At 39.8% G+C, this 57671-nt stretch carries 46 protein-coding genes and 2 tRNA genes (2 of these 48 cut by a window edge); 19 read left to right on the top strand and 29 right to left on the bottom strand.

Translation table 11 applies throughout. The features are described 5' to 3' along the window. Nucleotides 1–969 carry the 5' end (the start) of an ATP-binding protein gene (locus tag R2Q94_RS09610; protein ID WP_316821238.1) on the bottom strand. Its footprint begins 1164 nt before the window's first position, so only the first 969 of its 2133 coding nucleotides appear in the window; its start codon is at nucleotides 967–969; its stop codon lies beyond the left edge, outside the window. Between the two features lie 118 nt (nucleotides 970–1087). Next, nucleotides 1088–1834, bottom strand: a complete 747-nt coding sequence (locus tag R2Q94_RS09605; RefSeq protein ID WP_316821237.1) for a hypothetical protein — start codon at nucleotides 1832–1834, stop codon at nucleotides 1088–1090. Between the two features lie 99 nt (nucleotides 1835–1933). Between R2Q94_RS09605 and R2Q94_RS09600 the strand changes: the two genes are divergently transcribed. Both R2Q94_RS09600 and R2Q94_RS09595 read left to right on the top strand, forming a co-directional pair. Next, nucleotides 1934–2422 (top strand): GNAT family N-acetyltransferase, encoded by a 489-nt coding sequence (locus R2Q94_RS09600; RefSeq protein ID WP_316821236.1) that lies wholly within the window; start codon nucleotides 1934–1936, stop codon nucleotides 2420–2422. Between the two features lie 2 nt (nucleotides 2423–2424). Then, the gene (locus R2Q94_RS09595; RefSeq protein ID WP_316821235.1) at nucleotides 2425–2904 is read left to right on the top strand and encodes a MarR family winged helix-turn-helix transcriptional regulator; all 480 of its coding nucleotides are present in this window, start codon (nucleotides 2425–2427) and stop codon (nucleotides 2902–2904) included. Nucleotides 2905–2911: 7 nt separating this feature from the next. Here the strand turns inward: R2Q94_RS09595 and R2Q94_RS09590 are convergent, their stop codons facing one another. The 10 genes from R2Q94_RS09590 to R2Q94_RS09545 all read right to left on the bottom strand — a co-directional run bounded on the left by R2Q94_RS09590 (nucleotide 2912) and on the right by R2Q94_RS09545 (nucleotide 18272). Next, entirely contained in the window at nucleotides 2912–4093 is a 1182-nt protein-coding gene (locus tag R2Q94_RS09590; RefSeq protein ID WP_316821234.1) for an NRAMP family divalent metal transporter, read from the bottom strand. Further along, the gene (locus R2Q94_RS09585; protein ID WP_316821233.1) at nucleotides 4090–4884 is read right to left on the bottom strand and encodes a 5-oxoprolinase subunit PxpA; all 795 of its coding nucleotides are present in this window, start codon (nucleotides 4882–4884) and stop codon (nucleotides 4090–4092) included. The genes R2Q94_RS09590 and R2Q94_RS09585 overlap by 4 nt, the downstream gene beginning before the upstream one ends. Beyond that, complete coding sequence (locus tag R2Q94_RS09580; RefSeq protein ID WP_316821232.1) at nucleotides 4877–5842, bottom strand: biotin-dependent carboxyltransferase family protein; 966 nt, start codon at nucleotides 5840–5842, stop codon at nucleotides 4877–4879. Before R2Q94_RS09580 ends, R2Q94_RS09585 begins: the two co-directional genes overlap by 8 nt. Then, the gene (pxpB, locus tag R2Q94_RS09575) at nucleotides 5832–6539 is read right to left on the bottom strand and encodes a 5-oxoprolinase subunit PxpB (RefSeq protein WP_316821231.1); all 708 of its coding nucleotides are present in this window, start codon (nucleotides 6537–6539) and stop codon (nucleotides 5832–5834) included. The genes R2Q94_RS09580 and pxpB overlap by 11 nt, the downstream gene beginning before the upstream one ends. 57 nt (nucleotides 6540–6596) lie before the next feature. Next, nucleotides 6597–7298 (bottom strand): dipeptidase PepE, encoded by a 702-nt coding sequence (gene pepE, locus R2Q94_RS09570; protein WP_316821230.1) that lies wholly within the window; start codon nucleotides 7296–7298, stop codon nucleotides 6597–6599. Between the two features lie 92 nt (nucleotides 7299–7390). Continuing rightward, nucleotides 7391–11056 (bottom strand): phosphoribosylformylglycinamidine synthase, encoded by a 3666-nt coding sequence (gene purL / locus R2Q94_RS09565; protein ID WP_316821382.1) that lies wholly within the window; start codon nucleotides 11054–11056, stop codon nucleotides 7391–7393. Between the two features lie 214 nt (nucleotides 11057–11270). Beyond that, entirely contained in the window at nucleotides 11271–12764 is a 1494-nt protein-coding gene (locus R2Q94_RS09560) for a RagB/SusD family nutrient uptake outer membrane protein (protein ID WP_316821229.1), read from the bottom strand. A gap of 12 nt (nucleotides 12765–12776) precedes the next feature. After that, nucleotides 12777–16235: a TonB-dependent receptor gene (locus R2Q94_RS09555; RefSeq protein ID WP_316821228.1), complete on the bottom strand. Its 3459-nt coding sequence runs from the start codon at nucleotides 16233–16235 to the stop codon at nucleotides 12777–12779. A 216-nt stretch (nucleotides 16236–16451) separates the two neighbouring features. After that, entirely contained in the window at nucleotides 16452–17597 is a 1146-nt protein-coding gene (locus tag R2Q94_RS09550) for a FecR domain-containing protein (protein ID WP_316821227.1), read from the bottom strand. Between the two features lie 84 nt (nucleotides 17598–17681). Further along, complete coding sequence (locus R2Q94_RS09545; RefSeq protein WP_316821226.1) at nucleotides 17682–18272, bottom strand: RNA polymerase sigma factor; 591 nt, start codon at nucleotides 18270–18272, stop codon at nucleotides 17682–17684. A gap of 280 nt (nucleotides 18273–18552) precedes the next feature. Between R2Q94_RS09545 and R2Q94_RS09540 the strand changes: the two genes are divergently transcribed. The 6 genes from R2Q94_RS09540 to R2Q94_RS09515 all read left to right on the top strand — a co-directional run bounded on the left by R2Q94_RS09540 (nucleotide 18553) and on the right by R2Q94_RS09515 (nucleotide 22573). Further along, nucleotides 18553–19098: a hypothetical protein gene (locus R2Q94_RS09540; protein ID WP_316821225.1), complete on the top strand. Its 546-nt coding sequence runs from the start codon at nucleotides 18553–18555 to the stop codon at nucleotides 19096–19098. Between the two features lie 10 nt (nucleotides 19099–19108). Next, the gene (locus R2Q94_RS09535) at nucleotides 19109–19510 is read left to right on the top strand and encodes a hypothetical protein (protein ID WP_316821224.1); all 402 of its coding nucleotides are present in this window, start codon (nucleotides 19109–19111) and stop codon (nucleotides 19508–19510) included. Between the two features lie 386 nt (nucleotides 19511–19896). Beyond that, nucleotides 19897–20730: a DUF6266 family protein gene (locus R2Q94_RS09530; protein ID WP_316821223.1), complete on the top strand. Its 834-nt coding sequence runs from the start codon at nucleotides 19897–19899 to the stop codon at nucleotides 20728–20730. A 60-nt stretch (nucleotides 20731–20790) separates the two neighbouring features. Continuing rightward, nucleotides 20791–21009 (top strand): hypothetical protein, encoded by a 219-nt coding sequence (locus R2Q94_RS09525; RefSeq protein ID WP_316821222.1) that lies wholly within the window; start codon nucleotides 20791–20793, stop codon nucleotides 21007–21009. 81 nt (nucleotides 21010–21090) lie between these two features. Beyond that, nucleotides 21091–21678: a DUF5025 domain-containing protein gene (locus R2Q94_RS09520; protein WP_316821221.1), complete on the top strand. Its 588-nt coding sequence runs from the start codon at nucleotides 21091–21093 to the stop codon at nucleotides 21676–21678. A 337-nt stretch (nucleotides 21679–22015) separates the two neighbouring features. After that, nucleotides 22016–22573, top strand: coding sequence for a hypothetical protein (locus R2Q94_RS09515; protein ID WP_316821220.1), 558 nt, complete (start codon nucleotides 22016–22018; stop codon nucleotides 22571–22573). Between the two features lie 8 nt (nucleotides 22574–22581). Here R2Q94_RS09515 and R2Q94_RS09510 read toward each other — a convergent pair whose 3' ends face one another. Together R2Q94_RS09510 and R2Q94_RS09505 are read right to left on the bottom strand one after the other, a co-directional pair. Further along, a complete protein-coding gene (locus R2Q94_RS09510) occupies nucleotides 22582–22809 on the bottom strand; it encodes a hypothetical protein (protein ID WP_316821219.1) in 228 nt (75 codons plus the stop codon). A 45-nt stretch (nucleotides 22810–22854) separates the two neighbouring features. Then, a tRNA-His gene (locus tag R2Q94_RS09505) sits at nucleotides 22855–22930 on the bottom strand. 143 nt (nucleotides 22931–23073) lie between these two features. Here R2Q94_RS09505 and R2Q94_RS09500 point away from each other — a divergent pair. The 3 genes from R2Q94_RS09500 (at nucleotide 23074) to fbp (ending at nucleotide 25446) form a co-directional block, all read left to right on the top strand. Continuing rightward, a complete protein-coding gene (locus tag R2Q94_RS09500) occupies nucleotides 23074–23781 on the top strand; it encodes a tRNA1(Val) (adenine(37)-N6)-methyltransferase (protein ID WP_316821218.1) in 708 nt (235 codons plus the stop codon). Between the two features lie 95 nt (nucleotides 23782–23876). Beyond that, the gene (locus R2Q94_RS09495; protein WP_316821217.1) at nucleotides 23877–24368 is read left to right on the top strand and encodes a metallophosphoesterase family protein; all 492 of its coding nucleotides are present in this window, start codon (nucleotides 23877–23879) and stop codon (nucleotides 24366–24368) included. Between the two features lie 22 nt (nucleotides 24369–24390). Further along, the gene (fbp, locus tag R2Q94_RS09490) at nucleotides 24391–25446 is read left to right on the top strand and encodes a class 1 fructose-bisphosphatase (RefSeq protein WP_316821216.1); all 1056 of its coding nucleotides are present in this window, start codon (nucleotides 24391–24393) and stop codon (nucleotides 25444–25446) included. A 32-nt stretch (nucleotides 25447–25478) separates the two neighbouring features. Here the strand turns inward: fbp and rnhA are convergent, their stop codons facing one another. After that, nucleotides 25479–25952 (bottom strand): ribonuclease HI, encoded by a 474-nt coding sequence (gene rnhA, locus R2Q94_RS09485; protein WP_316821215.1) that lies wholly within the window; start codon nucleotides 25950–25952, stop codon nucleotides 25479–25481. A 176-nt stretch (nucleotides 25953–26128) separates the two neighbouring features. On the opposite strand from rnhA, the gene R2Q94_RS09480 reads away from it, so the two are divergent. Next, nucleotides 26129–26205 (top strand) — tRNA-His (locus R2Q94_RS09480). A gap of 169 nt (nucleotides 26206–26374) precedes the next feature. Here the strand turns inward: R2Q94_RS09480 and R2Q94_RS09475 are convergent. Continuing rightward, the gene (locus R2Q94_RS09475; protein WP_316821214.1) at nucleotides 26375–27043 is read right to left on the bottom strand and encodes a TonB family protein; all 669 of its coding nucleotides are present in this window, start codon (nucleotides 27041–27043) and stop codon (nucleotides 26375–26377) included. Between the two features lie 426 nt (nucleotides 27044–27469). Here R2Q94_RS09475 and R2Q94_RS09470 point away from each other — a divergent pair, with 426 nt between their 5' ends. Continuing rightward, the gene (locus tag R2Q94_RS09470) at nucleotides 27470–29656 is read left to right on the top strand and encodes a glutamine synthetase III (RefSeq protein ID WP_316821213.1); all 2187 of its coding nucleotides are present in this window, start codon (nucleotides 27470–27472) and stop codon (nucleotides 29654–29656) included. A 117-nt stretch (nucleotides 29657–29773) separates the two neighbouring features. Continuing rightward, the gene (locus tag R2Q94_RS09465) at nucleotides 29774–30955 is read left to right on the top strand and encodes an AIR synthase related protein (RefSeq protein WP_316821212.1); all 1182 of its coding nucleotides are present in this window, start codon (nucleotides 29774–29776) and stop codon (nucleotides 30953–30955) included. 570 nt (nucleotides 30956–31525) lie between these two features. Here R2Q94_RS09465 and R2Q94_RS09460 read toward each other — a convergent pair. Both R2Q94_RS09460 and R2Q94_RS09455 read right to left on the bottom strand, forming a co-directional pair. Further along, nucleotides 31526–33688, bottom strand: a complete 2163-nt coding sequence (locus tag R2Q94_RS09460; RefSeq protein ID WP_316821211.1) for a S46 family peptidase — start codon at nucleotides 33686–33688, stop codon at nucleotides 31526–31528. Between the two features lie 62 nt (nucleotides 33689–33750). Beyond that, nucleotides 33751–34971: an MFS transporter gene (locus tag R2Q94_RS09455; RefSeq protein ID WP_316821210.1), complete on the bottom strand. Its 1221-nt coding sequence runs from the start codon at nucleotides 34969–34971 to the stop codon at nucleotides 33751–33753. Nucleotides 34972–35091: 120 nt separating this feature from the next. Between R2Q94_RS09455 and R2Q94_RS09450 the strand changes: the two genes are divergently transcribed. Further along, entirely contained in the window at nucleotides 35092–35964 is an 873-nt protein-coding gene (locus tag R2Q94_RS09450) for a LysR substrate-binding domain-containing protein (RefSeq protein WP_316821209.1), read from the top strand. 295 nt (nucleotides 35965–36259) lie between these two features. Here R2Q94_RS09450 and R2Q94_RS09445 read toward each other — a convergent pair whose 3' ends face one another. The 10 genes from R2Q94_RS09445 to R2Q94_RS09400 all read right to left on the bottom strand — a co-directional run bounded on the left by R2Q94_RS09445 (nucleotide 36260) and on the right by R2Q94_RS09400 (nucleotide 48620). Then, nucleotides 36260–37381 carry a metallophosphoesterase gene (locus tag R2Q94_RS09445; protein ID WP_316821208.1) on the bottom strand — a complete coding sequence of 374 codons (1122 nt, stop codon included), beginning with the start codon at nucleotides 37379–37381 and terminating at the stop codon, nucleotides 36260–36262. Nucleotides 37382–37395: 14 nt separating this feature from the next. Then, the gene (locus R2Q94_RS09440) at nucleotides 37396–38853 is read right to left on the bottom strand and encodes a RagB/SusD family nutrient uptake outer membrane protein (protein WP_316821207.1); all 1458 of its coding nucleotides are present in this window, start codon (nucleotides 38851–38853) and stop codon (nucleotides 37396–37398) included. A 12-nt stretch (nucleotides 38854–38865) separates the two neighbouring features. Then, nucleotides 38866–42165, bottom strand: coding sequence for a SusC/RagA family TonB-linked outer membrane protein (locus R2Q94_RS09435; protein ID WP_316821206.1), 3300 nt, complete (start codon nucleotides 42163–42165; stop codon nucleotides 38866–38868). Nucleotides 42166–42423: 258 nt separating this feature from the next. Further along, entirely contained in the window at nucleotides 42424–43575 is a 1152-nt protein-coding gene (locus tag R2Q94_RS09430; RefSeq protein ID WP_316821205.1) for a FecR family protein, read from the bottom strand. A gap of 115 nt (nucleotides 43576–43690) precedes the next feature. Further along, the gene (locus R2Q94_RS09425) at nucleotides 43691–44269 is read right to left on the bottom strand and encodes an RNA polymerase sigma-70 factor (protein ID WP_316821204.1); all 579 of its coding nucleotides are present in this window, start codon (nucleotides 44267–44269) and stop codon (nucleotides 43691–43693) included. 247 nt (nucleotides 44270–44516) lie between these two features. Beyond that, on the bottom strand, nucleotides 44517–45872 hold the full coding sequence (locus R2Q94_RS09420) for a rhodanese-like domain-containing protein (protein WP_316821203.1): 1356 nt from the start codon (nucleotides 45870–45872) through the stop codon (nucleotides 44517–44519). A 128-nt stretch (nucleotides 45873–46000) separates the two neighbouring features. Beyond that, nucleotides 46001–46414 (bottom strand): DUF6691 family protein, encoded by a 414-nt coding sequence (locus R2Q94_RS09415; protein ID WP_316821202.1) that lies wholly within the window; start codon nucleotides 46412–46414, stop codon nucleotides 46001–46003. Between the two features lie 57 nt (nucleotides 46415–46471). Then, nucleotides 46472–47029: a YeeE/YedE family protein gene (locus R2Q94_RS09410; RefSeq protein ID WP_316821201.1), complete on the bottom strand. Its 558-nt coding sequence runs from the start codon at nucleotides 47027–47029 to the stop codon at nucleotides 46472–46474. An 85-nt stretch (nucleotides 47030–47114) separates the two neighbouring features. Further along, nucleotides 47115–47912, bottom strand: a complete 798-nt coding sequence (locus R2Q94_RS09405) for a sulfite exporter TauE/SafE family protein (RefSeq protein WP_316821200.1) — start codon at nucleotides 47910–47912, stop codon at nucleotides 47115–47117. 66 nt (nucleotides 47913–47978) lie between these two features. Continuing rightward, the gene (locus tag R2Q94_RS09400; protein ID WP_316821199.1) at nucleotides 47979–48620 is read right to left on the bottom strand and encodes a Crp/Fnr family transcriptional regulator; all 642 of its coding nucleotides are present in this window, start codon (nucleotides 48618–48620) and stop codon (nucleotides 47979–47981) included. Between the two features lie 183 nt (nucleotides 48621–48803). Here R2Q94_RS09400 and R2Q94_RS09395 point away from each other — a divergent pair, with 183 nt between their 5' ends. Further along, nucleotides 48804–49376 carry a DUF417 family protein gene (locus R2Q94_RS09395; protein WP_316821198.1) on the top strand — a complete coding sequence of 191 codons (573 nt, stop codon included), beginning with the start codon at nucleotides 48804–48806 and terminating at the stop codon, nucleotides 49374–49376. Between the two features lie 152 nt (nucleotides 49377–49528). After that, the gene (locus R2Q94_RS09390; protein WP_316821197.1) at nucleotides 49529–52516 is read left to right on the top strand and encodes a glycoside hydrolase domain-containing protein; all 2988 of its coding nucleotides are present in this window, start codon (nucleotides 49529–49531) and stop codon (nucleotides 52514–52516) included. 85 nt (nucleotides 52517–52601) lie between these two features. Here the strand turns inward: R2Q94_RS09390 and R2Q94_RS09385 are convergent, their stop codons facing one another. Beyond that, the gene (locus R2Q94_RS09385; protein ID WP_316821196.1) at nucleotides 52602–55775 is read right to left on the bottom strand and encodes a carboxypeptidase regulatory-like domain-containing protein; all 3174 of its coding nucleotides are present in this window, start codon (nucleotides 55773–55775) and stop codon (nucleotides 52602–52604) included. 332 nt (nucleotides 55776–56107) lie between these two features. On the opposite strand from R2Q94_RS09385, the gene lpdA reads away from it, so the two are divergent. Together lpdA and R2Q94_RS09375 are read left to right on the top strand one after the other, a co-directional pair. Further along, nucleotides 56108–57496 carry a dihydrolipoyl dehydrogenase gene (gene lpdA / locus R2Q94_RS09380; RefSeq protein ID WP_316821195.1) on the top strand — a complete coding sequence of 463 codons (1389 nt, stop codon included), beginning with the start codon at nucleotides 56108–56110 and terminating at the stop codon, nucleotides 57494–57496. A 101-nt stretch (nucleotides 57497–57597) separates the two neighbouring features. Next, nucleotides 57598–57671, top strand: the 5' end (the start) of a protein-coding gene (locus R2Q94_RS09375) for an MBL fold metallo-hydrolase (RefSeq protein WP_316821194.1). 766 nt of this gene lie beyond the right edge of the window; the window shows 74 of its 840 coding nt (coding positions 1–74); its start codon is at nucleotides 57598–57600; its stop codon lies beyond the right edge, outside the window.

Raw genomic sequence — 57671 nt, 5'->3', positions numbered from 1 at the left:
ATCATAGGCCCTATAGAGCTTCCAGATCAACAGAATGATGGCAAAGTAAGAAAATACACTGATCCAAAAGTTGATTTGTCTGGACCTCCCAATCGAGTCAAGGGAGCTCGCTGCTCTACTTTTTAAAATTGTTTTTTTGAGTTCTGCATTGATCTGCTCTTTATTTCTGAACTCCTGAAACAGACGTTTCACATTTTGAAAAATGCTCTCATTCAATTTCAGAATCTGTTCTTCCTTTTTGGTCAACACCTTTCGGTTATTTTTCAGATCATCAAAAACACCAGCGTAAAACCGCTCAATATTATCCAGTTGTGTCTTATTATAATCTTCTATATCTGAAGCGGTTTGCTCATAGGTAACTTCGGTACTTCTGGTCTTGACCGAGTCTTTTTTTACTTCTTTATTCGAAATGGCATTCCTCAACCTTTTAAATAGTTTTTGCCTGGGAGCCGGAGCCGCAGTTACCAATTCCTCTACCCTGGTGACTTTCTTCAGCATTGCTTTAGGATAAGTCTTCAGTTTTGGTTTATCCCCCCTGATCTTCAACAATTCCAGCTCTACATTGATGTTATTTAAAGAATCTGTGAGCTTTTTGAGCGCTCCGTAAATGGTCATCTGCCCACTTTTATTTTTAAAATCACCATCTATGTCTCTGGAAATATGATGACCATCTCCGGCAGACAAGTCCTTTAGCAAACTGGATATCAGACGAATATCTCGCGTATATTTTTGAAGATAGGTGGTATCCCAGAGTGTAGTATACATTCTGAAATTGTTCTCTGCAGTTTGTAAACTTAAGGTGATCGTATCTAATTTTGAGATTCTTAAACTATTATCTTCCAGTTCCTGAAGACTGGAAACCAGTGTTGATTGCTCGCCACGCTGCACCACCGAATTCCGAAACAGAAAACCTATAACTAAAATAATTACTGCAGAAATGAGAAGGAAAGAGCGTTGCTTGTTTTTCATTGATAAAAAAAAGATCAATATGAATTAGGACCGGAGAGCCGGTTCCTGTGATTGTTTTCAAAGTTAAACATAATTTATAACAACGCTAAAACAACAGTATAATTATAGATAATTGACATTAGATTGTAACAGTTTGTTTACTTCCACACAACATAAAGCCCAAAACAGGTTGGCATTTTTCTTCACAGGAACCATAAAAACCACCTTCTACGCGATGCCCTGAGGCAGTTTCCTTTCCCCAGAAAAACTCAGCAATGGCTAATGGTCTGAGCTGATGTGTTGCGGCATAGTCCAGCAATTTCGGTGCGCAGCAATCGCCCGTACCTACAGGAATTCCTTTTTTCAATTGAAAAGCCTCTTCCAGACTTCGTTTTTCCCCCTTAAAATTATGAAAGGTATAAAGCGCATTCAGTTTCGCCAGAATCCCATGAGAGACCAACCTTCTTTCGGCCAACTTTAAATACCATTCCTTTGATTCCTTAGGAAGTGTATCAATAAAATCAGTTAGAGGATGCAGGTCCAGATTTCCTGCTTCCACAGTAGCCACGAACGCATGTTCATCTACCAATGGAGGTACCCAACCTGCCACATTCCATACGCCATTGTGACGGGAAGAGAAGGCACGAAGAATCACTTCCTTTCCATGCTGATCTTCACAAACCAGAATCCCAAACATCCTACCCCTCATTTTTGAATACAAAATATCAGTCGATAAACGCGGATCCGCCATGGCCAATGGAATATCAAAATCTATTCTTTTATGCTTGGCCAGTTGATCCATTAGCGCCTCACAGTGAGGAACAGCAAGTGATGAAGGCAATTCATGAATTTCTCCACAATCTTTACAGTAACCGAAACAAGACATAGCATTTTGAAAAGAAGACAAAGATATTAAAAATAAAACAATTGATTTGGATATACGTAGTCAACTACGTAGTTTTACCATGTACAATAATTAAAAGCAATGGAAGTACAAATCGCACAAATAAAAAATGAAGCTGCAGCAGCGATCATTGACCTGGTATTACCCATCCAACAAATTGAATTTCAGGTGGCCATCACCTTAAGTGATCAGCCGGATTTACTAGACATCGACAATGTCTATTATAAAAGTGGCGGTGCTTTCTGGGGCGCTACTGTGAACAAAAAACTAGTGGGAACGATTGCGATGATCAAATTTGACGACAAATCCGTAGCGCTAAGGAAAATGTTTGTCAACAAAACATACAGAGGAAAAGAACTGAGCATTGCACAACGATTACTGGAAAACCTGATGACACATTGTAAAAACAATGGAATTGAGCATCTTTACCTCGGAACAGTTCCGGTGCTACAGGCTGCCCTCCGTTTTTATGAGAGAAATGGCTTTCAGAAAATGGAAAAATCAGACCTGCCATCACAATTCCCATTGATGGGGGGAGATTCCGTATTTTATCAATTAGCCCTAAAATAAACATGAACGTCATTGACGAACTTGGTATCCTGGCCCTTTCTACACGTTTACAGCGCTTGAGTGAACAACTCCGGAAAGACGGTGCCCTACTCTACAAAACCTATGAAATTGATTTCGAACCGAAATGGTTTCCGGTGATTTATACACTACATCATAAACAACCACTGGGCGTTGTAGAACTGGCCACGGAAATCGGTTACACCCATCCTTCAACAATAAGCTTGTTAAAAGAACTGGAAAAGCAAAAACTAATCCGCTCTAAAAAAGACAAAAGAGATGAGCGCAAGCGATTGGTTCAACTGACAGCTAAAGGGGAGGAATTGATTGCTAAAATGCAGCCAGTATGGCAGCTGATGACTAAAATACTAACAGAGGTAACCGATACGCAAAACAATCTGCTCAAAGCCATCAGCGAAGCAGAAGATAAATTGAAACAACAAGGCTTTCTTCAAAGGGCCTTACAGGCAGCGGCTTCTCATTAGGGAACCGCTAGCCATTGATCATATCCATCAACACTTTTACGCTCATTATCCCCACAATCAGGACCACCAATCCACCGAACATGGTAAGCCAGACCGGATGCTTGTAATCGCCAATAATCTCTTTCTTATACGCAGCAAAAAGAATCGTAGCCAAAGTCACAGGTAAGATAAATCCGTTCAGTACTCCTGCAAGAATCAATAGTTTAACTGGTTTCCCGACCCATAAAAAGATAAGTGTTGAAATTAAAATGAAAACAATGATTACCAGACGCTCCCGCTCTCTGATTTTAACGCTAAAGGATTTAATGAAGGAAACAGAAGTATAGGCAGAGCCAATCACGGAAGTTACCGCAGCTGAAAACATCACCAATCCAAATAAACGATAACCGATATTTCCTGCCGCCAATTGAAATACAGATGCGGTTGGATTTGTAGCATCTATGGCCAGCCCTTGACTAATCACCCCTAAGGAAGCCAGAAACAGGAATACCCTAACCAGTGAAGCCACAGAAATTCCCATTACCGCACTCGTGTTTACCGCAGGTAAAGACTCCTTTCCTTTTACACCTGCATCCAGCAAACGATGTCCACCTGCAAAAGTAATATAACCACCAACTGTACCCCCAACAAGTGTGACAATACTTACAAAATCTATTTTCAAGGGTACAATAGTCCGCAATGCAGCTTCTCCAATTGGGGGCGCCGAGGTTACCGCAATGTAAATGATCGCAATGATCATCACAAAGCCCATCAACTGTGCAAAACGATCCATCGCTTTTCCTGCTTCTCGGACCAGGAAAATAGCAATGGCCAGCGCAGCCGAAATCATGGCTCCATTCAGAACAGAAATACCCAATAAGGCTTGAAGTCCGAGCCCAGCTCCTGCGATGTTTCCAATATTAAAAGCCAATCCCCCCAGCACAATCAGAAAAGAAATAAAGCCACCCAAGCCTGGCAAAAGCATATTCGCAATATCCTGCGCTCTCTTTCCAGATACGGCAATTACACGCCATATATTGAGTTGCACTCCAATATCTATGATGATAGAAATGAGGATCACAAAACCAAAACTTGCCCCTAAAGACTGTGTAAAGAAGGTAGTCTGGGTTAGGAAACCAGGCCCAACCGCGGAGGTTGCCATTAAAAATGCAGCCCCAATCAGGACGCTTCTGTTTTTTATCACTTTCATCTGGCTAATTTATCAGGTCTGGATAAATCAGGTAAACCCAATTGCATGCCCGCATTGTTCAATGCCAGATGAAGCTGCTCAGCAAAGGCAACGGCAGTTTTCCCATCACCATGGATACAAATTGTATCTGCCTGGATTTTTAAGATCTCTCCAGAGGTAGCGTATACACTTCCCTCTTTAATCATCTGCATTACCTGAGCCACTGCCAGCAATGGATCTGTAATTAAAGCATCCTGTTGTTTCCTCGCTGTCAATGTACCATCCCGCTGATAAGTACGGTCTGCAAATACTTCATTTGCCACTGATAAACCAATATTTTCTCCGGCATGAATCAGTTCTGAGCCTGATAATCCATACAAGATCAAATCCGGATCTACCTTATACACCGCATTGGCAATTGCTTCAGAAAGCCTCCTGTTGGTTGCGGCCATATTATATAAAGCACCGTGTGGTTTTATGTGTTTCAGTATTCCTCCTTCAGATTTCACGAAAGCAGCCAGCGCACCGATCTGATACACCACCATGTCATAAGCCTCTTCCGCAGAAATGGCCATTGTTCTTCTTCCAAAGCCCTGCAAATCCGGTAATCCAGGATGTGCTCCGATTGCAACACCATGTCGCATGGCCAATCTTACGGTTTTTTTCATGACTGCCGGATCTCCGGCATGAAAACCACAGGCAATATTAACTGCAGAAACGAATGGCATAATTGCGGCATCGTTACCTATATCGTAGGCCCCAAAACCTTCCCCCATATCACAATTCAGGTCTACCCTAAAAGATTTAGTCATGCGGTATATATTTAAAAGTTAAACTCTGTTTAAGTTGATTCATTTCCTTCTCCCGCGAAATTAAAAGTCCTTGCGCTTGTTTTAAGTCCTGGAGTTCAAACTGGATGAGCGCTCCGGAACGGAGCTGTGCTAATTTTCCAAGATCAACATTTAATACCTGTAAGATCCTCGGATAGCCCCCGGTAGTCTGGTGATCAGCCATCAACACAATAGGGCTCCCTTCAGCAGTCACCTGCACCGTTCCAAAGGCAACTGCCGAAGACAACATTTCTTTAGCTACCTTTAATTCCAGTATTGGTCCTTCCAGACGATAACCCATCCTGTCGGCAGCCATACTGATCCTAAACTCACTGATAAATAAGTCGGCAATGCTTTTTTCCCGGAATAACTCGAACTCAGGCCCCTTCATAACGCGAATGATATTTCTATCAGTTGCGGTGTATAAATCCGGACTTAAGCCCCAGTTCATGTGAACGGGCAATCTCGGTATTTCCTGGTTAAAAGCAATCTGATCTCCTTTTTTTAAAGCACGTCCCAGGAATCCACCAAAACCTGCAGCGAGATAAGTAGAAGAACTGCCCAATACAGGATTTAAGTTAACCCCCCCCTGAACACATAGATAAGCACGACAACCAGCTATGGCTTGTCCAAAAGAAAGTACTGCCCCTTTTCTCGCCATAACCGGACGCCACATATGAACGGGAAATCCATCCATTTCAGCCGACAAATCGCCACCAGTAATGGCAATCAAGGCATCACCTTCAAAAAGAAGCTCAGGACCGGTTAAAGTACATTCCAATCCGGCCAGCCCAGCTTCATTTCCCAGCAACAGATTCCCTAATTTTAAAGCATCCTGATCCATTGCCCCGCTTACAACTACCCCATCTTTACGGTAACCGATCCGGCCAGAATCCTGAAAGCTGCTCAACATTCCGCCTTTAATCAACTTAATTCCCATTTTTACGTGTTATGTTCAGAAATTCTGCTTCAGAAATGGCGACAAACCGTACCCGATCCCCGGCTTTTAATAAAGCGGGTACCTCACGGTTAAAGTCGAACAATGACAATGGACTTTGGCCGATGATCTGCCATCCTCCTGGTGTTTCTATAGGATATACCCCAGTCTGCCTACCTGCAATCCCTACCGCTCCCGCAGCGATTTTTGTTCTGGGTTGCGCTTTTCTGGGTGTAGCAATTTTTTCATTCATACCGCCCAGGTAAGGAAAACCTGGAGCAAATCCAATCATATATACGAGATATTCTTCGGAGGTATGGATAGCAACGACCTCCTTAGTGCTCAACTGGTTATAAGCAGCTACAAACTCCAGATCCGGGCCATAATCTCCACCATAAACTACCGGTATTTCGATCCTTGTTTCCGGAAGTCTGGTCCCATCCTCTATCAGCTCCCTGAGCATCTCTTCCAGTAAAGCCTGAATCTCTGTGTACAGGAGTATCCAGGGTTGATAATAGATCGTTACCGAACTAAAAGCAGGAGTATATTCGACAAAGCCCTCGAATGAATTTTCATCAAGAAAAGCCGAAACTGCCCTTACCTGCTGATGAATATCTTCGCTGATCTGATCAGGAAACTGAATGACAATCGCTGAATCACCGAGCGGATAAAGAGTATAAAAGTTTGTTTTCTCGCTCATTAAAGATAGCCTCAAAACAAATATAACGATATAATCAGCCGATAACCAGTACTAAAATCAGAATTTCAAAGGTGATCCTGGTTTCAATTCATAGGGCTCTATTCCGGCCAGAAATATCCTGGAATCTTTGCTTCCTTCTGTACTGATCTGCTCCCCCTTTACACGTATCCAGCTACCTTCACGAAGTCCAACTACAGGAGTATCATTGAATACATGAAACTCTTTGATGCGTGTTGCCCTGGTTTCTCCATTATGTGTACTTGTCGGATCCGGATCCAGGTAGTGGGCATTGAGATTAAAAGGAACCAAAGCCATTGTTTTAAAATCTGAAGGGTATACTATAGGCATATCATTGGTATTCTTCATATTGACACCGCCGATATTACTACCTGCGCTGGTTCCCAGATATGGAATCCCACTTTCTACCCTTTTCTTTAATACCTCCATCAGGTTCAGGTCATGCAATTGCTGCACCAATAAAAAAGTATTGCCTCCACCAGTAAAGAAACCTTGTGCTGCTGCAATGGCAGTTTCAGGTTCGGAAAAAGTATGTAAGCCACGAACTCTGATGCCCAGACCGGCAAAAGTTTCCCTTACTTTTTCGGTATAGTCATCGTGACTGATTCCAGAGGGACGCGCAAATGGGATAAATATGATTTCAGAAACACCGGCAAAGAAAACAGACAATTCCGGCAACAGGTAAGCAAGGTATTCTTCTCCGAATAAGGTGGAAGTACTGGCAAGCATGACATTCTTCATAACAATGGTTTTAACATTGCGAAAGTAATCATCCAATTGGTATAAACGAAAAATCGCCTCCTGATTTGACTCGGGAGGCGATTAAATTTATATTATTTGGATTTCTTTTCCAGCCATACTCTGGCATTTACAAAGGCTTCCATCCATGGAGATACTTCATCTTTACGGCCTTGTGGATAATTAGCCCAATGCCATTGGAACAAGGAACGCTCAATGTGAGGCATCATCACCAGGTGTCTTCCTGATTGATCACACATCATTGCAGTATTATAATCAGAACCATTAGGATTTGCAGGATAGCTTTCGTAAGCATATTTCGCTACGATACCATACTGATCTTCCGCATATGGCAACTGAAATTTACCTTCACCATGTGAAACCCAAACCCCTAATGTACTTCCAGCAAGGCTGGATAACATCACAGAGTGGTTTTCCTGGATCGTTAATGAGGTAAAGATACTCTCATGTTTATGACTTTCGTTGTGCAACATTTTAGGTTTTTCTTCATGATCTTTATTGATCAATCCCAATTCCACAAACAGCTGACAACCGTTACAGATACCGACTGAAAGTGTATCCTCACGTTTGAAGAAGTTTTCTAAAGCTAATCTTGCCTTCTCATTGTATAGGAATGCGCCAGCCCAGCCTTTTGCAGAACCCAATACGTCGGAGTTAGAGAAACCTCCAACAGCTCCGATAAACTGGATATCTTCTAAAGTCTCGCGACCAGAGATTAAATCGGTCATGTGAACATCTTTCACGTCGAAACCTGCAAGGTACATGGCATTTGCCAATTCGCGCTCAGAGTTACTTCCTTTTTCTCTCAATACCGCGGCTTTCGGTCTTGGTTTATTTGCATCAATTACCGGCTTTTTACCATCAAACTGTAATGGGAAAGTATAGTTCAATACATGGTTTTTGTAATTGTCAAAACGCTCTTTTGCTTTAACAGGACCTGCTTGTTTTTGATCTAATAGGTAAGAAGTTTTGAACCATACATCACGTAAATGATCGATGTCAAAGCTATGTTTGCCTGTTGCATTCTTCACCGTTAATACTGGCTCAGATTTCACAATACCAATTTTATGGTAAGCTACACCAGCTTCTGCTAACAGTCCTTCTACAGATTGATCAGCCTGGAATACGATACCAATGTTTTCCGCGAACAATACTTTAATCAAATCTTCATTGCTCAGTTCAGAAAGATCGATGGCTGCACCAAGCTCTCTGTCTGCAAAGCAAAGTTCTAATAAGGTAGTGATTAAACCACCGCTACCGATATCATGACCTGCCTGGATTTTACCCGTTTTGATCAATTGTTGAACAGTGTTGAATGTATTTTTAAATTGAGCAGCATCAGTCACATCCGGAGTTTCATGACCAATTTTGTTCATGATCTGTGCGAAAGAAGATCCACCTAATTTGTAAGTATCATTTGAAAGGTTGATGTAGTAGATCGAACCACCATTTTTCTGAAGAACGGGCTCTACCACTGCAGTAATGTCATCGCAATGACCACCGGCAGAAATAATCACCGTACCCGGAGCAATAACTTCTCCGTCCGGATATTTCTGTTTCATCGATAAGGAATCCTTACCTGTTGGAATATTTACCCCCAACTCAATGGCAAATTCAGAACATGCTTTAACCGCTTCATATAAACGGGCATCTTCACCTTCATTTTTACAGGCCCACATCCAGTTTGCAGAAAGCGAGACGCTCTCCATTCCATCTTTTAATGGAGCCCAGATGATGTTGGATAGGGATTCAGCAATGGCATTACGGCTACCTGCAGCAGGATCAATCAAAGCAGATATTGGTGCGTGACCAACTGAAGTCGCGATACCATCTTTTCCCTGATAATCCAGCGCCATTACACCACAGTTATTTAATGGCAATTGTAATGGACCAGCACATTGTTGCTTGGCCACTCTACCACCCACGCAACGGTCAACTTTATTCGTCAACCAATCTTTTGATGCGACAGCTTCCAATTGTAATACCTGCTCAAGGTAGGCATCCAATTTATTAATATCATAAGTAACAGGTTCATATTTCCTGTCGATAGTTTTATCCTCCATGATCACCTTTGGCGAGCTGCCAAACATGTCTTTCAATTCCAGGTCCATTGGTTTTAAACCTGTAGTTTTAGAAGCGAAAGTAAAACGGTGATCTCCGGTTACATCACCCACAGTATACATTGGGCTACGCTCACGGTCTGCGATTTTATGTAAAGTATCGATGCTATCTGCACCAATCACTAATCCCATACGTTCCTGAGACTCGTTACCAATAATTTCTTTGGCAGAAAGTGTCGGATCTCCAACTGGAAGTTGATCCAGATCGATCAATCCACCAGTTTCTTCTACCAATTCAGAAAGACAGTTTAAGTGACCACCAGCACCATGATCATGGATAGAAACGATTGCATTCACATCGCTTTCTACCATACCACGAACGGTATTGGCTGCTCTTTTTTGCATTTCCGGGTTAGAACGCTGGATGGCATTTAGCTCAATACTCGAACCTAAAGCACCAGTATCTGCAGAAGATACTGCAGCACCACCCATACCGATACGGTAATTCTCACCACCTAAGATGACGATTTTATCACCAGTAGCTGGTTTATGTTTTAAGGCCTGATCTGCTTTACCGTAGCCTACGCCACCTGCAAGCATGATCACTTTATCGTAACCTAATTTTCTACCATCTTCTTCATGCTCAAAAGTAAGCACAGAACCAGTGATCAGCGGTTGTCCGAATTTATTACCAAAATCTGAAGCTCCGTTTGAAGCTTTGATCAGGATATCCATTGGTGTTTGATACAACCATTTTCTTTCCTCAACACCAGCTTCCCAGGGACGATTCTCTTCTAATCTCGACAAAGCAGTCATATAGATTGCAGTACCTGCAAGAGGCAATGAACCTTGTCCGCCTGCCAGTCTGTCTCTGATTTCACCACCTGCACCAGTTGCAGCACCATTAAATGGTTCTACAGTTGTTGGGAAGTTATGCGTTTCCGCTTTGATGGAGATGACAGATTCAAAATCTTTTACCTGGTAGTAATCAGGAACATCTGCTCTTTTCGGGGCAAATTGCTGTACTACCGGACCTTTTACGAAGGCAACGTTATCTTTATACGCAGAAACAATTCCATTTGGATTTGCTTCAGAAGTATGACGGATCATTTTAAATAGAGAATACGGTTTTTCTTCTCCGTCGATCACAAACTTTCCGTTGAAAATTTTATGGCGACAGTGTTCAGAGTTTACCTGAGAGAAACCGAATACTTCAGAATCGGTTAACTTACGACCTAAGTTTTCAGCCAGCTGGTTTAAATAGGCTACTTCTTCATCGCTCAGCGACAATCCTTCCTGCTTGTTATACGCAGCAATGTCAGAGATTTCCAGAATTGGTTCTGGTTGAACATTAGTAGTAAATACATCCTGACCTAGTCCTTCATATTTTTGAAACAACATGTGATCATAATCCGAAGCATCAGCAGTTACAGTCTCAAACTCTTCAATACGAACGATACCATGAAGGTCCATATTTTGGGTAATCTCTACTGCGTTTGTGCTCCATGGGGTTACCATTGCAGCCCTTGGACCAACAAAGAAACCACTTAAGGAAGTTTCGGTTCTAACTTTCGCGCCTCCAAACAGCCAACTTAATTTTGAAATATCAGCTGGTGTAAGGCTCCGGTTTACTTGCAAGACATAAATCTTGGCAGATGGGGTTTCGAAGAAAAAGATCATATTCATAAAGTGCTGCAAAGATACTTTAAAAAGTAATAATGATGCAATTGAAAAAGACTAAAATAACAACAATCATAGGGCAAGGACGGTAGAATTGCCTCAGTTATGACCCTGATCTGAGATTTTTCGTCGGATCTTCAGCTGGGGTATTCCTACAAAAAAGGCTGCCTTCTCTTTACAGAGGGGCAGCCTTTTATAAAAAGTATATGATTAACTATGGATTTTGTCCGCCAGGACCGATTGCCTTATTGGCATCGATTTCTGCCTGAGGAATAGACCATTGCCATTCATTTCCACCAGCAGGAACGGTTAACACCCCACTAATTGCAAGTGTTGCATTTCCACCGGTTCTGTCAACTGGTAAGTTCAGGCGTTTCAGGTCGAAGAAACCAAATCCTTCTCCCCAGAGCTCCACTCTTCTTTGAATGAGGATTTCATTCAATAACGCAGCACCTGTATTTGTAGACAATACATAAGAAGCATCGCGGTTTTTAGCCAAAGTAAACAAAGCATTTTGAGCATTGATATTTTCTGCGGCATTGCCTTCTACTGCTAAATGCGCCTTTGCTTCCGCTTCGATCAGGTACATTTCTGCTACCCTCATATTCACCACATCTCCGATACTTGTAGCTCCGGCATTTGTAAATTTACGTTGCATGTAAGTAGATCTGATTCCTTGAGCAGGGATCGGGAAGGCTAAATTTGTTCCTGTCGGATCCCAAAGGCCTTTACGTACATCTGTGGTGGCAATTTTAGTATATAATGCCGAATTGATACGTTTCGGATTACTTCTGTTTGCAGTGGAAGCATAAGTTCCCATGTAAGCAAAGAAGGAGAAGAAAAAGGTAGTCTGATCTTCTTGTTGTGCACTACCCCACATCCACTCCGAATTACTCAGACTATTAAAGCCTTTCAAATAATCAGCATTGCTCATTAAGGCATATCCTGGTCTGGCTTCTGCTGCATATTGAGCAGCAACCGCCCATAAACCCTGCGTTAAGGCTACTCTGGCTTTCAAGCCTTTTGCCACACTAAGATTCAGATGTGATTTCGTAGGTCTTGCTGTTGCACCGGTCAACAATAAAATTGAGGCATCAAGATCTGCATTAATCTGACTGTATACCTCCTCAACTGAAGATCTAGGCAAACCTGCATCTAAAACAGAACTGATTTTGATTGGAATTCCCGCTTGCGTATTGGAAGCTCCTTTATCATAGCGTTTTCCAAAAGTCTGTACCAGCACAAAATGTGCCCAGGCGCGATAAGCTAAAGCTTCTCCTTTGATCATCTTTTTAGTTGCCTCGGGTCCTTCAGCTGCATCGATACCATCAATGATCATATTCGCATTCTCTATGATTCTGTAATAAAAGGTATAAATGTAGTTATTAGTCAGACTGGTTGCATTTTTATGTGCCACCCATTTATAAACACCATAAGCAGTTGTACTGACTGAATTAACCAGGTCATTACCCATATAATCAATATTCAGATTCACCGAACCCTGTCCACCTTCTTCCTGTCTGGAATATTGAATATACAATGATCTATGGATTCCATTTAATGCAGCCATCGCATTTGCAGTGGTGGTAAAAACCGCCTTAGTATCAACCAGGTTGGTTGGTTGAACATCTAAATATTCTTTTTTACAGGAGCCAAAGGACAAAATGAGCACGCCCAATGGTAAATATAGTTTGTGTAGATTTTTCATATTTGTCTTGTTTTAAAATGTGGCACTTAATCCTAAACTCAGTACTCTAGACGGCGTATAAACATTAGAGTTTGTGCCGTTAAAGTTTTGTCTTGGGTCAAATCCTTTACGTTTCGACCAAAGAACCAGGTTCTCACCTGAAGCAAACACATTAAGGTTGCTTAATCCTACTTGTTTAATCCATGTAGGAGACACAGCATAACTTAAGTTTACTGAACGTAGATCCAGATAAGAAGCATCGATCAGGAAGCGGGTTGAAGTAGCATTACTTAAAGCAGATCTACCTACATCCAATCTTGGTATATTAGAATTATCCCCAACTTGTTGCCAGCTTTTCATGGCATCCACATGCAAGGAACCACCATAAGAACTATAAGACATCAATCCCTGATAGTTACTGTCGAATGATTTACCACCTACACCATAATTCATTTGTACGGAAAGTGATAATCTTTTATAACGGAAAGTATTAGTGAAACTACCATCAAAATCAGGCAATGAGGTTCCTGAATACGCAAATAATGCATTGTTGGTATTGGTTGTGTATTTCTGACCATCAATTGTTCTAAGATCCGCTGGTGCTTCAGGACTTGAAGGATTGATCAGGTATAAACTAGAACCATCACTTGGATCCACGCCTGCCCATTGACGTAACCAGAATTGATAACGGGAAACACCTACTGCCAACTGTTTTGTGCCATCAATAAATGTTGGCACATCATCTGGCATTTTGTTGATCTTATTACGGATCATGGTCCAGTTTACATTAAGAGCCCAGTTAAAATCCTGAGTTTTCACCAGGTCTCCACCAAGTTGAATTTCAATACCTTTATTGCTCATCTTTCCGATATTCTTAGAAATGGTACTATCAAATGTAGCTCCGTTTCCGATACCGATACCACTAGACAGTGCAAGAGGCACTCTAAACAATAAATCTTTAGAACGTCTGTCGAACACTTCAAATGAACCGCGTAATCTGTTTCCGAAAAAACCAAATTCAACCGCTGCATCAGCCTGTGTATTGGTTTCCCAGGTCAGCTTAGGATCTGCAACGTTAGCCAGCAGGATACCTGGTTCAGCACCATTATTATAACCCAATCTATAGAAGTCTCTTGATGGGTAATAAGAATCCAGGCCATCATTACCTAATGAACCATAAGAAGATCTTACTTTTAAGTAAGACAACCAACTTACATCTTTCAGGAAGTCTTCCTGACTGGCAAGCCAGGCGCCGCCGATGGCATAAAAATTACCCCATCTATTTCCAGGAAGCCATTTAGAAGAACCATCCCTTCTAAAGGAACCTGATAAAATATATTTCGAATCATAATCGTAATTCAATCTGGCAAAAAATGCCTCTTTTCTATACGTATCTGTATAGGAACTCAGGTCTGTAGTTGTGGCAAAATTAACCAGTTCGGTATTCCCGTCTAGAATTTGACCATTTCTTGCCCCTGTTAAATACTTGTAGCTATAACTATAGTTGTTATGACCCAATAAAACACCAAAATTATGGTTATCAATTTTTTTCGTATAGTTCAATAACTGTTCAAGCGTATAAGAAATAGTGGTGCTGGTCGTATTTCTTGCTCTGCCATTTGGCGCACCATCACCCACAATTTTATTCTGGTAATCATTGAAAAAATAATTGTTTACATCTACCCCAAGGTTAGTCGTGAACTTAAAATCTTTCAGAAAGGTAATTTCTCCATAAGTCCTTGCCCCCAATACATTTCTTTTAATTTGGGTGGTATTCAGCAAAGTTTCCTGTAAAATATGACGCCCAGGGAGTGCACCTGAAGGTCTGTTAGGAATACCTAAAGTACCTTGTAAACCGCCGGTATCATAGATTTTCTGACCTTTTTCATTTAGAATAAAGTCTCCAGTTGTTGGATCATGAGCGTAAACAGGGTAAATTGGACCTATACTTCTAGAGAAGTTAAAGGGATTTACGATGCTGGAACTACCGTCCGCATCAGCCTGATTAGACTTGATGATGTTACCAGAAATGTTCAATCCTGTTTTAAACCAGCTTAATGGTTTAGAATTGACATTGATTCTACCACTAATTCTGTTATAATCAGAGCGGATGATATATCCTTTTTCATTTAAATAACCCAGGGAAACATAGTAATCAGATTTCTCTGAACCACCACTCACAGCCATGCTGTAATCTGATCTTATTCCATTTCTTTGCAAACCATCCAACCAGTTCAGGTCGTTTGGATATTTCAATTGGGCATTTGGGTTTAATACACCATCTGTACTTACAATACTCTTGTCATCAACGTTAAAAGGATTGTTCATCAAAAGTGTTTTGATGTCATTACTGGCTGCAATATTGGCTGCAGGGAGTGATATTCCTGTTCCCGTTGTCGGGTACACTAAACTATTTCTATAGGCCTGCCATGCCAAAGGATAATATTGATAAGCATCTACAGTTTCGTACTCAGGAATACCTCTGGAGGTTACACCTTGCAAACCTCTGAAGGTTAACTTTTCCTGATGCGCTCTACCTTTTTTAGTCGTGATCAGAATCACGCCATTTGCAGCACTGGAACCATAAAGAGCCGATGATGCGGCATCTTTCAGGATACTGATATTTTCGATATCTTCCGGATTAATGCTTCCGATGTTTCCATCATACTGGATTCCATCCACTACATATAATGGATCATTAGAAGCATTGATGGATCCAAAACCACGCAAACGGATTGAAGGACCAGCTCCTGGTTGTCCAGTTCCAGCATTCACCTGAATACCTGGCGCAGCACCTGCCAATGCAGATAATACATTCGTAACCGGCCTTTCTTTCAAAGCATCCGCACCAACAGTAGCAACTGCTCCTGTGAACGCAGATTTCTTCGAGGTTCCATAGGCTACATTGATAACCACATCATTTAATGCTTTTGCATCCTCTTCCAGTTTAATATCGCCCAGGTTTTCTGCTGCTTTTAATTCTTTAGGAATGTATCCCAGATAAGAAACCACCAAAATGGCTCCTTTTTCTACACCTTTCAGTACAAAACTTCCGTTTGCATCCGTTCCTACACTTTTAGCACCTGATTTCAATTTTACAGAAGCACCACCAAGAGGAAGTCCGGTTTCATCAATCACACGACCGCGTACATCGATTGCCGCAACGGCTACCGTAACAATGGAACTTGCACTTTGATCAGCCTTTTTTCTGATCACTACAATATTGTTATTCAAGGCATATGACAAATCCTGTCCAGCGAAACAAATTTGTAACACTTCCTCAATAGTAGAACCTTTAACATTGATATTAATCGGTTTCGCACTACGAATGAGTTTAGTATTACCCAGAAAGTCATAACCTGATTGGGTTCTTATCTTATTAATAATTTTCTCGAGAGAAGCATTTTTCTCAGACAATGTAATTCGCTGAGCATATCCACTGGCACTTACATGAAGTATACCAATAGACATTAAAATAATAATCAGCTTCATAATTCTTATGAATTGGATAGGTATATACGCCAATGGCTTACCCCTAAAAAGATGGTAAATAATCATATATTTGATTGTTTGGGTTTAATTGATCGAGTTGTTTAGTCGCAATAAGAATGGGTTGTCCCGAACAAAAGACAATTAATTGTCGGAGCCGTTAGTGTTGGTAGCACAACGGCTTTTTTTTTGCGGGGATCCCTATGATGTGAAGTAGCATTATTTCATCACAATGATCCTCCTTCCTTCGATTTTAAAATGAACTTGTTCCGTTTGTTCTATTGCCTCCAGAATGGAGGAGATATTTTTAGTCCTGGAAATTTTTCCCAGTAGGGAAACTCCAGCAGGATCGACTTCGTATACAATTTCTACATCGTACCATCGGGCTACCTTTCTTAGAATACTTTCCAGATCTTCATCGTCGAACACAAAGTTTCCAGATTTCCAATCCAATACATCATTTACATTGACATCTTCTACCTGAATGGACTTATTACTTAGCTTACTTTGCTGTCCTGGTTTGAGCAGTGTTCCATTTCCTGATCCTGAAAACACCTTTACCGATCCTTCCATCAAACTGGTACGAATTACCCGCTCATCCTGGTAAGCATTTACATTAAAATGAGTTCCTAAAACTTCTATCACTTGCCCTACACTTCTTACCTTAAAAGGATGAGCCACATCTTTAGCCACTTCAAAATAAGCCTCGCCAACCAGCTCCACAGTTCTGTCTCTATTCGCAAATGAAACAGGATAGGTCAATTTTGATGCAGCGTTTAACCAAACTTTGGTTCCATCAGGTAAAAGCACCTGATATTGTCCGCCTCTCGGTGTTTCAATCTTATTTACTGCAGTTAGGGGATTTGAAATTTGATCTTTCTGATCAGCTATTTTATAAATAATTTGTCCTTCAGCATTTTTACTGATTTCTACCCCTGATTCTTCTGCTAAAGTCCCTACTCCAGCATCAGTTAAAACAATTTTTTTACCGTCAGCCAGCGTTAAGTAGGCTTTATTTCCGCCTGGAGCGATGTCATTTTTCCCGAATTTATTGTATTTGCCTCTAATCGTTTTATTCTCCGCTTGTTTTGCATAGAACAAAACCCCAATGCCGCAAGTCATGAATAATACGGCAGCTGCAGCAACTCTTGTCCACAGGCGAACTGTAGCCCTGTTAAAATGAAGTCCCGATTTTAACCTCTGCCAGACATCAGACCTGGCCTGTAGCATTTCCTCTTCTGAAACTTCCCGATCAAAAGGAATATCTTGTGCATACCAGCGCTCTAGTAATGCCAGTTCTTCTGCATTGCAAGTTCCATGATGAAATTTATGAAGTAGCTCGTTCAGGTCGATTTTTTTCTGCATATATGCTTAGAAGCCTATTCTTGGCTCCTAAAACTATAGACCTTTATCTTATGGGGTATGGGGGTAATAATTTTATAAAAAATTTTAAAAACCTAAAAAAAGACAGAATAATATCATTAGAATTATAAATAAACCAAATTTCACTCTCAAAATCCTGAGGGCATTTTTGACATGGCTACGCACCGATTGCTCGGTGATGTCCATTTTTTCTGCGATTTCTTTATAAGTATAATTATGCTTTCTACTAAGTTCAAATGCGGCTTTCATTTTTACGGGGAGCGATTGAATTTCTCTTTCAATCATTTCGGCAAGCTGACGTTCTCTGACCCTATGATCAGTAAATCCTTCCTCCTGTTTGATCAGTACGACCTGTTTAGCGGCGTAAGCAGCCACCACATTTTGATGTGCGATGATTTTTAATATTTTATTCCTGGTAGCGGTATATAGATAATTTGAAAGATTTCGGTCTATAGACAATACTTCTCTTTTCAGCCATAAATCTTCGAACAATTCATGAACTACATCTTTTGCCTGCTCCTGGTCAGGGAACTTATACAATGCATGTCTATACAATACCCCAAAAAAACGCTCATAAATTTCCCCAAAGGCGCGATGATCTCCAAAGCGGAGTCGCTCCGCCAGATCATTATCTGAAAGATTCTGGTACGAGGTCATGGATAGGTTAATAATAAAAATAGTTTAGGAGCTAAAAATAAATATTATTAGCTGATTGCATCGTATTTTTAAAAAAACAATATCAATTACTTAAGTCTAAGGCTTGATCTTACAACTTAAGAAAAAAGACCCATCTAGGTTTATCCTGAAAAAAACCATTTCAATTCCTCAAACCACTCATAACCAATGTATCAAAATACTCATTTAGGAGTATTTTTTGACCTGATGCTTTGCGCTAAATTTGTTTTCATATCATTTTCTATACAAAAAACCTATAATCATGAAAAAGAAAACCACTGCCTTAATCAGCTTTTTTATACTGATTAATATTTCGGTACATGCACAGGAATGGCCTAGAACTATAGTCGAATTTGACTACTACCTTGGTCATAAAACATCCGATCTGAAAAAAGCAATGAAAAAAGGAGGTCCTTATATGTACGATAAGGAATATGATGAGAAAAAAGGCCCTTTTATGATGCGACTTTACGAATATAAAACCTATGATTTAACCTTGTATTGCCTGGACGATAAAGTCGTTGGACTGATATGTAAAGAGTTAACCAAATCGGATGCACTCGCAATGGAAGCTGCCTTAAAAAACAATGGATACAAGCTTACTCAAAATTTGAAATACATGGGTGGTTTTCCTGCAAATTATGCCAATCTATGGACTAGCGCTGATGGTAACAGGCAATGTCGGGTTGTTTATAAAGGTTTTGCAGATTCCAGAGATGGAAAGCCTTATGTAGATACAGATATACTTGATTTCGTTGCCCTCACCTTTGCAACAGATATTATTGCCCTTGCTATAGACGATAAATAATTGTAAAAATATGAAAACACTAAACTTAATTGCTGTGTTGTGTTGTTTAACATTTTTCGCGTCCGCACAATCTCCGGAGAAAATGGCAACATGGCTGAATGAACATACTGATATGGCAATGGTCAATCAAGGTTTGTACTTAAATTTCATGCCCTCAGGAACAACGATTACTGATCGTGAAATGACTTTTAACTATGGACTAGGGAAAAAACTTGAGATAAAATGGTCTGATGTAACCGGCGTTGATGATTTGGATAAAAAATATAAAAGTGTGACGGTATATTACCACAACGAATCTGAAAACACTAAGGGACGGATTTTATTTATACAAGAAAATCAGGATCAACGAAACCAATATCTGGCCTATGCAAAAGCAATTGCATTGCACAACAAAGCAAAAGTAAAAGACTAATACCTCCAGGAAAATGGGATTAAGATCTATTTTTAGATCTTGTCCCATTTCAAAGCTTTCCATTCATCAGCAGGATTGCTTTAAGTTCATTCGCAGCAATACCGACATCTGTCCTACTTCTTTTCTATTTGAGGCTATATTCCCTAGGATATGCCTTCGTTCTGAGATTATAATTACATAGGTATTGCTAGATATTCTATAGTAGGTTGATAGGGCCTAAAATAGCTAGTAGTCTTATCAAACACCTTGATAAGACTACTGTTATCTTTATTTTCCATTTAAAAAATGTATCCTCATATAGGAGTGAATATAAAGTTTATCACTATCTTCATACTATCCGCACTGGACAATAGAGAACTGAATACCAAACCATTAAGGACGCTCACATGGCAATAGCTGCAAACGGCCCCCAAGGCCACTTCAAAGGAAAAGTAGGAAATCTGGTTTTTTACATGCTCAATGGGCAACCTGTAGTACGCTTAATTGGCAAAAAAGGTAAACCCAGCACACTTCAACTGGCCAATTACCAGAAAATGTCTGTCACCATGAATTTACTGAGCCATATGTCTGGATTTATCAAGTTGGGTTACGGGATACAAGCCAAAGGAACAGTTCACAACGCACATAATCTGGCCACCTCTTACCTGAAAAAGAATGCTTTAAAGGGCGAATATCCCAATATCAGCGTTGATTATGGTAAAGTGAAACTGAGCGAAGGCAGCATGCCTGAAACTCCAGATTTAAAAATCTTTAAGGTTGCAGGCGGCCTGGAAATCAGCTGGGATCCTACTCATAGTCAGGAATTAAAACACAACGACAGCGTGATGGTAATGCTTTGTTTTCCTGAAAAAGAAAGAGGCCGGGAATACCTGAACATCGCCAGAAGATCTGAAGGAAAATGTTTCCTTCCACTGATGGAAGAGCAATTGAAACAGCAGATAGAACCCTATATTGCGTTCATCTCTGCAGATGGAGAAAGGGTGTCCGACAGTGTTTATTTGGGTAATTTAAATGGTGAGGCTAAAACTGAAAACGAAAAAAATGAGGAAAAGAAGTACCAGCAGGTAAAAGAGCGTTTTGATCAGGTGGAAGCCAGTTATTTGAACCAGGTTAGAGACGAATATGGCAATAGACCAACGCACAAGGCTTTTAAAATACTGGAAAAAGAATATCAGGTACTCAAGGAGAAGCTCCTACACCTACCCGGGAAGCCTGGCTAAATAAGGTCAATCATTTTGTTTTGGGAAAAAGTTAAGCTTGGCTATAAATTTGGAGCATCTATGGAAACTACTTCAAGTTCAACTTATCTATATAAAACTACTAGAGGTTCTGACGAATTAGGGGAAGGGGTTTTAGAGTTTGGCTCAGCAATTATATGGAAGAAGGAAGTTATTAAGAATCCGGTATATAAACCAGGGGATACTCCTACTCAAACGACCAATTACACGATTAATGAAGTAAGTTCTGGTACATTTATCTTGCTATTGAACCCAAAATGAGGTAATTATTTTAATACGGGGGATTAAATGTTTGGAAAAACTAAATACCCCCTGTACATTCACAAATAAATCATATGTACTATGAAAACAACAAATGCACATCTAAAATTACTGTTATGTTTTATAGTATTGTTAATATGCTATTCTTGTAAAAAGGAAAAAGCACCAACCAAAGAAGAAACAGAGTACACTCAATATTTCAATGCGGTAATTGGAAGCAAGCCAATTACGATTCAAAACTCCCTTGCTAAAGACAGGAACCTGTTTAAGGGCTCCTGGACAGGAGTAGGGATGAGTAATGGGAATCAAATTGAAATGTATACCATTAAGGCTATCCTCCCTAAAGAAACGCTGAAAGCGCATGCAGAATTAAATTTTCAAATTTTTGATATTAAAAAGAATACTTATCATATCGATAACGCTGATTTTTTTGAGAAGAGCTTAAGCACATATATTTATTTAAAAAAATATGACGATCTCAATAATGAAGCTATATACTCCACTGATAAAACTAAAAAATCTTTCGAAATCGAAATCACAAAATATGAATTTCCAAATGAAAGCTTGACTCCAGTTGTTCGAGGAACATTAAGTGGGGTTTTGTATAACGTAAAAGATCTTAGAGATTCAATCACAATAAAGAATGGAGATTTTGAAGTCAGATATTAATTCAGGTTTCTTGGATGACTCTAATAATTATTGAAAATGCGATATTCAATACCTAATCTCACAGCTACAATAGAAATCGCAACCTAAAAACAGATTAGTAATTTGATAGGAAAGATTCACCTGATAAAGGTTGGGATATTTAATTAACCATCAACCATTGAAAGGTTTTTATCCCTAGTAGAGAAGTTTCAGAGTTCACTACTAGGGATGTTTTTGGATGCCTTATTACTAGTAGTGTGTTTAAACCGCAGCAAGTCAAATTAATGCTTAACTTAGTCATTAAAGCTCCTCAGTCTACAGAGGTCACTCAGGAGCTTCTTGACTTATAAATGTATTTATGAACGGATCGCAAAAAATTATAGCCCTCTTCGTTACCTCTTTTGTCACTTCATGTGTTAGTCTTAAAACTCCAAATAGGACTGATCATACGCAACTAACCGCACCAATGGCACTTGGCAAATATCCTGTAAAAGTGGATGAGACAGTTCCCTGGAAAAATAAAACTGACACGGTAATCACGAGAACAGTATGGCATCATTTCGAAAATCCCAACAACTCTTATAATGACCAGTTAGACCAGGCTACACACATTGAATTACAACTTGTAGATAACCATCACCTGGAAGCAACCCTATTTAACCGCAATAACGCACTGCGAAATGTTATCCTGACCGGGAAATTAAAAAATGGCTATTTTAGGTTTAAGCACGATTTTTCGATGATAGGAGTTCCCCCATTTTACTGGAGAACCTCTTCTACCAAGAAACAAATCGGCATTGGTAAAAAAGGACAACTTTTTATAGATAGAGCCGATGAAACAAACGGTGGATTGCTGATTGTAACAGCAGGCACACCGGGTTTTACCCGCAGTTTAACGGTTAACCCATATAAATAGTATGGTTTTCAATCTGTTAACAGTTCCTTCAACGGATCCATTGCTCCAATGCAGATTGATAGCTTATCCTGTAATTTCTTCATCTCATCAAATCGCTGTTTGATAACACCATCTGTAGCGGCCAGTTTCTTGCCCGCAGGAAAGTCTTTCGGAACGGGTAGTGGTTCTTTAACTATTTTTGGAGCAGGTGCTTTACTAAGTCTGGTGTATTCGCGTAACAAGGAATTACAAAGCATAAAAAAAGGGAAAAGTGTCTTTGAACGACTCTTTTCCCCGACGATGGGTGGAATATGGGGCTCGAACCCACGACCCTCGGTACCACAAACCGATGCTCTAACCAACTGAGCTAAAACCACCATGTTTTTTTCAAGGCCACAAAAGTAGTATTAAAATTTGATTTTCCAACATTTCATTGAAATAAATGTATTTTTTTATCTTTGCCGCGTTTCCAAACTCCTGGATAATTTTTTCAGTTCGTTTTATATCAATCAATTACCATCATGGGCAGTATTTTTAAATTTAAAGAATTCGAAGTGAATCAGGCTGGCTGCGCTATGAAAATCAATACCGATGGTGTATTACTAGGTGCTATTGCTAATCAACAAGAGCCAGGTTATGTATTGGATATTGGCACAGGTACGGGAGTCATTGCAATGATGCTGGCACAACGTTTTCCAAATGCGCAGGTTGATGCTGTAGAAATTGATGAATCCGCAGCAAATACAGCTACAGATAATTTTGCAGGCTCAAAGTTTAACGCTCGTACTAAAGCTCATTTAAGTCCTATCGCCAGCTATCAAACTGCTCATAAATATGATTTAGTGGTTTCCAATCCTCCATTTTTTGTAAATGATTTAAAAAATCCGGAACATAGAAAAGGGATTGCCAGACATGCAGACGAGGAGTTTTTCGACTCCTTACTCGATAAGGTGACTGAAATATTAAACCCGGAGGGTTCCTTCTGGCTAATCCTGCCTCTGAAGCAAGCTGAAATATTGATAGAGAATGCAATATCTTATGGACTACATCTTCATAAACGTATTGACATTTGTTCTGACCACAACAGACCCGTGATTCGTTTGATCATCTGTTTATCTCCACAAAAACCAGGACAATTTACTTCAGAGAACTTTTACATCTATGAATCAAAAGGTGTTCACACTCCTGCTTACAAAACATTGTTAAAAGACTTCTTTCTTGCTTTTTAAAGTACTTATTCCTTTATCCCAAACATCTTTCTGGTCTTTTACATGGATCTCCTGGTCAATATATATAGCTTTGTATAGACAATAAAAGCTATACTTTGAAAAAAATAGGACTTCTTTCTGATACACACGGTTTTCTTGATGATGCCGTATTCAAACACTTTGAGGAATGTGATGAAATCTGGCATGCCGGCGACTTTGGACCAGATGTAGCCGAGCGACTTGCTGCCTTTAAACCGCTCAAAGGCGTTTATGGAAATATTGATGATAAAGAAATCCGCGCGCAATACCCGGAACACCTGAGGTTCAACTGTGAAAAGGTAGATGTATGGATGACACACATCGGGGGATACCCTGGAAAATACGCCCCAAACATAAAGCGTGAAATATACACTAAGCCCCCTATGTTATTCATCACAGGACACTCTCATATCTTAAAAGTAATGTTTGATCCAAAGATCAACTGTCTGCACATAAATCCCGGTGCAGCAGGAAATTCAGGCTGGCACAAGGTAAAAACATTAATCAGATTTTGTATTTCGGAAGAAAAAATCCATACCTTAGAGGCCATAGAAATAGGAAATAGATAACGTACAAAATACACTAAGCACCATGTCAGGCATCAAAACATTAGGCCAATTTATCATTGAAAAACAAGCTGATTTTTCATATGCAAAAGGAGAACTCTCCAGATTGCTTCGGGATATAGGAATTGCAGCAAAAATAGTGAACAGGGAGGTCAATAAGGCGGGTTTAGTAGATATCCTGGGGGATGCAGGAACAGTGAATATTCAAGGCGAAGGCCAAAAGAAACTTGATGTTTTCGCAAACATTCAATTCATCAGCGCCCTAACCAGTGGTGGGGAATGCTGTATTGTAGCGACAGAAGAAGAGGATGATTTTGTTCGCATAGACTCCCCGGTCTCCAAAAATGCAAAGTATATTGTATGTATAGATCCTTTAGATGGCTCATCAAATATTGATTGCAATGTAGCTGTTGGAACTATCTTTTCGATCTACCGCAGAAAATCAGTTGAAGGGCAGGCAACATTGGCAGACGTCCTTCAAAAAGGAACGCAGCAGGTTGCTGCAGGATATGTGATTTACGGTTCCTCTACCATGTTAGTTTACACCACCGGAAAAGGGGTCAATGGCTTTACATTAGATCCATCTATTGGTGAGTTTTGCCTATCGCATCCCAACATGACCATTCCTGATGGTGGAAATATTTATTCCTTAAATGAAGGAAATTATGTTCACTTCCCTGAAGGCGTGAAAAAATACCTGAAATATGTACAGGTTCATGATGAAGCTACAAACAGACCCTATACTTCCAGATATATTGGCTCTATGGTTGGCGATATTCACAGAAACCTCATTAAAGGTGGAATCTACATCTACCCTACTACTGCAAAATCACCGAAGGGAAAACTAAGATTATTATACGAATGCAATCCGATGGCTTTTATTGTAGAACAGGCAGGTGGTACTGCATCTGATGGTTTTAACCGGATTCTAGAAATAGAGCCTACCGAATTACATCAACGCAGTTCTATTTTTATCGGATCCAAGGAAATGGTGAATATGGCCGAAGGAATGATGGCTGAGTTTTCGACAGAAAAGGAGGTAAATTCAGCAGATGCCCAAAATCTAAAACAAGTAGGTTAATCAACCGCAAAATAAGCGGGCTAAAGAAAGTTTTATAGCAACGTTTCTTTAGCCCGTTCCTTTTCAAACTCTACATCTATACCTAATGCAGCCTTATTTTTACCTGCTGCAACAGCAAGCTGATCACAACGTTCATTCTCAGGATGGGCATTATGACCTTTGATCCAGACGAATTTCACATCGTGTAATTTATATACCTCCAGGAATCGAAGCCAAAGGTCCTTATTCTTCTTGCCTTTAAAACCGATCTTTACCCAGCCAAATACCCATTTCTTCTCCACAGAATCTACCACATATTTAGAATCGGAAACAACAGTCACCTGCTGACCAGGTGTTTTTATCGCTTTTAAACCTTCTATTACAGCCAATAATTCCATACGGTTATTGGTTGTCATGCGAAAGCCGCCACTCAATTCTTTATAATGCTTTCCTGAACGCAAAATGACTCCATAACCACCTGGACCTGGGTTTCCACTTGCTGCTCCGTCTGTAAAAATCTCAATCATATCTGGACAAATCTATGTTTTTAAGCTCTAAATGCAATTTATGAAGATTAATAAATATTATTATGAAAATTAAATATGCTGAAATTGAATTGGTTAAAAGAAAAGATAAGGTTAAACCTCAAAAATATTTGCATTCAACAATATTAATCGTACTTTTGTGACGTTGAAAAAACATGGTGGTTTTAGCTCAGTTGGTTAGAGCATCGGTTTGTGGTACCGAGGGTCGTGGGTTCGAGCCCCATATTCCACCCCAGTTTTGAAAGCAGTCTGAAAAGGCTGCTTTTTTTTTGCCTTAAATTTTTTGTTTCTCCTGGCAAAAAAAGATCAATCCCAAAAAAGGGAGGCTTTGATAGCCTCCCTTTTTCAATATTTACCTGATGTATTTCGTATGTATATATAATATACATATAGCGTCAACCCTATTATTGCGCCAATGCAAAAGCCAATGGCATCGTATACCTCACCCTGACCGTCTGCGAATTCTGTCTGCCAGGTTTCCAATTCGGAGATTTACGAATCACCCTTAAGGCTTCTTCATCACAACCTGAACCAATCCCACTGATCAGTTTCACATCAGAAATAGAACCATCTCTTTCAATCACAAAACTCACCATCACTCTTCCCTGTACTTCCCGTTCCTGAGCTAAGTCTGGATACCTTAGATTTCTTTGTAGAAATTTTGCCCAACCTTTCATTCCGCCTTCAAACTCTGGATACACCTCTATACCTCTGGCATCGTAAATCTGATTGTCAACTTCCCCGGCACCACCAGTTCCTGCAGCCTCACCACCTGTACCACCCTTACCTGTTTCCGGCAAGACCTGCAAATTGGTCTCTAAGCCACTTTGGGTTACCGGTCCAGCAACTGCATGTTCCATTTCTTTCAATGTAGGTGGCTCCGCTATCGGATTTTCAACCACAATTGGGCTGGAAACTGCTTTATACATCTTTAACTTTTGTTTGATTTCTTTTATCGGCTCCACCTTCGGTGCTTCTTCCTGCTTTTTAGGAACCAATGGCTCTGCAGGCGGACGAAGGTCCACAACAGTATCGGTTCTCGTTTCAACTTCCGGAGCCCTTGTGATCATCATTATTAAAAATGGAACAACGAACATTAGCGTTGCCAACAACAATGACCGCAGGAGAATCTTAGAAGATTCTGCACGCAACACAAAGGCACCATAATTTTGATTTCTGTTTTTGAATACAAGATCGAGCCACTCGGACTTGTAGAGATTTGAAGAGGAGTTTAGCATATTTCGAAAGGTTTATTTTAACTGATGATGGGATTATTACTGATATTCCATAATTGAAAGCCATTTTCACCAGTTTAGGTGAAAAACCACAAAACAGCTAAACAGAACACCCAATAGCGCTATTTTTAACCCCATTTTCCGAAAAACACCAAAAAACCAGAAATATTTCTTTGAATATCTAACGACATTCGTATTTTTACAGACAATTCAACAGAAATACCAAACAAAAAATATATTTTTGATCAAATTTTAAACAAATAAATGAAAAGCTTAAGGACAACTGCATTAAAAGAGGCACAATCAAGAATTTCACCAGAAGTAAAGTCGCCTTCGACTAAGATTTCTGAGTTTTTCGGAGTGAATGTTTTTGATAAGAAAAAAATGAAAGATTTCTTATCAAAAGAGGTATTTGAAAAATTAGTTTCATCAATTGACCAGGGTGAGTTGATCAACCATGAAGATGCTAACCACATCGCTACAGCAATGAAAACATGGGCAATCTCTAAAGGTGCAACACACTACACGCACTGGTTTCAGCCATTAACAGGATCTACTGCTGAAAAACATGACTCTTTCTTTGAGCCAAGTAAAGATGGAGCAATTGAGGTATTTGCAGGAAGTGCATTGGTTCAACAAGAGCCAGATGCTTCAAGTTTCCCTAATGGTGGTATCCGCAACACTTTCGAAGCGCGTGGTTATACTGCATGGGATCCTTCTTCTCCAGCTTTCATTATGGAAAGCAAAGCAGGTAAAACGCTTTGTATTCCAACCGTATTTATTGCTTACACAGGTGAAGCCCTTGATTATAAAGCCCCTCTTTTAAAAGCATTATCTGCGATAGATAAAGCTGCAGTTGACGTTTGTCAGTATTTTGATAAAGGCATCACTAAAGTGAGCGTTTCTCTTGGTATTGAGCAGGAATATTTCCTGGTTGACCGTGCCCTATACAATGCCCGTCCCGATTTAGCTTTAACAGGCCGTGCCTTATTTGGACACATCTCTGCAAAAGGACAACAATTAGAAGATCATTATTTTGGATCTATTCCTGAGCGTGTGTTCACTTATATGGTTGATTTCGAAAATGAAGCCTTGAAATTAGGTATTCCATTGAAAACCCGTCACAATGAGGTTGCACCTTCTCAATTTGAGTGTGCGCCAATTTATGAAGAAATCAACCTTGCCATTGACCACAACCAATTGTTGATGGACTTAATGGAGAAAGTTGCAGTAAAACATAACTTCAAAGTGTTATTACATGAGAAACCATATGCAGGTATCAATGGTTCAGGTAAACACAACAACTGGTCGTTAATCACTGATACCGGCAAAAACTTATTGTCGCCAGGAAAAACACCTAAAAATAACCTGATGTTCCTGACCTTCTTCGTGAACACCATCAAAGCAGTACACGAACATGCAGACCTTCTAAGAGCTAGTATTGCTTCAGTGAGCAATGACCACCGTCTAGGTGCTAACGAAGCTCCACCGGCGATCATTTCTTGTTTCCTTGGTTCTCAACTGAACGATGTGTTAGATGAAATCGAATCTTCAAGAAGCATCATTAAAAAAGTAAAAAGTGAAGACTCATTATGGTTAGGTATTCCTAAGATCCCTCAGATCTCTTTTGATACGACCGACCGTAACCGTACTTCTCCTTTCGCCTTCACAGGTAATAAATTTGAGTTAAGAGCTGTGGGTTCTTCTGAAAACTCTTCTGCACCAATGACTGTATTAAACGCAATCGTTGCAGATCAATTGACTAAATTCAAAGTTGAAGTTGATAAATTGATCAAAAAAGGAGAGAAAAAAGATGTGGCTTTATTAACCATCATCAAAAAATACCTTAAAGAATCAAAAGACATCCGTTTTGAAGGAAATGGTTACAGTCAGGAGTGGGAAGATGAAGCTGCGAAACGTGGTTTATCAAACATTAAAACTACACCTAAAGCACTTGATGCTTATGTAACTGATAAAACTACTGAGCTTTTCGCAAATACAAACATCTTCAGCAAACGTGAATTACACGCCCGTCATGAGATCTTATTAGAAAGCTATTTCAAGAAACTTCAGATTGAAGCAAGGGTAATGGGCGAAATGGTAAACAGTATCATCATCCCGGCAAGTATCACTTACCAAAACACTTTGATTGAAAATGCCAAAGGTCTAAAAGAACTTGGTTTATCAAAAGAAGCATTGGAAACTCCTGTAAATATCATCAATAAAGTTTCAGAGCATTTGAGCGGTCTTAAAGTAAATATCGATAAGATGTTGGAAGAACGTAAACAAACAAATGCTATTGAAGATAGTCGTGATAAAGCAATCGCTTACGATGAGAAAGTAAAATCATACTTCGATACGATCCGTTACCACACAGATAAATTGGAACAAATCGTTGATGATAGTGTATGGCCACTTCCAAAATTCAGAGAATTACTATTTTTAAAATAGACCAAACCTCAATAAACCATTAAATTTTAGTTTTATAACCCTTCAATCAATTTTGAAGGGTTATTTTTTTTTCGTTAAGGCCTCAACATTCGGCCGTTTCCCTATCTTTGCAACAACATGAGTGATAACAGGTACAACCAACGTGGCGTTTCTGCGTCAAAAGAAGATGTGCACCAAGCCATCAAGAATATAGATAAAGGTATTTTTCCGCAAGCCTTCTGTAAAATCATACCTGATATTTTAGGGAATGATGAGACTTTCTGCAACATTATGCATGCAGATGGTGCAGGAACGAAATCGTCCCTGGCCTACGTATACTGGAAAGAAACAGGTGATCTTTCTGTATGGAAAGGGATTGCTCAGGATGCCATCATCATGAACATCGATGACCTAATTTGCGTGGGTGCAACAGACCAGATCCTTTTATCTTCTACCATCGGACGTAACAAAAATCTGATCCCTGGAGAAGTAATTGCTGCCATCATTAATGGTACAGAAGAAATTCTTGCAGAACTTAGAGAACTTGGTATCTCTATTTATTCTACAGGTGGTGAAACAGCTGATGTAGGCGACCTTGTTCGCACGATCATTGTAGATTCTACAGTGACCTGCAGAATTGAAAGAGATAAAATCATTAGCAATCATAAGATCCAGGCTGGTGATGTGATTGTTGGACTTTCTTCATCAGGACAAGCTACTTACGAAACAGAATATAATGGTGGTATGGGCTCTAATGGGCTGACTTCTGCCAGACATGATGTTTTCGATAAATCAGTTGCAACCAGCTATCCAGAGAGTTTTGATCCTTCTGTTCCTTTTGATCTGGTATTTTCTGGTGGCAAAAAGTTAACAGACACCATTAAAATTGATGAGGATACAGAAATTACTGTTGGAAAACTGGTACTTTCTCCTACCCGTACTTATGCACCAGTAATTAAACAGGTTTTAGATGCACACAGAGATCAGATTCATGGTCTTGTACACTGCAGTGGTGGTGCGCAAACCAAAGTGCTTCACTTTGTAAATAATGATGTTCATATCATTAAAGACAATATGTTCCCTGTTCCTCCATTGTTCCAGTTGATTCAGGAGCAGTCTGGTACAGATTGGAAAGAAATGTATAAAGTATTCAATATGGGTCATAGAATGGAGTTATATGTTCCTGCAGCAATTGCTGAGGATATTATTGCCATTTCTAAGAGCTTTAACATTGATGCGCAGGTTATTGGTCGTGTTGAAGCTTCAGCGCAGAAACAAGTAACAATAGAAAGCGAAAAAGGGACGTTTGTTTATAATTAGACAGAAGTTTAATCTTAATATTTTTGAAACCGGTGATTTTATTGCCGGTTTTCTTGTTTTGTGAAATTACGGAGGTAAAAAAGAACACCTTGCTCTTCAAAGGCTGCAAGCCTTGCGCTGAAGGGCGCAAAACCTGCTATGCCTTTTCTGAGAAGGTATTCTTTTTTTTAAGTACTTTAAGGTTCTCTGCATTTGACACAAAAAGAGTAGGCATTTTATCGGGTTTGTAATTTATAGTCATTAAACAGAACGCTATTCAGGAGGGTTAAACACAGCCCTAAGCAACCTATCAACAAAACACGAATAAACGTGATGATTAAACGTGATGATTAAACATGATGGTTAAAATAAAGCGGCTAAAAACAAACATCCACCCTACAAAAAAAGGGATCAGACATATATCTGATCCCTTTTCTATTTTTCTGCATTCTAAGCAACCGCATTACCAGTTGTAAAATTATGATGCAGAATTATCCTTTTCCCAGTAAAAAATGTTTCTCTTTGACTACCTGCGAAGATTTGCCCTTCAGCAAATATTCGAGTAGGAAAAGAGTAAATATTTTTTACCCTTTACTTACGAATGGACAACTCGTTGATAATGTTTTTCGCACCACCTAACACGTCAATACACCACAATACGTAGCGTACATCCACACAGATCGTACGTTTAAACTGCTTATCAAAAGCAATATCACCACTCATTGCTTCCCAGTTACCATCGAAAGCAAGACCGATTAACTCACCATTACCATTGATCACAGGTGAGCCTGAGTTACCACCAGTAATGTCATTGTTAGTAATGAAGTTTACGGTTAGCGTACCATCATTACCATACTGACCAAAATTCTTTTTGTTATAGTTTTCAATCAGGTTAGCAGGAAGATCAAATTCACTGTCGCCAGGAATATACTTTTTCATCATACCATCGATAGTAGTGGTCGTTTTATACACGATACCATCTTTAGGAGAATAATCCTGAACATTACCATAAGAAAGGCGCATGGTAGAATTTGCATCCGGATACATCAATTTACCTTTATTTTTCTCTAAAGTTGCTTTCAGGTACAAGTGATCAAGTTTTGCTTTTTTAGTTTCAAAATCAGCTACAATAGAACCAAAATTGGCTTTTACATAGTCTGGAGGATAAACATTAACGGCATATTTATAGCCTGGATCAGCTTTAATTGCCTCTGATGAAGGGTTGCTAGCTAAAAAGGCTTTCAATTTTGCAGGTTTAATCAGGTTACTGTTTTCCCACAGATATTCCGCGAACTTCTCAAAAGTAGTTTCAGGATTTCCTGTCCAGTATTTCTCAGAGATTTCAGCAAAGAATTTAGGCTGAGATTTCACTGGCACATCCTGATAGAAAGAAGCTAAAATTTTAGCGAAGATCTTTTTATCAGCTGGTTCTACATAAGTTTCCTCATAAGCATTGGCAGCAGCCTGGAGACTACTTTTCACTTTTTCAGCGAAAGCAGCATCTCCTTTTTTCTGGTCAATTGCAGCATAGGCACGTACGATAGAAATCGCATTAGGCACCCATGCAGAAGCCATAAAACCTTCATTGATATAAGTACGTTGTACAGAGATCGGATCAATTTCTTTATAGATCTGCGCATATTGTTCCATCAGACCAGCGAATTCAGTTTTCTGAGCTGCCCAATCGGTAAATGCTTTCTCTTCTTTTCTTTTTGAATCTGAGACTTTAAGACGCTTCAATTGTTCTGTCTGACCGATATAATACTTCCAGTAGTTGGCAATATTTGCATATTGAGAAGACAATTTCAAACGTGTATCTACGCTTTTATCCATTTCTTGTTTCCAGGATTTCAGGCGGATATCACGTAATTTAACGATTGTAGGGCTTACTTTTTCAGTGGCAAGATCTACTCCATAAGAAGTTAAATACCTGTCAGTACGACCAGGGTAGCCATATACCATAGAGAAATCACCATTTTTCACACCTTTGATAGAAACCGGAAGGAATTTTTTAGGGGTGTAAGGAACATTGGCTGCAGTATAGTTGGCCGGTTTGTTGTCTTTACCAGCATATACTCTGAAAACAGAAAAATCACCAGTCTGACGAGGCCATTCCCAGTTGTCTGTATCACCACCAAATTTACCAATGTTTTGAGGAGGAGTACCTACCAGACGAATATCGTCGAAGCGCTCATATACAAAAAGGATAAACTGGTTAGATTTATAAAAGTCCTTTACATTCGCTTCAATGGTTGGACCGGTTACTGCTGCTTTAGCGATTGAATTGAAAACTTCTAACATTTTAGAAGATTTTTCTGCACCTGTAAGGCCTTTTACTGCGGCTTCCACCTGAGGCGTTACATCTTCCATTTTCAATAGGAATTTAACGAATAATCCATCGATAGGCTTCTCTTCACCATAATTTTTAGCGTAGAAACCATTGTCAAGGATGTTATTCTGTGGAGTTGAATTCGAGGCGATGGCATCGTATCCACAGTGGTGATTGGTAAAGATCAAACCTTTATCAGAAACGATCTCACCAGTACAGAAGCCACCGAAATGAACAATTGCATCTTTCAGACTGGAACCGTTTGCATTGTAAAGGTCTTTTGCGGTTAGCTTAAACCCTTGCTTCTTCATTTGCTCATAGTTCTTTCCTATCAGCATCGGGATCCACATCCCTTCATCTGCCTTAACTGTGTTCGCAAAGGACAAAACCAATGCACACAACAGCAGATAAACTGTTTTTCTCATGATATAATAAATTAGTTAGTGATAGCCAAAGTTAAGAAATTGTGACCATTAATAGGTAGTGATTACAAGCTTACCGTCTTTGTTCGGGCATATTTACTTCTGTAAATCACGAAAGCTATGGTAGCGGCAATGCCAATCAGTCCTTCCAGAAAGATAGCAGGTCTGGGCCCCATCACATTAGCCAGCCAACCGATCAGCAAACTACCGATGGGAAGGATCCCCTGGTAAGCCATCACATAATAACTAATCGCCCTGCCTCGCATCTCGGGAAGGGAATGGGTTTGAATATAGGTATTAATGGCTGAGGTTTGTCCCATCATCCCTACCCCGGTTAAGGTCATGAAAAACAAGGCAATTGGCAATTGAGGTGCAAAAGCTAGAAAAAGCAGACTACCGCCCAGAATACCACCTGCAATAGCCACCATTTTCATCAGGCCATTGTTATGTTTCAGGTTTGCCAAATACACTGCACTGATGATGGAGCCTAATCCTGCAGCACTTTCAAACCAGCTGAAAGTTCTGGCATCGCCATTAAAAATATCTTTGGCAAAAATAGGCATGAGCGTATTAAAAGGGATCACAAAAAGGCTGCTGATACCGATCATGATCAGCATACTACTGAGGTTTTTATCTCCTGAAACATATTTAAAGCCTTCCTCCAGTTCGGTCCAGATGCTTTTCTCAGATTTCTCCATCACAACTACCTTTAAACGCATCATAAACAGGCAAATCAATACCGGGATATAACTCAGGAAGTTCAAAACAAAGCAAAAATCTGTACCAAAAGTACTGAGAATGATCCCTGCAACAGCAGGACCTGCAATTCTGGCAAAGTTGACCATTGTAGAATTCAGCGCAATGGCATTTGGAAGGTCCTCTTTATGGTCTACCATTTCCACCATTAATGATTGTCGGCAGGTCATGTCGAATGCATTGATAATCCCCTGAATCAAACTGAGTGCAATGATCAGCAGGATGTTATAATAACCAAAAAATATAATGGCTGCCAGTGCTCCCGCCTGAACCATAGAAGCAATTTGTGTAAGCACCAGGATATGGTAACGGTTATGGCGATCTACCAGGCTCCCTGCATAAGGAGACAACAAAAGAGAAGGAATCAGACTCACAAAGCCAACTACCCCCAGCAATAAGGCGGAGCCTGTAAGCTGATACACCAACCAACTTACCGCCGTCTTCTGCATCCATGTCCCTACCAGGGAGATCGATTGTCCATAGAAAAACAGTTTAAAATTGCGGGATTTGAGTGATCTGAATAGAGTCATGTGGAAATATTTTCTAAGCTTTTCTGCTGTGCCTACAAATCTCGGGATAAAGAATATATCTGTAAAATTGATAGTTTTAATGATATTGATTAGTTTTAACGATCGATAAACACCCCCCTTATGGAATTCAGACAACTCAGTTATTTCATTAAAGCCGCAGAACTCTTACATTTTACCGCAGCGGCGGAACAATGTTTTGTGACCCAGTCTACCCTATCACAACAGGTAAAGCAATTGGAAGAAGAATTGGGGATGTTGCTTTTCGACCGGGTAGGTAAACATGTACAGCTTACTGAGGCGGGAAAGTTATTTCTAAACCATGCCAGGCAAATCATGCTGGAGATCAAGAAATCAAAGCAGGCAATTTTTGAATTGAACAACCTCGTAAACGGGGAATTGAGAATTGGCGTCACCTATGCTTTCAGTTCTTTATTGCTCCCCTCCCTCACTCCTTTTTCTAACAAATACCCAGGCATTAAACTACACATTGAATCAGGGATCGCTGGTGCATTGGAAGCCAGGTTAAAGACTGCTGATCTTGACTTCATCTTGGCTTTTCATGAGCAATCCGACAATGAAGGCTTGGAAATGCAGCTATTGTTTTCTTCCCGGATTAAAATGGTGACCTCCAAAAAACACCCCCTGGCAAAACTAAACCGGATCTCCTTAAAAGAACTGGCAGAAACGGAAATGATCCTGGCAAACAAAGGATTCAGCTCCAGAGATATGTTGGACGAACTCTTTAAGAAAAACAACATCGTTCCCAATATCAAAATAGAGATGAATGATACCCATTCTCTACTCTCTTTGGTGGATACAGGAAACTGGGTAACGATTATTAATGAGAAAGCCATTACGGGATGGGAAAACCTGATCGCCATCCCAATTACTGGAAAAGAACTCTATAAAGAAGCTTATATCTTATGGCAGAAAGGAGTTTTTAGAAAAAAATCAGCAACTCTTTTTATAGAAGAGCTGCTGAAGATAGTATAAGAGAGCGGACAAATACCGAACTATTCCACTCCCCCCGAAGTGATTTGATCTGCCTTTTTACATGGGCAACTGACAATTGATATTGCCAGTATTATCAAAATATCCAAACTCTGCTTATACAAGGCTTAAAACTAGCATAAATTATTGATAACATCAATCAATTAAATCAATAATTAACCATCAAACAACTGACAATCAAATAAAATCACTTAGAGCTGACTTAGTTTTTCAGGGGAAACAAAAAAAACCGCTGCCTATGTTATAGACAACGGTTTTTCTAGAAAATGAGGGTTAATTAATAAGTTCCGATGCTCAGTTTTTCACCGGTAGTATTGATTTTATACCAGTTTTTTTTCTCGTATAAAGCACCTTCATGTTTTCCTGCATGTTGGTTCACATCTATGCCTAACACCTTTCCTTTATAGTAAAAGCCTACATTGGTATCGGTAATCGTATGGCCAACGATAATCGTTTTCACCTTGTAAAGGGCAAGCGTCTGATCCACCTCTTCTTCTGTTGCTTTTGGTTCTACAAAATATCCCCTGTACCAGAATAGCGAAGAACGCGTTCCATCGAAAAACATCATCACCTCTTTGTCGGGAATCATTCCTGGTTTTTTATATTTATCGTAATAAGGCCGACAACGGTCGTTGATTTCCTTCAGGCTCATTTTCAAAGTATTGATCACCGGAGCTACACCTGCATGCAGACAAAGGTTATCACCAATCTTTTCAATCAGATTTTTAGTCCTCAACCAACGTCCCAGCTCAGCATTTGGACCATACAAATTCATGTAATCCTGTTCCATTAGCTTTGCATTGTCGAAATATTTTGACTTTACATAACGTAGGTCGCCACTTAAGTTCATGATGTCATGGTTACCAAGGATGGTGTGTAAATAACCACCCTTGGCTTTGGCATCCTGTTCCAGTTTGTACAGCAACCAGATCGTGGCCGGCACTTCTTTTCCACGGTCAAATAAATCACCGCAAATTACCACTTGTCCTTTACCAAAAATCCAGTTATACTGCTCATCCATCACTTTATTGGCCAGCATTAGCTTCCTGAATGCTTCAAACTCCCCTTCTATATCAGAAAGGGCCAGTAGCTTGTCCGGTTGCTTAAATTCTGCCGGTTCATTTTTAAGGACGGATTGCAATTTCACTGAGAAATTCCATTGGGGATGATCAGAAAATTCAACGTTGACAGGTACCTCAGCCTTTTTACTGGCTGGGTAAGTTTGCAGTTTCCCTTTCCGGACACCTCCTTCCATCACCACTGTTCTAACTTCAATCTGATCATTGTGATACAGTACATAAGGGCCGTCGTTTTCATTTCCTGAACCAGGTTTTAGCTGGTCTGAAGAGAAAGACATACAGTTTAAAAGCAGTGGCAAGGCCATGGTTAGTAAATTCATAGGATACGGATAAATTATTTATAACCTTCGTTTTGTACCATATTTGGATTCGCGTTCATCTCTCTCAAAGGAATTGGAAGAACTGTTTTTAAAGAATTAGCAGGGATTTGAAGCACTGCATCACTCATACCATATTTGGTAAAGGCCAATTTGTTACGTGTTAAATCGAACAAACGGTGTCCTTCAAAAGGAAATTCTTTTCTATTTTCATTAAGGATCAGATCGATTAAATTCTGACCGGTTGCCGTAGTTGGCGTTGCAGAGACATCCGCACGTTTAGCGATCACATCCAGATCAGCTGCTGCTAAAGCATCCTTTCCTGTTTGTTTTGCTCTGGCTTCTGCTCTAATCAGGTACACTTCTGCAAAGCGAATTACTTTAATACCTTCCTCATAAGTACTGATGTTATTGTACTTTGTGATTACATAAGCTGGATCTTCACCACCTGAACCTGTTCTTTTACTTTTCACAATAAAACCTCTTCTCACATCCGTTGCTTTATAAGCATTGAATAGATTCTCAGTCGCCAGACCATCACCATAACTTCCACCTTGAGTCAGGAAGTTAGATAAAGCATCTGTACCATTGTTGCTGGTGGTATTGAAAAGTACCTCAAAAATCGACTCTGAGTTATTCTGCGTTCTGAAATTCAAATAATTCGCATTACTCAACAAAGTATATTTACCGCTATTGATGACGTTGGTAGCGGCAAGTTCTGCATTCAGGTAATCACCCATATACAGGTATACCCTTGCTAAAAGGGCTTCTGCAGCAAAATGACTGATGTGGCCTCTGTTGCTGGCTGTAAAACCTACCGGTGTAGTTGGCAGAATCTCTACTGCTCTTTTCAAATCAGCGACGATCAGATCATAGCTTTCTTTTACAGTATTCCGTTTTGGGCTAATGATATCTTCTTTACTGGTACCGCTCACACTCACTACAGGTACACCAATATGGCTTGCATCAGGAGTTGCATTATATGGAGCACCATACAAACGTACCAAATCAAAATTCGCCAGGGCTCTTAACACATGAGCTTCTCCTAATAAATGGTTTACCTCTGCTGCTTCAGATTCCGGAACTGTCAATACTTTTCCTTTAGAAATAATGATGTTCGCATTCACTACAGTGCGGTACAAAATATTCCAGGTCGCACTCGAATAGGTATCGTTTGTAGCTACTGTATAGGAATCATAATTGATATATCTTTTGGAGTTTTTCTTACTGATATACATATTATCTGCCATAAGATCCGGCAGGATCATCATGGTACGACCATAATAGGACGCAGACTGCAGCAGTCCGTAGGTACCCATTACCGCAGCTTTAGTAGTTGGTAAATCAATCACCACCAATTCCACATCGGTTTGTTGCTGAGGATTGATGTTAAGAAGGTCCTTTTTACAAGCGCCAAAGGACAAGGCCAGCACCAGTAGTGGGAATATTTTTGAAGTATATTTTATCATTTTCATCTGTAGCTATAATTAAAATTTAAGATCAAGACCTAGAAGGGCAGTTTTGTAAATTGGAATATTTTTATCTGCAAATCCTTCAATACCTACTTCAGGGTCAAAGCTAATGCGTTTATCTCTGATGTAAGTGAACAGGTTATTCGCTCTGAAATAAATCCTTGCACTCGATAAGTTCAGTTTTTTGATCCATAGATCTGGCAATTGGTAACCCAGGGTAACATCTCTCAGACGTACATAGTCTCCATCATAAAGGAAACGTGTAGAACTTTGAGAGGAAGAACCTGATTGCGTTCCGTTGAACACCACTTTAGGCTGATCAGTAACTTGACCTTCATGTGTCCATCTGTTCTCGTAATAGTAACGTGTCATCTTGGTAGTTGGCGCAAAACCTCCTGAACCATCGCTGAAACTTGTTGCACCGTAATTGTCAAATATTTTATTACCCAGGTTGAAGTATAACATGAAGCTTAATGAGAAACGTTTATAAGAAAACGTATTCGTTAAACCTCCGAATACTTTCGGTAAAGCGCTACCCTGATTAAATTGAGTCGCTTTATTATAGTCGTTGGTAGTTTCGGTTTTTGAACCGTCTTTATACCACAATGCTTCTCCATTTGAAGGATTTACACCTGCATAACCTACCAAATACAACTGATAGTAATCACCACCCACAAAACGGTTGTAACTACCACTAACAATAGGACTGTTTAATGCCGTGATTTCGTTCTTTATCGTAGAGATATTGAAACTGGTATTCCATCCAAATCCTTCATTCCCTGGTTTAACATTGACACTGTTTAACTCCAGCTCCAATCCTGAGTTTCTCATGGCACCGATGTTATCCGTAAAACTGGTTACCCCATTGGTGGATGAAATTGGCTTGTCCAATAACAGATCTGAAGTCGCACGGGTATAATACTCAAAAGTACCTGTTAAGCGGTTGTTCAACACCCCAAAATCAAGGCCCACATTGAAAGGTTTATTCTTTTCCCAGGTCAGCAGGTTATTACCATAATTGGAGAAAACCAAACCTGGTGCATTGTCATAGCTAGAGCCATTGTATAATGCTCTGGAATCAAAGTTACCAATGTCCTGATTTCCATTGACACCATAGCTGGTACGGATGCGTAAGTCAGAAATCACATTTTGTTTCTGCATGAAGTTTTCTTTAATGATGTTCCATGAAGCACCAATGGCGTAGAAATTACCATATCTTTTTTCAGAACCGAATCTTGATGAACCATCACGACGGCCAGAAAAACTTAAATAATACTTCGATAGATAATCAAATGAAGCATTGAAGAAAACCGAGCTTAGGCTATTACCTGTTCCGGTAGATCCTCCAGCTGTTAAGATAGAAGCATTATCTAAAGTATAGGTATTAGGCAGGAAGTTACGTTTAGAAACATAGTTTCCTACTTCATCTACCCTCTGCTCTTCATAACCTGCATAAGATTTCAAGCCGAAATCACCAAAACTTTCATTGTAACGAAGGATCAGTGTATTTACAAAATTGCTCATTCGGTCAGTAGAATTGGTTGCTCTACCACCATCACTACGTGAAGTACCTACACCAGATTTGTTATAGCTAATTGATTCTCTGTAAAGGAAGTTAATATTACTTTGGTTCTCAATAGATAAAGAAGGCAGGATCTGATATTTCACTAAGAAATTACCCAACATCCCATAGGCATTGCTTTTATCATAACTCTCTTTAACCTGAGCCATTGGATTGTACCTGTTATAATAGCTAAAATCGTAAGTACCATCATCATTATAAGCCCTTAACCAAGGCTGATAAAGTGTATACATACGCACTGGATTTCCGAAAGTTCCTCCATCTGCCTGAGTTTGGTTTTTACGATAATTCACTTGTAAACCACCCGAAAATGATAACTTGTCTGTAGCCTGGTTAGTCAATTTTAAGTTCCCTGTACTACGGCTAAATTCAGAACCCAATAATGCGGCTTTAGCTACATAATGACTTCCTGAAATATAAAACTTCGTCTTTTCAGTACCACCACTGGCAGAAAGGTCTAATTGAGAATAGTTTCCATTACGTGTGAGCAGATCAAACCAATCTGTGTTTACATTTGGATTTACACCATCCGTAACCAACTGTTTATCAAAACCGCTAGGATCAAGTTTCGGATTGTTAGCCCATCCTTCTCTTAAAAGCTCCAATGCTTCATTGGTATTCAATAGGTCATGACCTTTTACTTTAGTCACTTTATTGGTACCCACCTGAGCTGAAGCACTGATCACTGTTTTACCAGCTACACCAGACTTAGTGGTGATTAAAATTACGCCATTCGCTGCTCTGGAACCATACATAGAAGCTGCTGCAGCATCCTTCAATACTGACACCGACTCTACATCAAAATTATTCAAGCCATTGATTTGTCCGGATTCCAAAGGAATACCATCCACTACATATAGTGGAGAACTACCTGCACTTACAGAACCAATACCACGGATCCTTACATTAGGAACTGCACCTGGCTGACCTGATCCACTTGAAACGGCAACACCAGCCACATTTCCCTGCAAAGTTTCCTGGATACTGGCATTTGGATTGCCATTGATCACAGTTGATTTTAACATTTTTGCAGATCCTGTATAGGAAGATTTCGTTTGTGTACCATAAGCCACCACCATTACTTCAGCAAGATCCTCATTAGATGGAACCAATGTAATGTTGGTCATCGCATCTGTATTTTTCATCTCTATACTGGAGATAAATTTTTGATAACCTACAAAAGTCGCAGTCAGCTGATATTTTCCAGCTTTAGAAATATTAAAGGCATATTCACCATTGTTATTGGTTTGGGTATGCTGTTTAAAATCATCTCCGCTCAGGGAAATACTAACGCCTGGAAGCGGTTTTCCAATTTCATCCAACACTTTTCCTTTCAACACCATCATTTTAAAAGCGGCATTGGTCATTGCAATATCCAGATCTTTTCTTCTCAGCAGGACATTGTTTCCTACTACCTTAAAAGTTAAAGGAAGTACGTTTGAACATTCTCTCAATACGGTCTCCAGAGAGGCATTTTTCACTTCGATAGACATCCTGGTTTGGCGGACATCCTTACTGTCGTAAAAGAACACATAGCCGGTTTGTTTTTTGATGGATTCTAAAATCCTTTCCAAAGGTGCGTTCTTTTCTTTCAGATTAATTTGGCTATACCCTTTTGCACTGGCCTGCATAAAAGCCAGAAACAATAAGATGGTGGTCAACTTCATAATCAGTAGCAATTTAGGGGGCAGCCATGGCTTAGACATAGCTGTAGTAATAGCATTAAAATTCATACTTTTGTAATGTTTGGGTTAATACCGTGAATAGTTTGCAAATTGTTTGTCCCGGATCTTTTCCGGGAAGGGTTAACTCAGCATTTACCGCAGTTGTGCTCGAACACTTCTGCGGTTCTTTTACACCTTAGAAAAGGTGCTGTTTATCCCTTGTGGTGGTCAATGTCTTCGTAGTTTTGTTCTCATTGTGCTTAAGTTTGTTTGGTGAGTATGGTTTGGTATTTATAAGTTTTAATGTAATCCGGCTTTCAGGACCGATTAAGGCCTCACAATGATTTGTTTACCATGAACACTGAAATGCACTTTAAAAAAGCTCAGGATATCCAGTACTTGCGAGAGGTTGCTATTTCTATCGATCTCGCCAGAGAATTGTCTACGTGGTAAAGTCCCTTCATAAACCACGTCCAGGTCATACCAACGCGCTACAGCACGCATCACAGTAGGCAAATCTTCCTCTTCAAATTTGAAGACGCCGTTTTTCCAGGCGATGGCTTCCGCTTCCTTTCCGTAATTGATGTGGAACTGACGATCATTTAATGCCGACTGCTGTCCTGGTTTCAGCACCATTGAATGATCCTCAGTAATATTACTTTTTACTTTTACGGAACCTTCCAATAAAGTAGTCTTTGTGTTGGGTTCGTCTGTATAAGCATTGATATTGAAATGAGTCCCCAATACTTCCACGGTTTGTTTAGTGGTAGAAACTTTAAAGGATTTTGCCTGTGCTGATTTAGCAACTTCAAAATAAGCCTCTCCGGTTAGGTTCACCAGTCGTTCTTCACCTGAAAATGTCGTAGGATAACGTAACGAAGATGCGGCATTCAGCCATACCTTAGTCCCATCAGGAAGGTTGATCTGGTATTGTCCGCCTTTAGGCGTTGCGATGGTATTCATCGCTGTCTTTTGGGTATTTTGTGCCGCAGAAACCGTATAAACCAATTGACCATCTTTGGTCTTTGTAATGGTAATTCCAGATTGTTCAGCTAATTTTCCGTTTCCGGCTTCATCAAGGGTAATCTGCTGTCCATCAGCCAAGGTCAATATGGCCTTGTTTCCTCCTGGAAGAATAGGACTTTTGGCACCGTAGTTGGCTGTTGATAAATCAGAAGTAGTACCTGATGGGCGCTGAGCCTTAAAAATAACCAGGCCAATCCCTGCAACCAGTACTACTGCAGCCGCAGCGGCAATGCGTTGCCATACAGGAGTCCTTTTAACTATCGAAGGTAATGATTCATCAGTGTCATGAATGGGCAACCTGTCCCAAATCCGGTCAGTAGCCGATTCTATCTCCTCATGATGCAATTCAGTTGCTGCATTTGGGAATGTCAAATACCAGGTTTCTACAATTGCCTTTTCTTCATCTGTACAATTTCCTGCTTTATATTTCTCTAATAACTCCTTTGCCTGCATAAACCTTTGATGCTATTTAACCTATAGACGGTTAGCCTGGACCCTGGGCGTAAAAGAAAATGAAAATAATTACAACAAGATTGATAATGAGGTGTATAAATACATTAAAATATGATTAGCGCTGACTGATGTACAGCATGTAAAGCAAAATACCGAATTTTCCCCTGAGGATTTTAAGTGCGTTATTGACGTGTTTTTTGACAGTGGTTTCAGAGAGCTCCAGGGCTGAAGCAATTTCTTTATGACTGAGGTTGGCTTTTCTGCTCATTTCAAAAACCTCCTTCATCTTTGGTGGTAAAGCACTGATCTCCTTTTCAATCATTGCTGAAAGTTCATTTTCCCGAACCAGATGATCTGTCTGAGCCTCACTATGGTCGATAAAATGTTGCAAAGACACCATATACTCCGAAGCTACTTTTTTATGGCTGATCAAATCTATGATTCGATTTCTAACGGACTGATAGAGGTATCCCGACAAATGTGTTTTTAAGACCAATTCAGTTCTTTTTGTCCACAGTGCAGCAAAAAGTTCATGAACCACATCATCGGCTTCCGCTTGATTTCTAAGTTTATGATAGGCATGGATGTACAATAAACCTTTATACCGATTGTAAATTTCGGTAAAAGCAGCTTTGTCGCTATCTTTTAAACAAGCAACTAAATCAGAATCGGCTAAAGTGGTATATGAAATCATTATTTAGGAGTCATTGCCCTCTTTCTGGCAGATCCTGCTCAATATTAATTAAATTTTCTGTAAAAATGAGTCGGATTCTATATAAACAAATTGTTAAGACTCAGCTAAAACACTAATGATGAGTTACATTATAGCATTTCAGCTGAGGCTCAATCCTGATCATTATCCTCATCATTCAGGCAATAAGAGAAAATTTCTACGCCTTACCCCGCATTCACCATGTCTGGCGCTGAATGGTATCCATCAGCTATTTCTCCGGTTTTGCAAAATCGCGAACCACTACTCCCAGGTCGTATACCGGAGTGATTGCACCAAATTCTGCGGCAATAATACTGCTTCCAGCTGCACTCCTGCTACCTCCTGCGCAATGCACCACTATCGGTTTATCTGCCGGAACCTCTTTAATTCGTTCCCTCAATTCTCCCAGAGGGATATTTTTAGAATGGTCGAATATTTTGTTCTTTTTTACTTCATTTTCATTCCTGACATCAATAATGGTAAATTCCTCAGGATTGGCAATGAAACATTCTAAAGGCAATACAGGCATAAATACATCGCCAGAATTGGAGACAAAAGCGGCAAGAATAAACCCTTCATAACCAATACTTGCAGAACGATGGATCAATTCTTCCAGTTCCTGGGCATTGGAGGCTGTTAAATAAAAATGCTCCCCTGGTCTGATGATGCTTCCCAACCAGGTTTCAAACTTTTTGCCATAAACAATATTCACTGCACCAGGAAAATGACCGGCTTTAAAATGAGCCTCAGGACGCGCATCCACGACTACAATAGAGGCGTTAATTTCTTCCAGTTCAGGTTGTTTAATTATCTTCACCTGATCCACTAAAGGTTTGAAATGCGCTGCTCCCTTTCTGTTCAGCTCTACATCATAACCAAAATATTTAGGGATGAATGGCTGATCACTCGTTAATTCTTTAATAAAATCAGTTTCAGTCATTTTCTGAAGAGACCAGTTGCTTTGCTTTTCCTCCCCAATGGTGCTGAAGTTTGCAGTGCTTAAAGCTTTCCCACATAAAGTACCGGAACCATGTGCGGGGTAAACCAAAACTTCATCGGCCAATACCATTAATTTATCCCTTAGGGAATGGTACATCTGAAGCGCCAGTTTTTCGCGTTTGGCCTGTAAATTTCCTACAGACTCCCTTAAGTCAGGTCTGCCACAATCGCCAATAAACAAAGTATCACCTGTAAAAACGGCTTTGGCTTTTCCATCATGTTCCAACAATATCGAAATACTATCCGGAGAATGACCTGGAGTATGAATACTACTTAGTTTTATTTTACCAAAATCAAGCCTTGTACCCTCATCAAATTGATGTACAGGATAAGCAGCACCAGTTAAACTATGCGCATATATTTTAGCTCCCGTGCTTTCATGAATCTCGAGGTGGCTACTCACAAAATCGGCATGTGGATGGGTTTCTATGACTCCAATAATCTCCGCGTCAAACTTCTTTGCAAAATCATAATAAGGTTCAGGATTACGGGAAGGATCTATCAATACGATCTTTTGCTCACATTCACTTACGATTGCATAGCTATAATGCGCTAAAAACTCATCTTTAAACTGTTCTATAATCATTTCAATTCATTTAACGTAAAACCTATTTTCTAACCTTCTACCCTTTGATTCTATACAAATTTCAACAATTAAAGGGAGTTATTGTGTGACCAATATCACCTGTTTATGGAATATTCCACCTTGTTGTTTTAATGTGGGAGTTTATCTTTTAGCAAGCCATAAAGATAAGTTCCCAGTAAAGCGCCAAAAATAACAATGAGCATTGTCAGGTAGCCATAACCGAGGTTTACAAACATGGGCCCCGGACAAGCACCGCTGAGCGCCCAGCCCAGTCCAAAAATGGCACCTCCAATGAGGTACTTCTTATACTGCTTGTCTTTTTCTGGAAATTCGATCAATTGATTTTCTGAATCTTTCAAATGATACTTTTTAATCAGAAAAACGGCGATCACGCCCAGCACTACTGCAGTACCAATGATGCCATACATATGGAAAGATTGAAAGCGAAACATCTCCTGGATACGAAACCAGGATACTGCTTCAGATTTACTCATGATGATGCCGAAAAGTATGCCGGCAAGGATATATTTTAATGTTTTCATTTAATTTCTTTAATAATTTATAAGCATAAAACCTGGATAAAAATCCAATCCAGACCATCAGATCAGCAATGGCAATAGCAGCCAGGTCATGATCAATCCTCCAATAAAGAAACCGATCACGGCTACCAAGGAAGGTAATTGCAAATTCGACAGTCCGGATATCGCATGCCCCGAAGTACAACCACCGGCATACCTGGAACCGAAACCTACCAGAATCCCGCCTGACAGCAACAAAATCCATGTTTTTGGAGCAGCTAAAGCTTGCAGGCCAAACAATTCATCCGGATTAAGCTGACCGTTAAACTGAATTCCCATATGCTGAAGATCCTTTACTGTAGCAGCTGATAATTCCAGCGCATTAGGATTAGAAAGAAAAGTAGAAGAGATCCATCCACCAATCACTGCCCCTATTAAAAACAACAGGTTCCAACGTTGAGCTCTCCAGTCAAAATCAAAAAATTTAACCTTTTTACCTGCTCCGGCCATACTGCAGATGGTCCTTAAATTAGAGGAAAAGCCAAAGGACTTGCCCCAAAAGTTAAGCAACAGCATAATGACTACAATCATAAAGCCCGAAAAATACCAGGGCCAGGGTTGTCTTATTAATTCTATCATCATATTATTTTTTTCTATTTATTATCTTTTCTATTAGGAAATGGGTTGAGGTTAAAGTTGATTAGTCAGAAGAACCCGTTTTTCTCTAAAAGAAAAGCTCTTTAGTCAGGATATAAATCCCCATCACCAATACAAACCATCCAAAACCAATTTTAAGTTTCTTACCATTCAGCCTTTTACTCAGGTAACCACCGATAAAAATTCCGGTAATGGCAATCATCGTAATTTTTAATAAAAAGATCCAGTCGATATTAAAATGACCAAAATCGCCTGAAAAGCCGATCAGCGAATTTAATGCAATGATAAAAAGCGAGGTACCAATCGCTTCTTTCATAGACAGGCCTACGAGCAACACTAAAGTAGGAATCAGCAAAAATCCTCCTCCTGCACCTAATAATCCAGTGGTTAAACCTATTCCAATTCCATACAGTAATAATTTTGCATAGTTTAAATCTTCATTTGCAACTGAAGGTTCTGCTGTTTGCGCTCTCCCACTTCTGATCATGGCAATTGCTGCAATGAGCATCAACAAGGCAAAAAGGCTCATCATCAACATCCTTTCCGTCAGTTCAAAATGCGCAAAAGAGGCAATATGTTCCGGGATTGCAGGAATCAGAAACTTTCTGCTGAGCCATACCGTAGTTACGGAACTCATTCCGAACAACAACGCTATTTTCACCTGTACCAGTCCATTCCTATAATTCTGAAATGCACCTACCAGACTCGTACTACCTACGATAAATAGAGAATAAGAAGTGGCCAGCAATGGCGAAATGCCAAATAAATAAACCAGTACCGGTACCGTTAAAATAGATCCACCACCACCGACTAATCCTAATGAAATACCAATTAGCGCCGAGGCCAGGTATGCAACAACTTCCATATTTTATTCCTTTAGGACAAAGATGGAGATTCCAGACCTGAATCAAGGTGACAAAAGTCACCGAATTTATGATTTCAGCTCGATATAGTTCCTATACAACTTTATTTCGCCTCTTTGTTCCATTTTCTTGAGCAATCGGGAGATCACTTCTCTGCTAGAATTTAAGTCGGCTGCAATTTCCTGGTGGGTTAAATTCAATTCATTGGATTGAAGCTGTTCCTTTTGTTTTTGAAGGTAAAAGCGGAGTCTTTCATCCAATCCTTTGAATGCGATGCTATCAATCACCAGCAACAATTCTTCAAATCTGGAGCGATACGTTTCCATCACAAAATAATACCAGCTAGGATATTCCTTCATCAGGCTATCCATTAAAGCAATAGGCAGCATGAGTATCGTACTGTCCTCAATCGCTTTTCCCATAACCTGACTGGACTCTTGTTTGGCGGCACAAATCATAGACAAGGCACAAGCTTCTCCTGGTTGCAGGTAATACATAAAAAACTCATCCCCTTCAGCCCCTTCCCTATACAATTTTACCCGGCCTTCAACGATGAGCACCGTAGACCTAAAATACTGTCCTGTTTGCATCAGGTGTTCACCCGCTTTCACTTGTTTCATGCTCACCTGTTCAATCAGGATCTGCCTTAACGCGGGTTCAAATTGAGGAAAGAGCGTATTGATATAATTACTTATACTAGATGAATTCATATGTTTATAATTACCGACCACATTGCAAGTATTGAAATATACAGAAAAATTTCATTTTCATAATCGCATAGCCAATTTGTTGTGGCCTGTGTTTTCAGACAGATTTGTCCATCTAATCGCTAAAATTGTCCATGGTATTCCGCATTTGATCTGCCGAGCTTTGTAGCTTAATTTTCAAATGTTATGACTGTTCAATTTACTTCATTCCTCCAAAGCCTTTCGGCTCTATCGTCGCTGAGTATCCGTTTCATCCGCATTGCGATTGCCATTGTATTGATCTGGATTGGTGCCTTAAAAGTTTATAATTATGAGGCCGAAGGAATTGTTCCTTTTGTGGCCAATTCTCCGGTAATGTCTTTCTTTTATGCCCATCCATCGGAGTACAAACCGCATATGCAAAAAGAAGGAGAAGCCAATCCGGAGAAAATTGCCTGGCATACAGCTAATCATACCTATCTATTCTCCTATGGATTAGGCACTGTGCTGGTCGTATTAGGAATCATGCTATTGTTGAACACTTATCATCCTGGCATTGGTATGGCTGGGGCAGCTTTAGTAATCATCATGTCGGTAGTTACCCTATCCTTTTTAATCACTACCAAAGATTCCTGGGTTCCTGATCTGGGAGATCCGAACCATGGTTTCCCGCTACTCTCCGCCAGAGGCAGACTGGTGGTCAAAGATATCATTATGATGGCTGGTGCTTTTGCAGCCTTGTCAGATTCTGCCAGACAGTACCTGGCTAAATTAGGCTAAGTAAATCTTTTAATGATTCGAAGAACAACTTTTCATTTATAAAGCACCCTCAAATCTATCTGCACTCATGATCAAACGATTGCGTTGATTATTTTTCAAACAACTTAGAAATAACACCTAATTTTATTAGAATAATCAACACAACCGTTTTTATGAAAAAATACTTAGTACCATTTATTTTGGTACTTCTGGCCGGAAACACATCGGCACAGGAGCTGAAATATACCAATGGTAAAAATGCATGGAATCCAGATTCCCTGGGCAATCACCGTGTAGTGCTTAATGTGACCAGTGATGGCCGGGTAGCCAAAGCCATCATCCCCTGGCGCAGAAGAGATCTCCAACCTGAATTAAAGCAAATCTGGGTAGTAGATGCGAAAACCAATCAAATGGTAAAACAAGTCAAAGTTGGCGAAATCAACAGGGAGCAAGGCACCATTTACTTCGAACCCAGCTCTGGAATCGGCAGCTATTACCTTTATTACCAACCATACAAAGTAGATGGCCGTTCTAATTATCCGAATGCAGTTTACCTCCAAAGAAAAGATCAGAACAATCCCTCCTGGCCAGCTGAAAATGCAAAAATCGCGACAGTAAAAGTTCAGGAAATCCAATCGGTGAATGCCATGAACAGCAATTATCCGATGGAGGTGATCGCCACTGCTAAAGAAACCCTGGCACTGATCAAAAACCATCCACAGAAAAGCTACCTGGTATTTCCGGAAGACCGTTTAAATCCCATAAAGATGAAGGACGATTTACCACAACGCTGGATCACCAAAGGCCTTCAATCACAATTCTCGGGCAGTGCAGCCAAAGGCGAAAACTATGCCTTTCAATTGGGAATCTATCCGGTAAAACAGGACCTGAAAAATGTACAGTTAAAATTTACCGCATTAAAAAGCAAAACCGGCGCAAGCCTTCCCGCTAGTATTTTATCTTGTCTGAATACGGATGGGACCAACTGGAATACACAAGCCTTACATAAAACAGTAGACGTTGCGAAAGGAAAAGTCCAGGCATTGTGGGTATTGGCTAATCTTCCAAAAAGCGCCATTGCTGGGACCTATACTGGCAGCGTTACGGTTACCGCTAATGGAGTTCCGGCTACAACGATTCGTATAAACCTAACCGTCAATAATAAGACCATAGCGGATGGCGGTATCAACGAACCCTGGAAGCAAACCCGTTTAACCTGGTTGAACTCTACCCTGGCTCAGAAAAATGAAGTCATAGCACCATATACGCCACTGGTGTTAAAAGAGCAGAGCATCTCCTTACTGGGCCGAAAAGTAGATTTAAACAAAGATGGATTTCCTGCACAGATCCAAACCTTTTTTACACCAGAGATGACTGAATTCTCTACTACCGGAAAAGAAATCCTGACAGAACCCATTCATTTTCATGTAAAAGATATGAAGGACAAAGACCTGATCTGGAAAAACGGTCCTTTAACCTTTACAGAGCAAAGTCCTGGAACGATCAAATGGAGCAACACAAACACTTCGGGGGGGCTAAAAATGGAAGTCGATGGAGCGATAGAATTTGATGGCTTCCTTTCCTATACTGTAAAAATCATCGCTATGGAGGACATCGCATTAAATGATGTCCGTTTACACATTCCGTTTAGAGAGCAAGCGGCCAAATACATGATGGGTCTCGGATTAAAAGGTGGCTACAGACCAGATACCCTGAAATGGAAATGGGATGTAGCGAATAAAAACCAGGATGGCGCATGGATTGGTGATGTCAATGCCGGCTTACAATACACTTTAAAAGACAATCACTATGTTCGTCCGCTCAATACAAATTTCTACCTGCAGAAGCCCTTATTGCTCCCTACATCCTGGGGAAATGAAGGAAAAGGAGGTATTGAAGTATTCAAAAAAGGAAAAGCGATTTTATCTGACAACTACAGTGGTTCTCAGCGCATGAAAAAAGGAGACACTTTATATTATAACTTCAATTTACTGATCACACCTTTCCATCCCATCAATACTGATTTTCAATGGAGCAATAGGTTTTACCATAAATATGATAACCTGGACACCATTAAAGCAACTGGTGCAAACCTGATAAATATTCACCACGCAACCCCAATCAACCCTTATATCAATTATCCATTCATTGCGCATAAAGAGATGAAATCTTACATCAATGAAGCGCATTTGAAAGGCTTAAAAGTTAAAATCTACAATACTGTTCGGGAGTTGTCAAATAGTGCGTATGAAACCTTCCCTTTACGTAGTCTGGGGCATGAGATTTATTCGCCGGGTGCTGGAGGAGGTTACTCCTGGTTACAGGAACACCTGGGTAAGGACTATATAGCGGCCTGGTATGTTCCGGAAATCAAAGATGCAGCGGTGGTAAACAGTGGCATGAGCAGGTGGCACAATTACTATGTGGAAGGCATGAACTGGCTGGTACAAAACGTAGGCATCGACGGCATTTATCTGGATGATGTGGCTTTTGACCGTACCACCATGAAAAGAATAAAAAGGGTATTAACGAAGGATGGACATCCGGGAATTATCGATTTACACTCAGCCAACCAATACAATAAAAGCGATGGCTTTAACAACAGTGCAAACCTTTATATGGAACATTTCCCTTACCTGAACAGACTGTGGTTTGGTGAGTATTTCTATTATGACAAAAACAGTCCTGATTTCTTCCTGACTGAAGTGTCAGGTATTCCTTTTGGTCTGATGGGTGAAATGCTGCAGGATGGAGGAAATGCCTGGAGGGGAATGCTGTATGGCATGACCAATAGAATGCCATGGAGTGATGGTGCCGACCCACGTCCGATCTGGAAAGAATGGGACAATTTTGGCATGCAGGGCAGTAAAATGATCGGTTACTGGGTAGAAAACAATCCGGTAAAGAGCAATAATCCAGCGGTTCCGGTTACGATTTATAAGAAAGATAAAAGTGTGTTGCTCTCCTTGGCGAGTTGGGCAGAAAATGAGGTAAACATCCGATTAAATATCGACTGGAAAGCATTGGGTATCGACCCTGCTAAAGCAAGTATTACTGCATCGGAACTGAAGAACTTTCAACCTTCAGCAAGCTTTGCAGTAGATCAGGAGATTCCTGTTCCGAAAGGTAAAGGCTGGATGTTGGTGATTAAGGAACAATAATTCTGCAGAGGCACCGGCCTTAGTTAAATAAAAAATCCCCGCTCCTTTTACAAGGGCGGGGATTTTTTTATGGATTACATCAATCTTAGTTAAAAATATATCTAAGACCAATTTGAGCTTGCCATCTTGAATCAAATCCTGACACACTGTATGGTGAACCAGTTGAAGGCGCTTTAAAGTTAAAGCCTCTATCCGATGCCTGAGTAGTGTTATAGTTGATTAAAGTGTTTGCACTGTTAGATACAAAATACTTTCTTCCCCAGTCCTTATTCAATAAGTTACCAACGTTGATGATATCAACAGACAATTGTAATCTGTTTTTTGTACCGTGGATCATGCCACCTAAATCTTGCATTACACGAACATCAAATTGGTGTTCCCAAGGCATTCTAGCACCATTACGTTCTGTATACTCACCTCTGTGTTTGCTTAAGTATGGATCATTGCTGATGTAATTATCAAGCGCTGCCCATTGCTCTGCTGGAGTCGCTGTACCTGGAGTAACAATTACTTGGTTTGCTGAGTTTCTAGCATAGTAAGGAACTAATTTAATTTCGCTAGCATTTCTTGGTACGTACATTAAATCATTTTGATTTGCACCATCACCGTTAAGATCACCAAAATAAAGGTAAGTAAATGGTGAACCAGATTTACCAACGTAGAACATCGAGAATGTAGTTCCGAAAGTTTTGTTTTTACCGTAGTTTACACCATAGCTTAAGCTACCAATCACACGGTGTCTTAAGTCAAAGTTTGAATAAGCAACCGGTGCATTGTTTGGATCATTAACGATTTGTAAAAACTGCCAGTTAGAAAAAGCAGTACTGCTTGCTCCACTGTTTACGTCTTGAGATTTACCGTAGTTATAAGCAACCATTGCACTTAAACCAAAGTTAAATGATTTAGACAATTGTGCAGTTAAGCTATAAGAAGAACCTTCGCTTGTGTTATCTAATAACAATACGTTAGTGAAAGTGGCATCTACTTTACCACCATAAGTAGGTCTTGTATCTTGTCCACCTGAAAGGTTTGGAGCAAGTGTACCTGTACGGCCTTTAATGTTGATGTTTGAATAATTAACGTTATTGATTGTTTTAGAATAGATACCATCTAATGTAGCAAGGATACCACCTGGTAATTTAATATCTGTTCCTAAACTGTAACGCAATACTTGAGGCAATTTAAATTTATCAGACAATAAATTCACCTCATATGTTTTACCTGGAGTACCAGCAGTATTTTGTTTATTTGGATCTGGTACAAAAGCAATTGGTACTGTTGTAGTAGCCGTTTGATCTACACTACCATATAACATACCACTGTTTGTAAATTGGTTTGCCATCCAAACGAAAGGAACCCTTCCAGTGAATAGACCTAGACCACCTCTTACTTGCATGGTTCTATCTCCAGTTACATCCCAGTTAAAGCCCATTCTTGGAGAAACTAAGATTTGTCCACTTGGCAATTTAGCAGTATTGTAACCTGGGAAAGCCGAAGCTACTAAAGGATTGTATAAGGGCTTATCAAAGAATAAAGGTACGTCAACTCTTAAACCAGCGGTTAACTTGAAGTTGTCAGCAACCTCAATCTCATCCTGGAAGTAGAAGCCCAATTGTGCTGCAGAAAATGCTGCTGCCGGACGGTTATCACCTGGAACGATTGAATAAGCAGCCTGAACTCTGTTAGGTTTCTGGTTGATATAATCGTCTACATTATTGTATTGCCAGTAACCATTTGCATTGTTAATGAATAAGTTTCTGAACTTAAAGAACTCATTGTGTGTACCTACTGTGAAGGTATGTTTACCAGCAAAGATTTTAAAGTTGTCTGTGAATTCAAAGATATCCTGATCTAACTCATTTGCTGCAGAACTTCTTTCTGTACCTAATGACGCCGACTGACCAGCAACACCATTTAGGTTATTGATAGTGATCTGAGGGAACAATGAACCATTTGGAACTCTGCTGTCTCTGATTCTTGAATAACCAATGATTAAGTTATTAGAAAGCGTTTGATTGAAACGGCTTCTCAACTCTAAAATTGAAACATTCTGAGTGTTTTTGAATCTATAACCGTTATTTCCGAAACGGAAACTACTTGCACTTCTTGAAAGGTTATCATCAAAAGCATCTACGTAGTTGTTACGTAAAGTCAACTGATGCTTATCGTTGATGTTCCAATCTAAACGAACTAAGAATTTATTGCTTTGTGTTTGTGTTTGAACTTCATTGAAAGCACCTACATCATAACCGTAAGTGGTTTGCGCAAAGTTAGCGATTCTCTGTGCATCAGCAATAGAAAGTACTGAACCCGGATCACCAGCGTTGAAAGTAGTTGGTTGTTTAACACGTGTTGCCTCAACACTTGCGAAAACGAATAACTTGTCTTTAATAATTGGCGCGCCAAGACGTGCACCGAAAGTTGTGTTGTAAAACTCAGTGGCTTTAGTATTTAAACCATCTACGCTTTTACCAATTGTATTTTGATTTCTGCCATAGAAATAAGCAGATCCCTCTACAGTGTTTGTACCAGAACGTGTGATTGCATTTACACCACCACCTGTAAAGCTACCTTGAGTGATGTCATAAGGAGCAATTACCACCTGAACCTCTTGGATCGCATCCAGAGAGATTGGTTGAGTACCTGCCGGGCCACCTGGAGTACCATTTGCTGATAAACCAAAAACGTCATTGTTTACTGCACCATCAATAGTGATGTTGTTGAAACGGTTGTTTGAACCTGCAAAAGAGTTACCATTTGCCTGTGGAGTTAAACGGGTAATGTCAGAAAGACTTCTACTCAAGGTTGGCATTTCTTCGATTTGCTTTTTACCGATAGTAGTAGATGCACCAGTTCTTTTACTGTTCAGTACTGTGCTGTTTTTTCCAACCACTTGTACTTCTTCTAAATTCTGACCACCTTCCGACAATTTAATTTTAAGTGTAAAAGTTTCACCTAATTTCAGGTAAACACCTTCAATTTTTTCTACTTTGTAACCAATATAACTAGCTGTCACGGTATAAGGACCACCAGTGTTAATGTTTACAAAATTGTACCTTCCATCAGTATTAGAGGAGGCAGTGTATCGTGTCCCGGTAGGATTGTGGACAGCTACTATGGTTGCTCCTGGTAATGGACCTTTTGCATCAGCAACAATTCCATTTAAATTGGATGTAGTAACCTGAGCATTTGCATTGGAAATGAATCCTACGAAAGCAAAAATGATTACTGCAACCTTAAATAGTAAAGATTTCTTCATACTTTTTTTATTAATGTTTGTTTTTTTATGATACTGCAATACAATATATGGGCACAAAGGTAAAAATTAATTCATCTGGCAGTGCGGTTCGAATGTTAAATAATTATTAAATATCACAATAATTTTCAACATTTAACATCTCCTTTAACATATCCAACTTACAGTTTGTCAGGAATTTGTTAAATTATAAAATAAAAACAATAAGCTGATCTCAGGCAGGGCAATTAAATTAAAGTTCTGAAATGCAACAGACAAAAATCTAAGAGGCGGTATTAATGAACAATTTTTTTAATTTTGGCAATTACTTAAGTTAAAATTCCTTTATATAAGATATGAACTACGATGTAATTGTAATAGGCAGCGGTCCTGGTGGATATGTAGCTGCAATAAGAGCTTCTCAGTTAGGTTTAAAAACTGCAGTTGTAGAACGCGAATCTTTAGGCGGAATCTGCCTTAACTGGGGATGTATCCCAACCAAAGCCTTGTTAAAAAGCGCGCAGGTTTTTGAATATATCAATCATGCTGCTGAGTACGGCATCAAAACTGCGGAAGCTGAGGCTGATTTCGCAGCAGTGATTAAACGTAGTCGCGGTGTTGCTGATGGCATGAGCAAGGGTGTTCAATTCTTGATGAAGAAGAACAAAATTGACGTGATCATGGGAACCGGTAAAGCTAAACCTGGAAATAAAGTTGAGGTTAAAGCAGCAGATGGTACCATTAAAGATTATACTGCAACCAGTATTATATTGGCAACAGGTGGTAGATCAAGAGAATTGCCTAACTTAAAACAAGATGGTAAAAAAATCATCGGTTACAGACAGGCAATGGTATTACCTGAGCAACCAAAATCTATGGTAGTAGTAGGTTCTGGCGCAATTGGCGTTGAATTTGCTTACTTCTATGCGACTTTAGGTACTAAAGTAACAGTAGTAGAATTCATGGACAATATTGTTCCTGTAGAAGACGAAGATGTTTCTAAACAATTGTTACGCAGCTTCAAAAAAGCAGGCATCGAAGTGATGACTTCTTCAAGTGTTGAATCTGTAGATACCTCTGGTACTGGCTGTAAAGTTCAGGTAAAAACGGCTTCAGGCATGCAGACTTTAGAATGTGATATCGTTCTTTCTGCTGCAGGTGTAGTTGCAAACATTGAAAACATTGGTTTAGAAGAAACCGGCATCAAAACCGAAAAAGGTAAAGTGATTGTAGATGAATTCTACCGCACTAACGTAAAAGGTTATTATGCAATCGGTGATATTGTTCCTGGTCAGGCTTTAGCTCACGTAGCTTCAGCAGAAGGAATTATCTGTGTAGAAAAAATTGCTGGTCACAACCCAGAACCATTAGACTACAACAACATCCCTGGATGTACTTATTGCAGTCCTGAAATTGCTTCTGTTGGTTATACAGAGAAAGCAGCTAAAGCTGCCGGATATGAATTGAAAATTGGTAAATTCCCATTCTCAGCTTCAGGTAAAGCCAGTGCAGCGGGTGCTAAAGATGGTTTCATTAAAATGATCTATGATGCAAAATACGGTGAATTACTAGGTGCACACATGATTGGTGCGAATGTAACTGAGCTGATCGCAGAAATCGTAGTGGCCCGTAAACTGGAAACTACAGGACATGAAATGTTAAAAGCTGTTCACCCGCATCCAACAATGAGCGAAGCCATTATGGAAGCTACAGCTGATGCATATGGTGAAGTGATCCATTTGTAAATGATATCAATCGTCTATTCATCAGAATAGCGGTAAAAAAACCTGTTGAGCTTTTCAACAGGTTTTTTTTTACTTTTATATTTTACCTAAATCTAAAGTTCATGAACTTACATACGATCGATACCGGCCTGTTTAAATTAGACGGAGGCGCCATGTTTGGGGTGGTTCCTAAATC

It is taken from the genome of Pedobacter gandavensis, assembly GCF_032678465.1.
Classification (GTDB): domain Bacteria; phylum Bacteroidota; class Bacteroidia; order Sphingobacteriales; family Sphingobacteriaceae; genus Pedobacter; species Pedobacter gandavensis_B.
Note: the sequence above shows the minus strand (reverse complement) of the source record. Positions and strands in the feature narration are given on the sequence as shown.

What these genes read in the sequence shown, in the direction of transcription:
- R2Q94_RS09605 (WP_316821237.1), bottom strand. Translation starts at nt 1,834, where the DNA reads ATGTCTTGTTTCGGTTACTGTAAAGATTGTGGAGAAATTCATGAATTG.
- R2Q94_RS09600 (WP_316821236.1), top strand. Translation starts at nt 1,934, where the DNA reads ATGGAAGTACAAATCGCACAAATAAAAAATGAAGCTGCAGCAGCGATC.
- R2Q94_RS09595 (WP_316821235.1), top strand. Translation starts at nt 2,425, where the DNA reads ATGAACGTCATTGACGAACTTGGTATCCTGGCCCTTTCTACACGTTTA.
- R2Q94_RS09590 (WP_316821234.1), bottom strand. Translation starts at nt 4,093, where the DNA reads ATGAAAGTGATAAAAAACAGAAGCGTCCTGATTGGGGCTGCATTTTTA.
- R2Q94_RS09585 (WP_316821233.1), bottom strand. Translation starts at nt 4,884, where the DNA reads ATGACTAAATCTTTTAGGGTAGACCTGAATTGTGATATGGGGGAAGGT.
- R2Q94_RS09580 (WP_316821232.1), bottom strand. Translation starts at nt 5,842, where the DNA reads ATGGGAATTAAGTTGATTAAAGGCGGAATGTTGAGCAGCTTTCAGGAT.
- pxpB (WP_316821231.1), bottom strand. Translation starts at nt 6,539, where the DNA reads ATGAGCGAGAAAACAAACTTTTATACTCTTTATCCGCTCGGTGATTCA.
- pepE (WP_316821230.1), bottom strand. Translation starts at nt 7,298, where the DNA reads ATGAAGAATGTCATGCTTGCCAGTACTTCCACCTTATTCGGAGAAGAA.
- purL (WP_316821382.1), bottom strand. Translation starts at nt 11,056, where the DNA reads ATGATCTTTTTCTTCGAAACCCCATCTGCCAAGATTTATGTCTTGCAA.
- R2Q94_RS09560 (WP_316821229.1), bottom strand. Translation starts at nt 12,764, where the DNA reads ATGAAAAATCTACACAAACTATATTTACCATTGGGCGTGCTCATTTTG.
- R2Q94_RS09555 (WP_316821228.1), bottom strand. Translation starts at nt 16,235, where the DNA reads ATGAAGCTGATTATTATTTTAATGTCTATTGGTATACTTCATGTAAGT.
- R2Q94_RS09550 (WP_316821227.1), bottom strand. Translation starts at nt 17,597, where the DNA reads ATGCAGAAAAAAATCGACCTGAACGAGCTACTTCATAAATTTCATCAT.
- R2Q94_RS09545 (WP_316821226.1), bottom strand. Translation starts at nt 18,272, where the DNA reads ATGACCTCGTACCAGAATCTTTCAGATAATGATCTGGCGGAGCGACTC.
- R2Q94_RS09540 (WP_316821225.1), top strand. Translation starts at nt 18,553, where the DNA reads ATGAAAAAGAAAACCACTGCCTTAATCAGCTTTTTTATACTGATTAAT.
- R2Q94_RS09535 (WP_316821224.1), top strand. Translation starts at nt 19,109, where the DNA reads ATGAAAACACTAAACTTAATTGCTGTGTTGTGTTGTTTAACATTTTTC.
- R2Q94_RS09530 (WP_316821223.1), top strand. Translation starts at nt 19,897, where the DNA reads ATGGCAATAGCTGCAAACGGCCCCCAAGGCCACTTCAAAGGAAAAGTA.
- R2Q94_RS09525 (WP_316821222.1), top strand. Translation starts at nt 20,791, where the DNA reads ATGGAAACTACTTCAAGTTCAACTTATCTATATAAAACTACTAGAGGT.
- R2Q94_RS09520 (WP_316821221.1), top strand. Translation starts at nt 21,091, where the DNA reads ATGAAAACAACAAATGCACATCTAAAATTACTGTTATGTTTTATAGTA.
- R2Q94_RS09515 (WP_316821220.1), top strand. Translation starts at nt 22,016, where the DNA reads ATGAACGGATCGCAAAAAATTATAGCCCTCTTCGTTACCTCTTTTGTC.
- R2Q94_RS09510 (WP_316821219.1), bottom strand. Translation starts at nt 22,809, where the DNA reads ATGCTTTGTAATTCCTTGTTACGCGAATACACCAGACTTAGTAAAGCA.
- R2Q94_RS09500 (WP_316821218.1), top strand. Translation starts at nt 23,074, where the DNA reads ATGGGCAGTATTTTTAAATTTAAAGAATTCGAAGTGAATCAGGCTGGC.
- fbp (WP_316821216.1), top strand. Translation starts at nt 24,391, where the DNA reads ATGTCAGGCATCAAAACATTAGGCCAATTTATCATTGAAAAACAAGCT.
- rnhA (WP_316821215.1), bottom strand. Translation starts at nt 25,952, where the DNA reads ATGATTGAGATTTTTACAGACGGAGCAGCAAGTGGAAACCCAGGTCCA.
- R2Q94_RS09475 (WP_316821214.1), bottom strand. Translation starts at nt 27,043, where the DNA reads ATGATGATCACAAGGGCTCCGGAAGTTGAAACGAGAACCGATACTGTT.
- R2Q94_RS09470 (WP_316821213.1), top strand. Translation starts at nt 27,470, where the DNA reads ATGAAAAGCTTAAGGACAACTGCATTAAAAGAGGCACAATCAAGAATT.
- R2Q94_RS09465 (WP_316821212.1), top strand. Translation starts at nt 29,774, where the DNA reads ATGAGTGATAACAGGTACAACCAACGTGGCGTTTCTGCGTCAAAAGAA.
- R2Q94_RS09460 (WP_316821211.1), bottom strand. Translation starts at nt 33,688, where the DNA reads ATGAGAAAAACAGTTTATCTGCTGTTGTGTGCATTGGTTTTGTCCTTT.
- R2Q94_RS09455 (WP_316821210.1), bottom strand. Translation starts at nt 34,971, where the DNA reads ATGACTCTATTCAGATCACTCAAATCCCGCAATTTTAAACTGTTTTTC.
- R2Q94_RS09450 (WP_316821209.1), top strand. Translation starts at nt 35,092, where the DNA reads ATGGAATTCAGACAACTCAGTTATTTCATTAAAGCCGCAGAACTCTTA.
- R2Q94_RS09445 (WP_316821208.1), bottom strand. Translation starts at nt 37,381, where the DNA reads ATGAATTTACTAACCATGGCCTTGCCACTGCTTTTAAACTGTATGTCT.
- R2Q94_RS09440 (WP_316821207.1), bottom strand. Translation starts at nt 38,853, where the DNA reads ATGAAAATGATAAAATATACTTCAAAAATATTCCCACTACTGGTGCTG.
- R2Q94_RS09435 (WP_316821206.1), bottom strand. Translation starts at nt 42,165, where the DNA reads ATGAATTTTAATGCTATTACTACAGCTATGTCTAAGCCATGGCTGCCC.
- R2Q94_RS09430 (WP_316821205.1), bottom strand. Translation starts at nt 43,575, where the DNA reads ATGCAGGCAAAGGAGTTATTAGAGAAATATAAAGCAGGAAATTGTACA.
- R2Q94_RS09425 (WP_316821204.1), bottom strand. Translation starts at nt 44,269, where the DNA reads ATGATTTCATATACCACTTTAGCCGATTCTGATTTAGTTGCTTGTTTA.
- R2Q94_RS09420 (WP_316821203.1), bottom strand. Translation starts at nt 45,872, where the DNA reads ATGATTATAGAACAGTTTAAAGATGAGTTTTTAGCGCATTATAGCTAT.
- R2Q94_RS09415 (WP_316821202.1), bottom strand. Translation starts at nt 46,414, where the DNA reads ATGAAAACATTAAAATATATCCTTGCCGGCATACTTTTCGGCATCATC.
- R2Q94_RS09410 (WP_316821201.1), bottom strand. Translation starts at nt 47,029, where the DNA reads ATGATAGAATTAATAAGACAACCCTGGCCCTGGTATTTTTCGGGCTTT.
- R2Q94_RS09405 (WP_316821200.1), bottom strand. Translation starts at nt 47,912, where the DNA reads ATGGAAGTTGTTGCATACCTGGCCTCGGCGCTAATTGGTATTTCATTA.
- R2Q94_RS09400 (WP_316821199.1), bottom strand. Translation starts at nt 48,620, where the DNA reads ATGAATTCATCTAGTATAAGTAATTATATCAATACGCTCTTTCCTCAA.
- R2Q94_RS09395 (WP_316821198.1), top strand. Translation starts at nt 48,804, where the DNA reads ATGACTGTTCAATTTACTTCATTCCTCCAAAGCCTTTCGGCTCTATCG.
- R2Q94_RS09390 (WP_316821197.1), top strand. Translation starts at nt 49,529, where the DNA reads ATGAAAAAATACTTAGTACCATTTATTTTGGTACTTCTGGCCGGAAAC.
- R2Q94_RS09385 (WP_316821196.1), bottom strand. Translation starts at nt 55,775, where the DNA reads ATGAAGAAATCTTTACTATTTAAGGTTGCAGTAATCATTTTTGCTTTC.
- lpdA (WP_316821195.1), top strand. Translation starts at nt 56,108, where the DNA reads ATGAACTACGATGTAATTGTAATAGGCAGCGGTCCTGGTGGATATGTA.